A 57671-nucleotide genomic window follows, 5' to 3' on the forward strand; every position below is an offset into this window, starting at 1 on the left:
GTCGGCGAAACAATTACTGGATTTGAATCCACAGTATGATGCTGACCCGATGAAATTGAAGGTTGGTGACCAATTAGTAGTAAGTCACAAGACGGAGATTGAACAACAGACCGATTTAAAGTACGGGAAACCAAGTGTTGAAGTGAAGGAGTACAACAAGCCCTCAAACTCAATTTATGACTATTCGAGTTCTTACATCAAAGGCTCCACATTTAAGTCGGTGAATTCTGAAGATGTTGTTCACGATGATCTCACCATTGCTAACTTAAAAGAGGTTGAAGAACAGATAGAGTTCCAACTTGGCTTTGCGAGGGTTGAAGAGTCTCAGTCCCTTAGTGATTATTGGGAACAAGCGCTAAGTGGTGTCTCTTCGAAAACGAAATCTCTGATCCAAGAACATAACCAACATCTGAATGATCCCCTAATTCCTGGAGAAATGGTTATCTTCCTAACTAAGCAGCCGTCTTCAGAAGAGGACAAGGCCAAGCTAAAGTCATTAAAAGATAATTCAGTGCTAGCGAGTGAAGAATTGGGCAAGTTGAGCTCCGACCAAATCGAGTTGCATCAAGCTTACTTTGAAGTAATAGAAAATAAGCTAGTGGAGTATTGGAATACGGGTAAGCCGTCGGACTCATTCGCATACATGGGAGCTGTAGTTGGGACAGTAGCTCCAGCGATGCAGAAAAATCTGGAAAATGTATCTTCATCACTTAAAAAGATGGATCGTCTATACCTTGATCTCTTATCTAAAAAAATTGATAGAGCAAGTTTTGTTCGGCAGAGACAAGGTTTGAAGAAGATTCTCGATAAGCAATTGGATAAACTTACGCAACGGACACTGAAAATACCAGTAGACCAAGGCTTAAAGGCGAGTCTAGGGATAAATTCTACTAAGTCACTCATTCACAATGCCGATGAGATATTAAAGGAAGGTTCTGTTCCCGAGTTAGGGGGGCGGGTGGCAAATACTGCTAAGTGGGTTCGGTATGCTGAAAAGGCAGGAAAAATATCACTAGGATTTGGTGTAGCAAGTGCTCTGTATAACGTGTCGACAGAATGCAAGGATTTAAAAGGCTGTACCAAGCAAGTGACTGTTGAGTCTGGTGGTGTGATTGGTGGTTGGGCTGGTGGTATGGTTGGCGTTGCTATTGCAGGAACAGTAGTGGCAGCTTTAACCATCAGTTCTGCGCCAGTTATTATGGTTATCGTTGGTGCCTCAGCGCTTGGTGGAGGTATTGTCGGTGGTGGTGTAGGTAAAGATTTCGCTAAAAGAGCATATGATCTATCGCCGATGGAGGAACTTCTTGAAAAGTTTGAAAATAATGTTGACGAGCAAGCACAAGATAGGGTGAGTGAGTACATATTGAATTCAAGATTCAATAATTTTTCTGTAGAGCAGTCAATCAAAGGTCTTTGAACATGATAGATACGATAATTTCTAGCGCAGCAATGTTTTCACTTGTGTGGATGTTTGTCTATTTTTATCACTTGGCTGTATATGGTTTCGGCGACCGAAAGCACATAAACTTATTGGTAGATTGTTTAGCCAAAGAGCCTGAAAAATTTAAAGACAAATACAGTTTGTCCTTAGGTGGGATTGGTGCAGGGGGAGTATTCACTCTGTTTATTCTTAGTTATCCTTTTGTACGCCATCGCCGAAGAAATAGGGCAGTTTCCTTCGACTTGTTCATGTGGTTAAACTGGTTGTTTTTTATTGTCGCTATTCTCGTTTATACGTTTGGGTAGATGACGCCAGCATGGCTTCGTGATTATGTTTGATTTCGTGATGTTGAGGTCTTTGATAGGGCTACTGTTTTTTACATGGGCTCTAGTCTATTTTTATCACCTTGTCTATTCCTTAGGAGATAAAAAACATATCAATCAATTAGTAGACAACTTAGCGAAAGAGCCCGAAAGCTTTAAGAGTAAAAAATACATTGCTATGAATAGTATGGGGGCTGGTGGTTTATTCTCATACTTTTGCCTAGTTTACCCTTTTGTAAGACATCGAAGAAGAGAGAAAAAGTGTTCTTCTGACGTTTTTATGTTTTTAAACTGGTTGTTTTTTATGACCGTGCTTTACCTCTTTATTTTTGTATAAAGGATTAATATCGCAATCATTTTGGGTAGAGTTAAGTCGCTTTTTAACAGATAACATATACCTTTAAACCAGTGCATTGAGACAAAAAAGAATGGGGAGCGTGATTGCTCCCCATTGTCGTTTTTTATCGTTGCTGGTGGTATTACTTTTCTGTGATGGCTTCACAGCCTTCAGGGATGGTGATGCTCGCTGCTTCCTTACCTTTCTGCTGCGCCGCTTTCACATCCATTTTGTATTGAGTGCATTTGCCCACACTGACGTTGACTGCTCCCGAATCCGCGGATGGGCTGCCGCCCAGTGTTCCACCAGCAAAAGCAGAAGAGGTTGAGAAAACTAACGCTGCTGTGATGAGTAGAGTTGGCTTGTTCATAGTTGATCCTTACGAGTTGGTTGAGTGTGTTGTTTGGGAATTGGAAGTTAGAAGGTGTAGACAAAGATGCCCGCGCTGGAGGTGACTTCGATTTCTTTCACACTGTCTACGGTGCAGTTGTTGCTGTATCCGGTGTAGGTCTGGCCGAATTTCAATGAAACGTTTCTTGATAGCTCTGAGGTTGTGCCTGCGGGTAATCGGCAGTTGCCACGGTTAATCACTACATTGCTAATTACGGTGTTGTCAGTGATGGCTTGCAGGTCAAAGACCAGTGTTCCCCAGTGAGGGTTGGTGGATATCGACACTTCAATATCTGCCTTTGTTGCTTGAGTTTTGTCTTGGTCGCCGCAAGCGGTGAGTCCGATAAGCAATACGCTCATAGCGGCGTATCGGAGTAGGGTGTTGATTAATGTCATAACGGTGCAATCGCTGCCAGTAACCCAATCAATAGCACCACCAGAAACCCTAAAGTGGATAAGGCTCCAATGGCACCGAAGAACGGAGAAAGGGAGAACAACGTAATGAGGGCAGTGACAAGTTTGATGGTTTGTAGAAGAAGGGAAGTCATGAGTTATTGCGGGGTGACGGCTATCTCGTTGTAAGCGTCCATATCGACATAGGCAAGAAAGTTATTCTCCCATAGCCGATACAGCTCTTTGGCATCACGGCTACCCTGCATTGGTAGCCAGCCTCGATAGGCCACGAAGAACTGCCCAACCCGAAAATCAAAATCCAAGTTGCGCTCTAGCTCTGGGTAGTAGTTGCCCATATAAGCAAAGTCGGTGATGTACTCAATGCTCCATTCTCCTGTTGAGGTTTGGCAAATCGCCATTTCAACCGGATGAAAGCCGCCTTCATCCGCGCTGTAACTTTTATCACGAAAGTTAAATACCAGATAACGGCTTGTGGTCAGTGCTTCATTAACCAGCAAATGAGTGGTGAACTGTTCACTGAGCAGCTTATGCAGTTTCTTGGATATAGGTAGTGTGGATGCTGTAAAGGTTAATTTGGACACAGTGAGTCCTCCTTGTTTTAGGATTCAAATAAGAAAAGAGAGAGTGGATTTAGTTGAACGTACCGACCATTGTCAGTTGCACGTCATCAAAAACGTTTCTAGAAAGGTGACGAGCAAAGGCTTTCATCCAGACCGAGAGCAGCTCTTGTACCTCTGGATGGGATAAATCCGTGCTCCCCACATCGGGTTGATAGCACCAGCGATTAGCAAGGTGAAAGTACAACTCAGGTTCAACGGTTGTGCTGTTGTCATCGAGATAAGAGAAGCTGGCAAAAAACACCACCCGCCAAGGGCTAGAGGTTGACTCTCGCTTAAACTGTACCTCTATCGGGTGCAAACCTTGTCTATGTCGGTAGTAGCTCATTTGGCGGCAGTTCAGGACGAGTTTCTCGGCGTTCTCTGGGATAGTGTATCGATTAAGAAGTGCTTCCAGTGACGCATGTAACGCATCATCAATGCACAGCTCGCCATAATGTTGTTCAATCATAACCACCCCCTTTCAGCAAACGAGGTGCAGGTATCGCCTGTCACGATGTGGTCAAGAACGCGGACGTCCACCAGCGCGAGCGCATCTTTAAGTCTGTCGGTTATGCGTCTGTCCGCTTGAGACGGTGTTGAGTCACCGGATGGATGGTTATGCGCGAATATCACCGCTGCGGCATTCACTTCTAACACAGCTTTCACCACTTCACGTGGGTAGACGCTGGCCGCATCCACCGTTCCTTGAAACAGCTCTTTAAATTCAATCAGTCGGTTTTGGTTATCCAGTAGCAATAAGGCAAACACTTCACGCTCATAGCTGCCTAGCTTGCAGCGCACATACTCTTTGGTAGCATCAGGGTTGGTGAGGGCGTCACCACGCACGTAGCGTGTCGCCAGTATCTCTGCGGCATGCTCTAGGATTTCGTTTTCCTGATAGCGTTGCTGCTTTTGGCAATCGGAAGTTTTGGGATTCATTTCAGGCTCCTGTCGGAATCAATGGTAGGTATTCACATTGATGACATATGCCTGAATATTTTTGGATTTATGCTTTTTCCATAAGTTTCTGATGTGTAGTATTATTTCGGCTTTCTAGTGGTAATGTATGGTGATGGCTATTTAGATAGAAACAGGTAGAATGTTCGGCTTAAAATTTAGAGGTCGTGAGCATGTTACATAAAGCTATTGATTTATTTTCTGGTGCCGGAGGGTTTAGCTTAGCAGCGCATAATCTAGGACTGGAGATCGTAGCAGCTATTGAACTCGATAAAACGGCATCTCAAACATATCAATCCAATCTCGTTGAGAGGTTAGGTCAAAAAACGAGCATCTTAAACGAAGATATTCTATCAATCGATCCAGAAGAATTGAGAAAGTCTTTGGGTATCAATATTGGAGAGTTATCGATAATTCTTGGGGGGCCTCCATGCCAAGGATTTTCCAGTCATCGCATTAAAGATGCTGGTGTAGATGATCCGAGAAACAAACTTTTACTACGTTACTTTGACTTTGTAGCTGCGTTTTACCCAAAGGCTTTTTTAGTTGAGAATGTGGCAGGACTTTTTTGGGAGCGCCACAAAAGTTACCTAACTCGTTTTTTAGATTTAGCGAATGCGAACAATTATCGAATTGTATTTTGTAACACCCTTAATGCAAAGGATTACGGTGTTCCTCAGAATCGAAAGCGTGCTTTTATTCTTGGTATTCGAGATGACGTAAAGATAGATAAGCTTGTTTTTCCTCCGAAGAAAACACACTTTTCTCCTTCGTCTCAAGAAGTGGCTGGGGGGGCGAGTTCATGGACACCAGCATCTTCGGTATTTGAGCCAATAACATCCGATATTATTGAAAGATTCGTAACTGATCATTTCAGGCCGTATACAAAGCTCAGTGATGATGATGCTAGATACTATTTGAATCGTTTACCTTCAGGAGAAAAAGTAAGAAAAAACGATCCATGTAATATACATATGCAGCCTACACCCAAGATGGAAGAGCGTTTTAGAAGAACTAGGTTGAATGGTAGCAGGGTTGATGCTGGCGCAGAATTTGAGCTTAAGTGTCATTCCAATGGCTATGTAGGGCATAAAGATGTTTATGGTCGAATGTTTATTCATCAACCATCGAATACTATTACGACCGGTTGTAACAACCCGTCGAAAGGTAGGTTTGTACACCCATGGAAGAATCATGGCATAACACTTAGGCATGCTGCGAGGCTTCAGACCTTTCCCGATAGTTTTATTTTTAGTGGTAGTTCGACATATCAAGCGAAACAGATTGGTAATGCAGTGCCTCCGCTTCTTGGTGAAGTTCTCATTGCTGCGATTATGAATGGAATGGAATAATAAGAAGGTCTACAATGTAGACCTTCTTGCTTATCAATAAGATAAACTTTTAGTATGTAAAACATACAGCTTAATCCGCATCATCAGAGGTTGACATGGCATATGAATTAAAATTTGATCCTAAAACCATAGAACATTTAGGTGTAAAAATGTACTCGACCTTACCTCCTGCACTGGGAGAGATTATTTCCAATGCATATGATGCTGATGCAGATAAGGTTGAATTGAATTTTCATGAACAGAATCAGACCCCAAAATCAATAACGATCAAAGATGATGGGTATGGAATGAGTTCAGATGATATTCAAACTAAATTTTTAGTTATTGGTAGAAACCGTAGAAGTTCTGATGGGGATGTACCGACGCGTAAGCACAGACGACTACCAACTGGAAAGAAAGGGTTAGGCAAGTTAGCTTTATTTGGTTTAGCTAAAGTTATTACTGTAGACACTATTAAAGATGGGCTTCGCAATCGATTTGTTCTTGAATGGGATAATCTACTGTCTGCTGATGGGGTTTATAGCCCTAAGGTAGAGATATCCGACGAAAAAACGAGTAAAGAGAACGGAACTACAATAAAGCTATCGGAGTTGAAAAGAAAAACCCCTTTCGACTTAGAAGGTATCGCTGACAGCTTGTCAAAAATGTTTATCATAGACTCTTCATTTTCTATTGTTTTAAAGTCAACAAACGGTAAGGAATTGCTAGTTGACAATGATAGAAAATACAAACAGATAGAAGAGCAATTCTCTTGGGATGAAAATGATCTTATCCCTCAAGAGAGTATGTATAGGGATAAGATCCAGCTTCGATTAATAACCGCTAAAACACCCATTTCTCCTAGCTCAGGACTAAGAGGTATCACTCTGTTCTCTCGAGGAAAGTTGGTTAATGCACCTGAATATTTTGCATCAAGTACATCAAGCCATTTCTTTCAGTATTTAACAGGGTGGATTAAAGCTGACTTTATCGACCTGCTGGATGAAGATGTAATTTCCACTAACCGGCAAGCTATTAATTGGGATCATCCTGAAATGGAACAGTTAAGGGCGTTCTTATCCGACCTAATTGTGCAAGTAGGGCGTGAATGGCGAAAAAAAAGAGAAGTCAAAAAAAATGAGGATTTCACAGTAAGTACTGGTATTGACAAAGAGAAGTGGCTTTCTACGATGCCTAAGGATGTTAGGAGACCATTGCAGAAAATTGTCGACACTATGACCAAAGACGAAGAAGTTTCAGAAACGTATTTGCCAGTGATATCTGCTCTCTATGAGATTGTTCCAGAATACCCTGACTTACATTGGCGACATCTCCATGAAGAGATTCGGGAGAGAATTAAACCTTACTACTCTAATAATCAATTTGCAGAAGCAGCCGATCAGGGAACTAAAATTTACGCTCAGTTATTGCGAAAAATGAGTGGTGTGAATAAAGATGGAACTGATCTCGCTAGTGTGTTTAATGGTAAGCCACCCAAGATAAAAATTGCCGATATTAGTACTGATAGCGGATGGAATATCCAAGAAGGGCAAAGCCATATGACAAGAGGTGTAATGGCTGGCTTTAGAAATCCAATGAATCATGAGCCTTTCGACGTTTTAGTTCCCGGAACATTCTCTCAATTGGATTGTTTGAATATACTCAGTTTGATATCGTATTTAACAACAAGATTGGATCATGCCATTGATACTGAAGCAGAAAATAGTTAGTTGATGAATTCTCTATTTTGACTTGGCAGCGGTTAATCAATGATCAAAATTGTGTGAATTGTTTTGAATGTTAGAGGATGCTGATGAGCATCCTCTTCACGTTTTATCGTTCAAAGCTCTCGATGTAGTATTCTACTAGACCTGTAACCTTCTCTAGCGCTTCTTTACGCTCTTCCAAATAATCATATCGATCATAGATACCTTCAACACCTTTCAACTTGTGATTTAGACAGCGCTCCGCGATATGACTAGGAACTTTTACCGAAGCGAGTAGGCTACGGCAGGTGCGGCGTAGATCGTGAACCGCAAAGTGTTTGATATCGCCCATTTTATTTGGTGGTTGTACCTTACGACCGGGCTCACGACCAAATAGCTTTGAAATAGCTCTGTTCAGTGTGTCTTTGCCCATGTGAGGTACTTTGCTTTCCCTTCTGTTTGGGAAGACGTACTCCGAACGACAAGCTCGCATATGCAGTTCTTTAAACCACTCTATGCACAGCTCCGGAAGCGGAATCGTGAAACCTGTGCCAGATTTGCTTCGCTCCGCTGGCAGGTGCCATAAAGCATTATCAAGATCGAACTCTGCCCATCTTGCTTCTGTTAGCTCTGATTTGCGAACGCCAAGACAAAGAAGCAGAGCACAAGCTAGGTAATTGTCTCTATTGAAGCTATAAATGTTTTGGTTGAAGACGGAAAAAACATGTTTAATCTCTTCAAGCTCTAAGACCCGATCTCGGCTCTCTTCAATACCACCGGCATCATAGTTAGAAAATGCTAGTGCAGGGTTAGACTCAATAACACCAATTTTCATACCGTGTTTAAAAAGCTGCTTACAATACATGAGTGTGTCGTTAGCTGTGGTTGGACGGCCACTGTCAGCGACTATTTGGATGATATTACGGATATCTAAAGGTGTGACACGTTTCAACGTGTATTGACCAATTTGTGGAGAGATCTCTTTCTGATAGATACGCTTAGGTATATTGGGATGCTTGAGCCTTTTGGACAAATCCTTGTACCAGTCTTCGAAGAGATCATCGATTATTTGTATATCGGCTTGCTTACTCCGTTTTCTCTCTGCAATTGGGTTAATTCCTTCGCTTATTTGTTTTCGCAGCTCAGATGCTTTCAACCTTGCATCTGCAAGAGAAAGTTCATCGACTTTGCCAATAGTCACCTCCTTTCTTTTCTTAAAAAGGGTGTATCTTAGCATCCAGTATGGTCGACCTATTCTAGGAATCATTAGATAGAAACCATCACCATCGGCATGTCGACCCGTTTTTTGGTCCTTTACTATCGCCTTAACTTGGTTGACGGTGAGATTACCCATCTCTATCTCCTTGAATTTATAGCTCTAATCGAAGTTATTATTATACTCTCCACTCCAGAAGTGGGGAGTATGTTGTGATACTTATACTACGGTGGGGAGTAAATAGCAAAGTGCTACCCACAATACTCCCCGTTTTTTCGTGGCTGTTGATGAATTTCATGGATGTATATGGATGGTGAAAATAACAAAACCCTTATAAATAAGGGTTTTGTGGAAGTGTATGGAGTAGGAGGGAATCTATTCTATGTTTTGGATCTGCTCGCGCATCTGCTCGATAAGCACTTTAAGTTCTACGCCTGATGCGGTGATGTCAGTGCTGATAGATTTAGAGGCCAGTGTGTTCGACTCACGGTTAAACTCTTGCATCATAAAGTCTAAACGACGGCCACAAGCGCCGCCTTTTTTGAGGATATTAGTCGCTTCTTTGACGTGTGAATCGAGGCGGTCAAGTTCTTCTGCCACGTCAGATTTTTGCGCCAGTAAGATCAGCTCTTGCTCTACGCGTGATGAATCTAGCTCAATTTTTGCTTCTTCAAACTTAGAGAACAGACGCTCACGTTGCCATTCTAAAATTTCAGGCATGCGAGCGCGTACTTTGACCACTTCTTCTGTGATAGCATCTAAGCGCTGAACAATCAGGTCTTTCATGTTTTCGCCTTCGCGACCACGAGCCTCAATAAACTCGTCTACAGCCCGATCAAATCCAGCGAGTAGGTCTTTGTTTACCGCGTCCATATCTTGTTCAGATGTTTCCATCACACCTGGCCAGTTCATAATCTGGAAAGGGTTAAGGCGGCTCTCTTCACCGGTCATTTTCATCACTTGGTTAGCAGCGTCGATTACTTGCTTTGCCAAGCTTTCATTGATGCTCAGTTCGCCTTTTGCTGAAGGGTTTGCTTCAAAGCGTAAAGCACACTCTACTTTGCCGCGCGCCAAGCGCTTACGGAAGCGTTCACGCAGTACTGGTTCTAAGCCACGGAACTGTTCTGGCAGGCGGAAGTAGGTTTCCAAGTAGCGTTGGTTAACACTGCGGATTTCCCATACGGCTGTACCCCAATCGCCTTTCACTTCTTGGCGTGCGTAGGCTGTCATACTATAGATCATCGAATTTTCCTGTTTAATCATCTTTGAAAATAACGCGAGGCAATAGTAACACAGTTCTGAGCTTCGAGCTTCGAGCTATCTGGAATCTAAAGCAGCTTGTGCGGAAGTTAGATTCTGAATTGCGATTGTGCTTCCTTCAGGGTGACGCAAGTGAAAGTGGTGTTATCCTTCTCGCCACTCGCCACTCGGTATGCTATCATCCTGCCCCAACCTAAAACGTCTCCCCCTTCATATAAGGTAGATGCCCATGCGTCCAAACGATCGCAAGGCGGATCAAGTTCGCCCAATCAAAATTACTCGTAACTACACAGCTTATGCAGAAGGTTCTGTATTGGTTGAATTCGGCAATACAAAAGTACTTTGTAATGCGACCGTTGAAGAGAACGTTCCACGCTGGCTAAAAGGTCAGGGTAAAGGCTGGGTAACGGCTGAATACGGCATGTTGCCACGCTCAACGCACTCACGTATGCGTCGTGAAGCCACAAGTGGCAAGCAAGGTGGTCGTACGATGGAAATCCAACGTCTGATTGCACGTAGCTTGCGTGCCGTTGTTGATCTAGAGGCGATGGGTGAAATCATGGTAACGGTTGACTGTGACGTTATTCAGGCTGATGGCGGTACCCGTACTGCGTCTATCTCTGGTGCGAGCGTAGCGATGGCAGATGCATTCCAACACTTAGTTGAGAAGGGCAAGCTCAAAGCGAATCCAATGAAAGGCCACGTAGCAGCGGTTTCTGTTGGCATCTTAGGTGAGAATATCCTTTGTGACCTTGAGTACACCGAAGATTCAGCAGCAGACACAGATATGAATGTGGTTATGACCGAAGATGGTCGCATGATCGAAGTTCAAGGCACCGCAGAGGGCGAACCGTTCACCCATGCAGAGCTGATGAAATTGCTTGAGTCGGCAACCAAAGGTATTACCGAGATCGTAGCGGCGCAGAAGGCGGCGTTAGAAAATTGATTTAGATAGTCTGAGTTATCTTTTCTAGAGACTAGGAACTAGAAACTAATAAACGGAGAAAGTAATGAAAGCATACCAGCGTGAATTTATTGAGTTTGCATTAGAAAAGGAAGTACTGAAGTTTGGTGAGTTTACTCTGAAGTCCGGTCGTAAGAGCCCTTACTTTTTTAACGCTGGTCTTTTCAATACTGGTCGTGACTTAGCGCGTCTGGGTCGTTTCTACGCAGCAGCACTAGCAGATTCTGGCATTGAGTTCGATGTACTATTTGGCCCTGCGTATAAAGGTATCCCGATTGCGACAACGACAGCAGTCGCGCTAGCGGATCACCACGATCTAGATACGCCTTACTGCTTCAACCGTAAAGAAGCAAAAGATCACGGTGAAGGTGGCAACCTAGTCGGTAGTGCACTAGAAGGCCGTATCATGTTAGTTGACGATGTCATTACCGCTGGTACTGCAATTCGTGAGTCAATGGAAATCATTCAGGCAAATGGTGCAGACCTTGCGGGTGTTCTTGTGGCTATTGACCGTCAAGAAAAAGGTAAGGGTGAGCTTTCTGCGATTCAGGAAGTGGAGCGTGACTTTGGTTGTGCAATTATCTCTATCGTTAGCCTAACGGACTTAGTGACATTTCTAGAAGAGAAAGGTACCGATGCAGAGCACCTTGAAGCAGTGAAAGCGTACCGAGCTGAGTATGGGATTTAGAGACTGAGTCTCGAGAACGCTGCGCTCCGAGATCGGGCTACGCCCTGCGAGATTCTAGAACTGACTTCGTCCACCGAGAGGTTTGAGCTGGTAGAACGGTGAAAGAAACTTTAGTGCAAAGGTGTTGACAGGACTTGTTCCCTCGAAGAGATAATAATCCAGCTCTCGCCTCCATAGCGTAGCTAAACAAAAAGGGTTGACGTTTGTGCGTCAACCCTTAAATATTTTAACTCGCAACTCGCAACTCGCAACTCGCAACTCGCAACTCGCAACTCGCAACTCGCAACTCGCAACCGCCTTTACGAATTATCGTAAATACCCACACCATCTCGGCGTGTTTTCAGTAACGATAAGTTCCACATATATTGCTCAGGACGAGGGCGAACCAGATCTTCAATCGCTTGATTCATAGCGCGCGCATCCGTTTCTTCATCACCAGTCGGGAAGTTTTCGAGAGCGGGTAGGATATGGACTTCGTATTTACCTGTTTTATCGTTGTAAGCAGGCAGAATAGGAACGACTTTGGCTTTTGACAGGCGAGCCATTTTGCCAAATCCCTTAAGTGTCGCTTTTTCAGTACCAAAGAAGGGGACAAATACTGAGTTGGCAGGACCAAAATCTTCATCGGGTAGCCAGTAACCCAAATATCCATCCTTTATTGAACGAACAAATGGTTTAACCCCAGCTTCACGGGCAAAAATTCGACCACCATACTGCATGCGCTGTACCTGCATTAGCCAATCGCCAATTGGGTTACGCTGCGGCTTCATAATGGTGGTTACTTTGTAGCCTTTTGCAGCAAGCATCACCGCAGGGTAGTCAACAGCCCAGGCATGTGGTGCAAGGATAATGACATTCTCACCGGCGTCCAGCAGAGGTAGGATATTCTCTTCACCTATCATCACACCGCGGTCTTGGTTATGTTTGGTTGAACGAAGCAAAAACTCCGAGTAGCCCAATAGATACTGAGCGGCTTTTACAAAAGTCTCTTCAAGGATCGCTTGGCGCTCTTGCTCTGATTTCTCAGGGAAGCAGTATTCTAAATTTACTCTTGCACGACGAACCACTCGGCCATTTTTTCGTACAGCAAATACAGAGAGTTTACGTGCTAGGCTGTCTCGCCAGCGGTATGGCATAAAAGCAAACAGTGCGGCGAAGAAGATACCCAGCCAAGTCCCCCAATGTTTTGGGTGGAGAAAAGACCACTCAAAAGTCGGGTTATGTAGATGTTTATCAATGCTGTTTTTTTCGTTGGTGCTCATTCAGCGACGCCTTTATTATTTATAACGTGAGTTAGTCAGGGTATGATCGGGTAACGACTTAAATCGTTTGTGTAACCACATCCACTGTTCTGGTGCGCGCATAATAATCTCTTCAACAAATTTATTCATGTAGGCTGCGGCGGCAACTTCATTTTTTTTCGGGTAATCAGCCGAAATATCACGATCAGCGATGATCTCGTATTTACCGTCAGCATTGCGGAAACCTGAACCTGGCACGATGGCACATTTACTTGTGTAAGCAATAATGCTCGTTCCTGTGGTTGTGCACGCCTCTTCTACAGCAAAGAAAGGAACAAATACCGATTTGTTATGACCATAGTCTTGGTCTGGTAAATAGAACAATCGGTGCCCATCGCGCAGTACTCGAATCATCTGTTTGATATCACGACGGTATACCAATTGGTTACCATTGTGGCTGCGACCACGGTACTGAATAAATTCATAGGCTGGATTACTGTGTGGACGGTAAACCCCATAACCTTGTAGACCAAGTACACCAAAAGCGCGTGCGGTAATTTCAAGGTTGAGAGCATGAACACAACAAAGTAGAGCCCCCTTACCTTCTTTATCGAGTCGTTTTAGCTCTTCGATATCTTTAGCAACAAGAATGCGTTTAAAGCGCCACGTAGGCCAGAACCAAGTGATACCCGTTTCAATCAGCGCCATACCCGTGTTCTTAAAGTTCTCTGTTACCATGTTGTCGATCTCTGACTCTGATAGGTCAGGGAAAGAGAGTTCCAGATTACGTTTAGCGATATGAACACGTGACTTACCGACTCGCATGCCAAGTTGTCCAATACCACGTCCTATGCGAAATAGCACAGAATATGGGAGGATATTAACGATTAGGGCCAGTAATCCAAAGCCAAACCAAACCCCCCAGTATTTAGGGTGCATTAAGGCAATAGAAAACTTAGGTTTTTCGACGGTGGTTCTGTTACTCATAATTATTACTTTATTTGTGCGCTCAGTAGCGCCCAGTATTCCTCAAAATTAGCGGTTGGCTGATATTTAAAGTCACTGCGAACAAATCGGTTCAAGCTTCCCTCAACTTGTCCCAATAGCTGGGCCGCCAATACTTTTTCATCCACTGGAAAGGCTTTTCCTTCGCGCAGCATGCGCTCACGCAGAATTTGACGAAGTGAGGTTTCGATGCGTTCAAACAGCTGGTTGATTCGATCACGCAGGCGCTCATTTTCAAACATCAGAGCGTGGCCTGATAAAATTCGGCTCAGACCTGGGTTGCGCTCAGCAAAGGCCAAGATTAATTGTAATACTAGGCGAATTCGCGTCAGAGTGTCTTTCTCTTCATCGAGAATTCGGTTAATACGTGACATTAAAGACTCTTCGATAAACTCGATTAAGCCTTCAAACATTCGCGCTTTACTTGGAAAGTGACGATATAGCGCAGCTTCTGAAACGCCAACTTGTTTAGCGAGTTTTGCGGTTGTAATGCGTGAAGCACCTTCATTTGACTCCAGCATTTCGGCTAATGCTTGCAAAATTTCATCTCGGCGGTTGGTTTTTCGTGTTCCGGCCATGAAGCTTTCCTTATTTTGTTACCATTCTGAATAAAAAAGGGTTTGAATCTCTTTGTGCTCAAACCTGACAACCCCTTGTTCTGCGGTATTTCCATCTCTAGAGATGAATGCGCTTTAAGCGTCGAGTTTCTCCGCGATTGTCATCATTATTTGATGTGCTATCTGTTGTTTTGATGCAAGAGTAAGTGACTGCTTACCATCTTTCCAGTATACGGTGATTGCATTGTTGTTGCTATTAAAGCCTTGACCTTCAACTGAGACATCATTGGCACAAATGAGGTCTAAATTCTTTTTGACCAATTTCCCACGAGCATAGCTTTCAACATCTTGAGTCTCAGCAGCGAAGCCAACAGTAAAGGGTCTATTTTCAGTCAGAGCGGCAACGGAGGCGATGATGTCCGGGTTTTTGATCATACTAATGGTCATTTGATCGCTATCATCGGTTTTCTTTATTTTTTGCTCTGCGATGGTTGCTGGACGGTAATCGGCCACCGCTGCGCATCCGATGAATACGCTGTGATTAGGTGCATTTTCCATAACGGCGTCATACATGCTTTGCGCGCTATCGACGTCAATACGTTCAACACCTGCAGGGGTTGCCAGTGAAACAGGGCCAGCAATTAGGGTGACCTTTGCACCCAGCGCGTGTGCCGCTTGTGCGAGCGCAAAGCCCATTTTCCCTGAGCTGTGGTTTGAAATATATCGGACAGGGTCGATTGCTTCACGTGTTGGGCCTGCGGTGATAACCACTGATTGACCCTTTAATGGTTTTTCAGTGAAGAATTGCTCACAGAGTCCGACGAGTTGCATTGGTTCAAGCATGCGGCCAGGGCCGACATCTCCACAAGCTTGTTCACCCGCAGCAGGGCCCCAGATGTGCATGCCACGACGTTCTAGCGTTGCAATGTTCTCTTGAGTGGCGATATTTCGGTACATCTGTTGGTTCATTGCTGGTGAAACCGCGATCGGAGAGTCTGTCGCTAACACCAAAGTCGTTAATAGGTCGTTACCCATACCCGCACTCATGCGAGCAATTAAATCTGCGGTTGCTGGAGCCAGTAGAACTAAGTCTGCCCATTTAGCAAGCTCTATGTGACCCATTGACGCTTCAGCAGCTGGGTCTAACAGGCTATCTGATACCGGTCTGCCGGAGACTGCCTGCATAGTAAGTGGGGTAATAAACTCTTTGGCTGCATTTGTCATAACAACCTGAACTTGTGCACCACGTTCAATCAATCGACGTGTAAGTTCGGCACATTTATAAGCAGCAATGCCACCACTAATACCTAAAAGGATCTTTTTACCTGCGAGTGTTTGCATGATGATCTTCCTTAAAATTTCTGCCCGTAAGATAACACGGCTAACAATTGCGTGCCTAGAGTCGCTATCTGAGTTATTGAATTTGGAAGTGGAGCAAAACATCTCCTACTTAATTGACTAGGGTGTTGCTCAAGAATGTCTGAAGTGTCGCGGTTAGAGTATTTCATTTCGTGTTCAGAGTGCCTTTTGAGTGATACTAGCCTAGCTTGGTTGATAACTATGATGAGAACACAATGAAATCCATACCGAAATCGTCGATGCCACGTGAGAAGCTATTGTCACACGGACCACAAGCACTGACGGATGCTGAGTTATTAGCGATTTTTCTTCGAACGGGTACGCAAGGAATGAATGTGCTGGCTTTATCTGATCACTTGATCGGCGAGTTTGGTTCATTACGTCGGCTTTTTTCTGCGGAACTGAAGCAGTTTTGTCACTATAAAGGCTTAGGCGTTGCCAAATATGTTCAACTGCAAGCCGTGTTGGAAATGACTCAACGTTATTTGTCTGAGTCCTTGCAGCGAGGCGATGCTTTAACCAGTCCACAGCAGACGAAACTTTACTTATCTGGTCTACTAAGAGATAAGCAGAGAGAAGAATTCTACGTATTATTTTTAGACAATCAGCATCGAGTGATACATGGTGAGTCATTATTTCAAGGTACGATCGATAGCGCATCAGTTTATCCGAGAGAGGTGGTAAAACGCGCATTAGAACTTAATTCAGCGGCACTTATTCTCGCGCACAATCACCCATCAGGCATTGCAGAGCCTAGCCAAAGCGATAGAAGAATTACCTGCCGAATCAGTGATGCGCTGGCGCTGGTGGACATTCGAGTGCTTGACCATTTTGTTATCGGAGACGGTGAGATAGTGTCTTTCGCGGAACGAGGGTGGATATAATTTAGTTTCGAGTTTCGAGTTTCGAGTTTCGAGTTTCGAGTTTCAAGAGAGGCTAGTGGATCGATTAGAGAAGTAGATAAGACGATTTCGGGGTTGATTAGCAACAAATCTGCAACTGTTAAGTGGCTGAAATCTTTCTATGAACGAGCTTCCAGAACCTCGAAACGGCTATTTTCTGTGATTTTGTTTAAGTTTTGGTTGTGGGAACGTCGATTTCTGCTACAATCGCCCGACATTTTTTAGCACATAAATCAGCTCTGCCTAAAAAAGATCAGGAAAACCTGTAAAAAGGATCTGTTCGGGTCTTGAGCAATGCTACGCAAGTTAGTATAATGCGCGACCTTTGATAGCCTTGTATGGGTTTCCATAGCGGTATAAGACCTCAAACTTCTAACTTTAGAAACTGAGAGGTTCGGCCACCAAGGTTGATATCGAGCTGAAACGATTTTGGAGAAGACATTCATGTCACGAGTATGCCAAGTAACTGGTAAGCGTCCAGTAACGGGTAACAACCGTTCACACGCACGCAATGCTACTAAGCGTCGTTTTCTGCCGAACCTACAAACTCATCGTTTCTGGGTAGAGAGCGAAAAACGTTTTGTTAAACTACGTCTATCTGCTAAAGGTATGCGTATCATCGACAAGAAAGGCATCGATGCTGTTCTTGTTGATATCCGTGCAAACGGCGTAAACGTTTAAGAGGAAATAGACAATGGCAAAGAAAGGCGTACGTGAGAAAATCCGTCTAGTATCTTCTGCAGGTACTGGTCACTTCTACACGACTGATAAGAACAAACGTAACATGCCAGGCAAATTCGAGATCAAAAAATTTGATCCTGTAGTTCGCCAGCACGTTATGTACAAAGAAGCTAAAATCAAGTAATTGATTATTCTTTGAACTTCCTTCGGGAAGCGTGAATTAGAAACCCAATCATAGAAATATGGTTGGGTTTTTTATTGCTCTTTTTTCTGCTATTTTTTAACGAGTTAATAGCAGTGAAAAGACTGAATCATGCGAGTTTCCCCATCGCGCCGCAGGCGTTGGAACAACATCCTTATCTTGGGCATTATTGCGTTTATCGGCCTGCTGAATTTGCCGACATTGATCAAAACCTATTTGATTGATGATCCGGTGATGCAAAGCCAGCCCCCATATTTGTTCAATCCCAATGCTGAGTTGCAAGCATTACATTTCTCAAACTGGTCACTGGAAAAGAACCAAGGTCGTTGGCGCAGTACTATCCCTACGTCCATTGCTGAACAAGAACTTGCGCAGCGTTGGCAGAGTTTGGTGGGAACTGAAGTGACACAAGAGAACTTTGATAGTTTGAAGCCTCAGTTGACCTCCCCGAAATCCATTGAAGCTTGGTATTTGGATCAGGAAGAGCCGCAAAGGATCACGTATTATCAAACGCCTCAATTTTGGCTATTAAAAAACTGGCAGGATAAGTGGATCGCGATTTCAGTGCAAAGTGAGTATCTTGTTCCGAACGAGCTTTAATCACTTTGATTTGCTGTGTTCCCCGAGCAACAATCTAAAGAAACTCGAAACTCGAAACTCGAAACTCGAAACTCGAAACTCGAAACTCGAAACTCGAAACTCGAAACTCGAAACTAGGACCCATACATGCCTGAATTACCTGAAGTTGAAGTGAGCCGAATGGGGATATCCCCTCACTTAATCGGTGAGACGGTTGCCAAAATTACTTTTCGTACACCTAAGCTGCGTTGGGACATTCCAACAGAGCTTAAGCAAATGGAAGGGCAGGTGATTCGTAATATCTCTCGCCGAGCCAAATACTTACTAATTGAGACCGATATTGGTAGCGCGATAGTCCACCTAGGTATGTCGGGCTCTTTACGAGTTTTGGATGCAGAGATCGCTCCAGCAAAGCACGATCACGTTGATCTCAAACTGACTAACGGCAAGGTACTGCGTTACAACGATCCAAGGCGTTTTGGTGCCTGGCTATGGACCGAAGATGGGACTCATACTGCACTAGGTACTATGGGGCCAGAGCCACTTACTGATGATTTTAGCTGTGAATATATCGCTGAAAAAGCCAAAGGTAAGCGAGTCGCGGTGAAGCAATTTATTATGGATAACAAAGTGGTTGTCGGTGTGGGTAATATCTACGCCAATGAGTCTCTGTTTAGTTCACGAATCCACCCAACCCGACCTGCAGGAACGCTGACTAGCAAAGAGTGGGCTTTACTTGTCGACGAGATTAAACAGGTACTGGCTACCGCCATTAAGCAAGGCGGTACGACGCTGAAGGATTTTGCTCAAGCGGATGGTAAGCCCGGATATTTTGCTCAGGAGCTTCAGGTTTACGGTAAAGCTGGAGAGCCATGCCCAAGCTGTGGAGAACCACTTGAAGAGCTTAAAATCGGCCAACGCAATACGTTTTTTTGTGCCGAATGTCAGAAATAGAGGGAGAGCGAGACGCTAGAACGCTTCGCTCCGAGAGTGGACTGTGCGTGAGTCAAAAGTTGCTGGTAGTACTGATTCCTATCTGTATTTAAAAGAAAAGGGTTGGCACATAGTGACAACCCTTCACAATTTGCTCGCCACTCGCCACTCGCCACTCGCCACTCGCCACTCGCCACTCGCCACTCGCCACTCGCCACTCGCCACTCGCCACTCGCTTACACCTTCGCTTTTTCTTTCAACGCCTCTGCCACTACTTGCGGGACAAAATTGGTCACATCGCCACCGTGAATAGCAACTTCGCGCACTATGGTTGAAGAGATAAAGGCGTGCTCTTCAGCTGGCGTTAGGAACACACTCTCTAAACCAGGCATCAAACGGCGGTACATGTTGGTCAGGCCGAATTCGTATTCGAAGTCGACGGTAGTTCGAAGGCCGCGAATAAGCACATTGGCTTGTTCTTGTTTGGCAAAATCGACCATCAGTCCCGAAAAGCCCTTTGAGGTAACATTATCTAGATGCTTTGTGACCTCCTGAGTAAAATGGACTCGTTCATCTAAGGTAAACATGGTGTTTTTGCTTGGGCTGGCAGCGACTGCAATAATGACTTCGTCAAACATATCAGCAGCGCGCTCGATAAGATCTAAATGTCCATTAGTAATAGGATCAAAAGTGCCCGGATAAATTACTCGGGAAAGGCGTTTTTGGCTCACGGTTAAGATACTCAATTCATTCCATCTGCTTCAATCTTAACAAAAAGGCTCACAATTACCCACTGAAGCCGCTATCATTGGGACAAATTAGACAATTGGATGGGACGATGAAAAAGATACTGGTTGTGCGTAACGATAAAATTGGTGACTTCATGCTAGCTTGGCCAAGCTTTGCTATGTTGAAAGCCTCACTACCAGATTGTCACATCACAGCGCTAGTCCCTAACTACACGGTGGCATTGGCCGAGCTATGTCCTTGGATTGATAGCGTGTTGGTTGACCCAACAGAGAAAAGTGACAAAGCCAAACAAATCGAATTGATAAAGCAGATTCGTGCCGAGCAATTCGACGCCTCAATCAATCTATTCTCAACCACTTATAACGCTAAGTTAGTCTGGAAAGGTAAAATCCCTTACCGATTAGCTCCAGCGACTAAGCTGGCGCAGATTTTTTACAATAAACGCATCAAGCAGAAACGTTCGCAATCTGCTAAGCCTGAATTTGAATATAACCTCGACCTTATTCGTGCCTTCCTGACCGACAATAAAGTGAAAGTTGTTGAACCTTCTGCACCTTATCTTTCGTTTAGCGACCAACAGCTTGTTGAGCAAAAAGCGAAGCTGGCGCAGCAATTGAGTTTAAATAGCGATAAACCATGGATCTATGTTCATGCAGGAAGTGGCGGTAGTGCGAATAATTTATCACTACAACAATACACCCAGCTAGTATGTGGCTTAGAGGGCGATTTTGAGGTGGTGCTGACTGCTGGCCCAGGAGAAGAGCAAAAAGCGGCGGAGTTACAAAAACTGATGGCAGAGAATGGCCGAAGTGCGGTGCTTTACGATAACAATGATGGCTTAGTGGACTTCTCTTGCTCTATTGCCTGTGCAGATATGTTTATTGCTGGCTCCACTGGTCCACTGCATATTGCGGCTGCGATTGATGTGCCTACTGTTGGCTTCTTCCCAAGTAAACGTTCTGCAACGCCATTACGTTGGAAGCCAATCAACTCAGAAGGTAATCATATCGCCTTCTGCCCACCCAAAGCGGATGATAAAGCGAGTCAGGAAGATATGGCGCGTATTGATATTGCACAGGTTTTAGTAGAGCTGAAACCTTGGGTCAAGAAATTACTGAAATGATAAAGGGCTCTGATGAGCCCTTTTTGATGCGTTAACGGTGACTTATTTTTTGTAGTGAGGGTCGTTATCACGTGCCCATAAGTCTGCGTACTTAACAAAGGTAGAGTGCGCAGAAAGCACCGCGATAAGGAAGCCTTGTTTACCATCTAGAAAGCCGCGTTTGAGTAGGTACATCTTCAGGAAACAGCCCAGCGCATGAATAATCCCTTGTGATAGAGACGCCTTTTTGCCGCGGGCTTGGCGTTGATCTGCCCAAGCTTTGGCGTAGCCTGCCGATTTAACTAAGTAGTGATTTAGGTTCTGATAAGAGTAGTGAAGAATATCGCCATCTAACTCCGCCACCTGACAGCCTTGTGGGATAATCACAGATTCGTGTACTAGGTTGTCATTGTACTTAGTTAGTTTGTTTGGGTAGAGGCGTACGTGACGGTAATACCATCCAGAGTGCTTGAGGAAACGACCAAATACCCAAGTAAGTTCATTCAAGTTATAAACAGTGTTTTCCGGTGGGTTTTCCAGCATAGCGAGGATGTTCTCACGCAATGTATCATCAATACGCTCATCAGCATCGACCGCTAAAATCCAATCACTGGTGGCGTAGCTTTGTGCTAATTGCTTCTGTTTACCAAACCCAGGCCACTCGGCATTAACATAAAAATGCTCGGTATACTCACGGGCGATAGCTTCAGTACTATCTGTACTTCCTGAGTCGACGATGATGATCTCATCAACCCAGCGTAAACTCTCTAGGCAATCGCGCAGGCTGTCCTGCTCATTCTTAGTGATAATAACGGCGGCAATTGTCGCTCGGTTTTGACTGGCTTGATTCATAATAGTGACTCTTTTTCACAGACCAAGTCGAACATGGCGATGACTTGATCAGAAGTAATTCTGTTCATGGCTTGTTTGTCTTTCACTCGTGAGCGCCAACTCAGTTGCTCGGCAGATTGCCCCGTTTGTTCTTCGATCGCCTGTTGCCAAACACTGACCACATAGTCGAGGTATTGATAGGGACCAGTGCGCTGAGGGTTATGGTGAGCGTACAAACCAATCACAGGCGTGTTCATCGCATTCGCCATATGGGCAGGGCCAGTATCAGGGGCGATCACCAAATCGCATTTGTCTAGCAACGCTAGCATCTGCATCAGAGAGCTTTGTCCAACAAGGTTGGTCACATCACTTTGGCATAGCTCAACAACGTGTTCAGCCAAGTCTGTTTCAACTTTCGCCGGACTGCCGGCTAATATGACATTCCAGCCTTTAGCTTGTGCATGCTTAATGAGCTCGCTATAACCTTGTGCATGCCAGTTTTTATATGACTTGCTTGCTCCGGGTACTAGCACAAGGTTTCGTTTACTGGCATCTAAATGATTTTCTGCCCAGTTGGCATCTCGCTCTGTATAACTTAATCGCCATTTTGGCGTTATATCATCAATACCAATCTGCTCAGCAAACGCCATTAAACCATCGAGGACATGAGGCTTGTCTGGCGAAGGTACTTTGACATTAGTGAATAGGGTTTGGAAATCTTGGCTACGTTTAGCGTCAAAGCCGAGTTTGTATCTCGCTTTGATACCTAATGTGGCAATGCTTGCTCTAAAAGCGTATTGCATGTGCAGCAGCGCATCAAACTGACGGCCTTGGAGTTTTGACCAAAGCTGTTGGTATGCTCGCCAGCCTTGTTTCTTATCAAAAACAATCAGCTCAACCCCATCGATACTCTCAAGCAACTTTGCTTCTAGTGCTCCCGTTATCCAAGTTATTTTAGTATTTGGCCACTGTTTTTGAATGGCCTGAACTGCTGAGATGGTATTACACACATCACCAATCGCAGAGAGGCGCAATATACATAGAGATTGTGGAGCAGTATCAAATAAGGCCATGGTGTCGAGTAACTTATTGTTAGTGATATCGAATTATGCAGAGCTAACGAATAAATGTAAAATAGAACCGATTTCAGCCAATTTTAGGGCACGTTGCCAAGTACAATGAAGACTGCTACTCATAACAACCATACGTTTTGGTATGATGAACAACTGTTGAAAGAGCCAGTAGAAAAGGCTTTTGATGCCAACTACTGGCAGAAGGAAGGTAAGGTTATTGGTAGTGCGACTGGTCGAGGTACAACATGGTTTGTACAGACAGAGACCGTTGCTGCAGCGCTACGTCATTATCGTCGTGGTGGTCTGTTTGGCAAATTGGTCGCAGATAGCTACTGGTTTACTGGCTGGGAGAAGACGCGTAGTTTTCAGGAGTTTCAGCTTTTAAAGCAACTGAGAGAGTCGGGGGTTAATGTACCAAGACCGATAGCCGCATGTGCGATTCGCACCGGCCTGACCTACCGCGCCGATTTACTGAGTGAAAAAGTAGCTAATGCTCGTGATTTAGTGGCTATTTTGCAACAAGCCCCGCTCAGTGCAGAGATGTACCAAAAGATTGGTAAAGAAATCAGAAAAATGCATGACGCTCAAGTCAATCACACTGATCTCAACATTCATAATATTCTGGTGGATGACCAGCAGCAGGTTTGGATCATCGATTTCGATAAGTGTTACCAGCAATCCGGCGATGACTGGAAGCAAGGGAATTTGGAACGATTGAAGCGATCTTTTGTGAAAGAGGTGGGTAAGCGTAGTATCTCATGGCTGGAAAGTGACTGGCAGCCATTGCTTGCTGGCTACCAGTCAAAAGTTTAACCCTTGAGCTTCCTCAACAAGGTTCCCGTCCAGTTTTTGTAGCCTCGGTACAAACGTTTTTTATCACATGGCTTACCTGATTGATTATTTAGGTAGAGCCAGTCTTGCAAATCGTACTCCAGAGCTAGATTTCCACGTTTATAAAATCTTTCCGTAACATCTAGCCCTAATTTTTCTGGGGCATCAACGATGATGTTGTTAGCGATAAACTGTGGCCAGAAATCAGAACCTAAGCCTGCATCTTCACAGGTCAGATTATTGGTCTTAAGTTCCTTACCTATTAGCCTGGATAACCAGTTTAACGTTAAGAACTGCTCAGTAGTGGTGTAGCGTGCCTTATAACCAGGCGTGAGAGTAAAGCTCAGTTCGGGTATCCAGTTGTCAGACCAAATTGTGAGAAGATCCTCGGTCAGGCCGAAGTCAAACAGATCACTTTTGTGGAAATAGACCGCCCTGCCATGGTGGCTAGAGATAAAAAAGGTACTGCTGGTCAAGGTTCGCTGGTTAAAATAAGAGAACGACTCTCGCCGAGGTAAATTTGCGTACTGGCAGTACAAATCGACAAACTGTCGGCCAATAAGTTTGTTATCGGAACGCATTTTGACTGCGTATTTTGTCGTTACTGCTTTGAGTCCATAGTGGGAGCTAACCATTTGACGATTATTGTTTAGAGTCTGCGGTTGTCCATCGTGATAAATAGTATTGGAGCCTGGGTCATCGAGTTCAAGTACCTGATCATAGTCCAAGCCTTGATGCGGTTGGCCCTTCCACGTTGATAGAATGATGGTAGAAGCGGGAAAAAATTGTCGAATTGAACTCAGGCACTCATTGGTGATGCCTGTTAGTTGAGTTCGGTCATTACTCGCTTGAACCGGACCTTGAACAACAAAAGTGATATCGTTATCTGCGATCTGAATCATTTTGCTACCTGTTAAGAAAGTCCGTGTACTCTTGCGGAACGCCACAGAAGATCACTTCACTTCGTTCAATTAGATGGTAGTGAACCTCTAAGCCTTTTTCTATCAGTAGGTTATATAAAGGAGCAATGTACAGTTCTCCTTTTTCCCATTCTTGTTTAGGCTTAGCTACATAGGCTTGATAGGCATCTATGTAGGCTTGCTTGCGATTAAAATGATACAGACCTGTGCTACAAAGATCAGATATTGGGTTCTTCTCAGCAGTTTTGATTACTTTAGTTGAGCCTTCATTTTTTGGCAGTGCAAAAGACCAGTTGTCACCAGAGCCTCTAAATACTTCCAAATAGGCATCACCGACTTTACTGACATCAGGAAATTTAAAATTAGGCCTGAAAGTGTCAATGTTAAATACGGTAATCGCTCCCTGATAGTCGGGAAGTTGTTGCTCTAATAATTCTAAACCTAAGGCAACAGTTTCCGCCTGCCCCCTTGTTTCTTGGTTTAGAACAACAACGTAAAACTCTTTGATACCAAGCTGTTGTGCTCGCTGTTTAACAAAGGCTTCTGTTTCGTAGACATCTCTGACGATGAACAGAAATGGTAGTGAAGCAAAATAAGCCTGAAAGCTCTTAACAGAATGGTCAAATAAGGTTTCACCGTGAGCTTCAAGCATGTACTTAGGCTTTGTGTAGCCAGCTTTAAAAAAGCGCGAGCTCATGCCCGCCATTGGTATCACGATCATTGTTCTAGCCTCTGCAGAATTTGATGTAGTCTGAATGCATTGGCGAATAGGGCATCTTGTCGACGCTTATCATCCGCGTGAAGTGGTAGCATAGAGAGGAAAAGTTGGATCTGCATGGCGTATAAGTTTTGCGCTGTAATGCCAAACTCTTCTTCGACCATTTGTATAAAGGCTTGCTGTGTTTCTCTATGAGCACCGTTATCTTCAATACACAAAGTAATACTTTGGCCCTTAAGGGATACATCATAGTAGCCGGCAATGATCCAATCATATAGGCCTAAAATAGAGTGACTCAGCTTTGCAAGATCATAGCGAACATCACCATAGATCGTCAGACGTCCATCAGGCGTCATCCCTCTAGGGTCTATGGTTTTTACTTTGCCAGCTCGAAAGTCATATAGGATATTGCTGAAGCAAAAGTCGCCATGTAAAACGCCAAGTTGTGCTTGGGCGTCAGGTAGATGCTTCTCACTATTTGCAAGAATTTGCTTGAGAGTGACTTCTTGGTCTTGATAAATCCAAGTGCTGTCTAGGTCGATGTTTCGCGCTTGGCAGAATTCAGCTAATCGTTCAGGGGTTTTTCCGCCAAAGAGAATATCTAGCGTGTTGGCGTGAGTATCCGCTTCAACGGATTGCCTGCTGCAAGCGGATAGAAACTCAATACAGCCTGTTAGGATTTGCTGCCAAACTTGGGTTGGCAATTTTGAAAAAACGAATAACTCGTTCAAAGCGGTAAGATGCAGGTATTCAAGTTTGTATGAAACTTTGCCTTGCTCGTTACGGCTGCCTAAATACTGTGGGATGTAACCACGCAGTGGATATGGGAGCAGCTCGAACCAATTAGCCTCTGCGGCAATTTTTTCGTTTTTAATGCTCGCTTTTTCAATCCACTTTGGTGTTATAGTCAGCTCATTAAACGCTCGTTGAGTGGTATGCTCTGCTTTTGAGCGATAGTAAGTGTTTACATGGCCAAAATCCAGCCAACCATTTGAGTCAACAGGCGTGAGTCCTACCGATTGATGGTAACGGTTTAACCCCTCGATGAAGTTCCATTCGCTTTGGGTTATGCAACGAACTAACTCACGCGGTTGGCTAAACTTAAAGTAGCCATCGATAATGCGATTAGTTTCTGCGCTTAGTTGTTGTTCGGTATCTTTTAGCCAATGAGCCTTGTCATCAGTTAATACTGCCCAGTTATAACTGTCTTTCGCAGTCGAAATACTCGCGATATCATCACCGATAGGAAGCTGAGAGAAAAGGGTATCGCCATAGAGAATATGTAAAGGTGTGTTTAGCGAGTGACCACTGATATTAATCGCAGCGACTATGGAAGCACCCAAGCTGAGACCATCAGGTGTATTGATTAAAGTTACATTTTGTTGTTTTAACCATTGCTGATCGAGACTTGAAGCAGAAAAAGATTCTGGAACTGATAGGTATACATCAACTCCATCTGGTACCAGAGCAACTTGATGCTGAAACAATCGTCGATTACCTAGTGGCAAAAAGCTAGGTGGAATATGGCCAAACTCCGATTCCAGTTCTTGTCCAACATAGGCTCCGGACATAATTAGGAACATTGTTTTTCCTTTTCAAATAGCTGGTTAATTTGCTCAAATGAGAGTTCTGCAAACTCTGACGGACGTACTGCTCGGTCATCAATGTAGAAACCTTCATGGCCGCACCATGGTTTTCCTACAATGATTTCATCGTAAGGGATGTCATGTTTGTCCAGCCATTCTGTAATGATAGGTAGAGTATGGATATTGATTTTACCTATATTACCTTGATAGGTTCGCATATTACGCGCAGTGGCGATCACTATTTCAAACCCTTGTTCTTTATAGTTTTTTAGTTGCTCAATCACGTCTGTACGCGGTAGGACATTTTTATAGTCTGAAGTGTTGGCTTGCGTGAGTGTTCCGTCTAAGTCGACGATTAGCTTTTTCATGTAATTTAGTTCCTAGTCCAGATCTATTTGAGCGAGGGATTGATTGATGGCACCAGTATTTTTATTTACCACAGATAGCGCCTGTTGACCGCTTGCTTGTCGCTGCTGTTTGTCCGTTAGCCAGAACTTTAGCTGCGATACAATACTCTCAGCATTGTCAGTAATTTTACATGCACCCGAGGCAACAAGAGCGTGAGTGATATCAGTAAAATTGTAATAACTTGGTCCAGTCAGAGTCGGTATGCCAAGTGCAGCTGGCTCTAGTAAATTATGGCCACCGACTTTTTTTCCGATCAAGCTGCCACCCATAAAACAGACGTCACTGGCCTGCATTAAAGTGAGCATCTCTCCCATGGTATCGCCAAGGTAAACTTGAGTTTCTTGTTCGATGACATTACCACTACTTCTCGTTACTGTTAGAAAGCCTAGCTCTTGGGATAGCTTAGCGACATTGCTAAACCGCTCTGGGTGCCTGGGAACAATAATCAATAGACATTCTGGTAGATAGGAGAGAAGCTGCCTATGTACTGATAACAATTGCTTGTCTTCACCTTCATGAGTGCTAGCGGCAATCCAGACTGGGCGGTCTTTACCTAACTGTTCTCTCAATTGATTGCCCTGAGTGAGTACGGTATCTGTTATAGATATATCGAACTTTATCGAGCCCGTGACGACCAGCTTTTCCTTATCCACACCGAGATTGAAAAAACGCTCCGCATCATCATGGTATTGGCACAGAACTTTGGATAGCTGTTTGGCCATTGGGATGAATAAGGGGAGAACTTTTTTATAGCCACGATAGGATTTTTCAGACAGACGCGCATTGAGCAAGGTAATAGGTATTCCAGCTTTACCAACCACGTTAAGAGTGTTTGGCCACAACTCGGTTTCAACAATGATTAACTGTGATGGTTTGATGACTCGAATAAACTTGCTAATCGCAAATGAGAAATCTACGGGAGTATAGCGGTGTGTAACTAAGCCTCCTAGCCGCTCGGCTTGTTCGGCACCTGTTGACGTTGTAGTCGTGAGTACGATGTCTACCTCAGGGTGGCGAGACTTGAGCTGTTTAATCAATGGAGTAACAGCAATCGTTTCACCGACAGAAGCTGCGTGAATCCAAATCGGCTGTTGGCAATTAGGGATGGTGGGGGTAAAACCGAAGTGCTCTTTCCACCTTTTGCCCACACTCGGCTTGCCCTGCTTCTTTTTATAGAGACTGTATAAAAGAAGCGGGGCGACCAGTGTCAGTAGTAGAGAGTATAAGAATCGGGCTAGCACGTTTACTTTACAAGATCTTCTGGGTTTATATGTGTCCACTTACCGCGTGGCTTATCGATGTACTGAAAATGTTCATTGGTAAATGTGCCCTGGATACAAACGTACTTTCTATCTTCAGTATTAACTGGTTTTCCTTCCAGAGCTTGATTCAGAACGGTAGGACCCGTTGAATGGTAAATGCCCATTTCAGGTTTATAGTGGTTGATGTTATATACCACTTGGTCAATCGTCGCCTGTAAGTCCTCGTTATTAGGCGCTGATGCAATAAAGTAGTTAGTAATCTCAGTGTTGTTACTGACTTTGATATATAGCTCTTTATCATTCCCGAGTAGTTTGTCTAAAGACCAAACTAGAGTGGCGTCAATGTCCATATAAACACCACCTTGAGTATTTAAGACAACCAGACGCCAAAGGTCAGCTTGTGCTGCGCCATTGGTCAGACGAGAGTAGGCTGTATAAACTTCGGGAGAAGCATTCTCTTTTAGGAACTCTCCTCTCGCTTCCGTGCTTACGTAGCGATAGTCACAGTTGAGTGACATCAGGCGGTTAAAAAGGTAATTCAGATAAACTGGAAGACTCGCCTGATCGGTAAAGTTTGTTTGCCAGATGGTTCGAGGAATTGCTCTGTCGCCGCTTAACCTTACTTTGGCTGGCGCATAAGCTGGAATGGTAAAGCGAACTTTTGGTAGCGCCCAATGAAATGGATAGGAAAGCACCTTAAAAATATTTCCTGTAAGGCGAATTAATCGATTAGCGATTAATATCTTAAGTTGGCTCATTATTTTGATTTCCTACCTTTAGTTATTATTTGAATTTAGTGCGCAGCCAATCGATGCAACGATTTGATCGCTAGTTGGCTTACTGCCATTGGCATTCATTACTATCCAATGTTTTTCGTACAATGGTGTATAGCGGAATGGAACCGTAGCGTAGAAGATACCAACAGTGGGTGTATGCGTTGATATCGCGACATTGCGTATGCCGGTATCGGGTGCTACAACCAAAGTAGCTTTAGCGATAAACTCGACCAGTTCATCTAGCGGCAAGCAAGGTTGAATCTTAAGTTTTCCAGCGTCAGCAAGATCTTGTAAAAATTCACCTTTCTCAAAATCATTCTTTCCTTCAAGGAAAACATGCTTAACATCAGGTTGATGTTCAATCGCTTGCTCGATGACCTCACGCATTTCCTGTTTAGAAAGTATTTTTCTTAGCTGAGAAGCACCACTAAAGTAGACCACGTATGGTTCATAGGTATCTTTTAGTTCACGGTGATCGGGATAAGCGAAGTCGAGTGGGTAAGTTGGGTTGTGGCCAAGGATTTTTAGCATGTCGAGCATGCATTCAACTTCAGGCTGAAAGTCCGAACGAAACACAGCGAGGTTGTACAGCTTTCCGCACAAGAATGATGTGTACGGGAACCCTACTTTTAATTTTGCTTTAGTGAGTAGCGTCAGCCAATAAGAGCGGTTAGTACCGGCGACGTCAAAAACAATATCTTGCTCGTCAAGCTGATTGTAATCTTGATACTTCTCTTTTAACGATAGCCCCTTTGAATCTTCGCGACTTTTCATCACGATAGTTTTATCTGCTAATTCTGATGGGGTGCCGTAAAGGTAGTTGGAAACGGTAACCAGAGTGATTTCTGCGTTTGGGAAGAACTTTCTCGCTTCCACCAAGAAAGGACGCACAATAACTTGATCACCTAGTGCGGCGTGACGAATGACAGCAATTTTTTTTATGTTCTTGGGTTCGAACTCATCTTTAATATATTGACGAGCACTTTTTGCGGCATAAGCGCCTTTCTCAAACCAAAGGTGTTTCATTATTTTCTTTTCCAATAAATGTACTTAGAGCGTTGATAACTTTTTCTGGCATCAGCTTATTGAGACAGTCAAGGTGCCCATATGGACACTCTCGCTTAAAGCAGGGGCGACACTCAATATCTGTATGCACCATAGCAAGCTTGTCTGTCAGTGGAGGTGTATATTCTGGTGAACTAGAACCATAGATGGCAACAATATTGCAGCCGACTGCAGATGAAACATGCATTAAGCCGGAATCATTGGTTACAACTGTATGGCATGCAGCTAGCAAATCAACGGCTTCTATTAATGATGTTTGTCCGGCGAGATTATGAACGAACTGTTGGTCATCTTCATTTAACGCGGAACGAATCAGTTCACAGACGGGATGATCTTTTCCTGAGCCAAATAGCCAAATCTGATAACCACAGGAAATGGCATGTTTGGCTACTTGAGCGTAATAGTGATCTGGCCAGCGTTTCGCAGGACCAAACTCAGCACCTGGACATAAACCAATAACGGGTTTGTTTGACGTGAGTTGCAGTCTCGTTCTGGCTTTAATCTGATTTTCTGCATCAACCGTTAACTTAGGCGTTGGGCAGTTTTTTAATTCCACTTCGTCTCGCATGCTTGCTTTGTTTGCCGCTAAAGCAACATAGCGTTCAACCATGTATTGGAAGACACGTTTGTCTGGTCTTAAATCAGTCAGCAAGCCATAGCGGAATTCACCTTTCCAGCCGGTTCTGTTTGGAATGCCGGCAAACAGAGGGATCAATGCGGATTTTGCTGAATTGGGTAATACAAATGCGTGGGTGTAATGGTTTTTTTGCAGATCTTTGCCAATTTTTCTTCTCGCAAACAAGTCAAACTTACCGTGCCCAATCGGCATTTCGATTGCGCGAGAGACTTGTGGCATACGCTCAAGAATCGGTTTACACCAAGCAGGAGCCAGGACATCAATCTCGGCTTGTGGGTGCTGTTTTTTTAGCGATATATAGAGGCTTTGAGACATGACCATGTCTCCCACCCACGATGGGCCAATGATAAGAATTTTCATCTAACTGTTATCTGCATGTGAATCGACGTTGAGGATAGCATATTGTTGGTGTGATGATAACGTCACGGTTTTATCTACTTTTATCAATAATGCGTGTTCTTGTATGGAAAATAATTCAAACAGAAGCATGATTATGGTCTAATTAGCGTCCAGTTTACTGTAATCAGTTCGTGTAAGTGAGACATCAATCAATGAAAATCTGCGTCATCAGCTTGAAACGCTCTCCTGAAAGAAGAGAAAACATAAAAAAGCAGCTTGATGCCTTAGGGTTAGAGTTCGAATTTTTTGATGCAGTAGATGGTCGCGCTGAGCCTCCTCACCCACTGTTTGCTAAGTATGACTACTTCAAACGTCTGTGGCTAACTAATGGCCGTATGCCATCTAAGGGCGAAATGGGGTGTTATGCGAGTCATTACTTGATTTGGCAAAAGTGTGTATCGTCTGGTGAGTCAATCTTAGTGATTGAAGACGACTCATATGTAAAGCCAGTTATTGTTGATTTACTCCCATATATCGAAGACAAAGTGGAGCAATACGGCTTTCTTCGTTTAGAGCCGGAAACGACCAAATGTAATCTCTTTATGAAAGAAGAGTGCGATACGTATTCCATATCTTTTATGGATAACAATTTTGGTGGTACACGCTCTTATGCCATTTCTCCACAAGCCGCTCAGAAGTTGCTAAATGGATCCGAACGTTGGAGCATGCCAGTCGACAACTATATTGGTTCCCTCTATTTGCACGGGATGCCTTCATATCAAATGTACCCAACAATTATACCAACGCTGGAAGAGCATCCAGAAGAGTTTGGGACCACTATCCAGTTGGGTGAAGAGTCTAAACCACCTGTCTATAGAAAACTGACTAGAGAGATTTACTCTCTATTTAGAAAATATATGATGAAAAAAACAAACTCTAAATATAAATATCAATGAAATATATCGACCTAAAAATATGGGAGCGTTTTCTCTTATTGAGCCCAGTTATTTGGAGTTGGGCTATTGTATTTAACTTTCCTGAATCAAAACACGTTATTTCACGCCTTGTTGCGCTTGTTTGTATATACTGCGTCACAGTGTACCCTTCAGAAGTACGTTCAAAAATAAGGCATAAAGAGAGTGGTTTTTTCTTGCTGATCTTGGCTCTTATTGCTAGTTATTTTAGTTTCCTTCATTATTTTAGAGGTGGGCATTTTGATTTCGCTAGAGTTGTTTGGACGATATTTTTCTACTTCCTTTTGGTCCCATATCGATTTTTTGAACATAAAGTGCTTAGGGATATGATATTTGTAAGTTCCCTATTTTTTGGTGCGGTAGCATGTTATCAACTTATCATACTTAATGATATGAGAATCGGTGGGATCGTGAATTCTGGCCCATATGGTTTTGCCGCTGGTTTGTTATTAGTTCTGGTTCTAGTTGATTTATTCAATTGTAAGAAAGTAATAGTTAGAAATATAGCTTTTGACGTTATATCTTTCGTTATATTGGTACTATGTATTGCTTTATCTCAAACGAGAACATCATGGTTGGCAATGTTTGTTGTATTGTTTTTTGTTATGATTAGGTGCTTGAGAAATAAATCATTTAAAATGCAATTTGCTCTAATTGGTGTATTCTTGATTGGTAGCGTTACTTTAACTCATGTAGATATGTTTAAAAAAAGAATAAATGCTACTAAGTGGGAGTACTCTCAAATTGAGAAAGGTAACTTAAATACATCATTAGGTTCTAGATATGATATGTGGTTCAATGGTCTAGAGTTCATAAAAAGTAGCCCTATAATAGGCTTGAGTGACAAGGAAGAACAAAGTAAAATACAAAGTTCTTATCAAGTTGGCACTATGCAAGATAGAGCGCACAAGATACTTCATCATAATAAATCTAGCTATCATAATATATTTGTGCAAGCTGGAGTAAAAGGTGGCGTGATAGCAGTGGCTCTGATGTGTCTTTTACTCTTGACGCCATTCCTAATAAAGTGCGATTCACATTATAAAGTCTATAGTTACCCAATTGCTATATTTACTGTTATATCAACTCAGTTTGAGTCACACTTTACAATATACAACCAAGCGGCTTACTTTTATATCTTTCTAATTGGATGCCTGATTATGTCATCTCTGCGAGAAGGGAACGGTACTTAGTGCTACTTTCGTAACAACTGCTTTTGCCATTCATAGAAACGACCTATTGGCCCTTTATGCTTCCCAATTAAGAAACCTAGACTTCGTTTGGAAGACCAACTGTTGTTAAACCAGTGAGTCATATAAACTTTCTCGCTCGGAGTATACTCTAACTTACATTTGTCAGGGTCGTACTCAAAAAAAGCAGCTTTCTCATGTACTCTACAGGCTTCTCTATTTCGCCAATCTTCTTGAAAAAGGACGTATGTTTGAATTGATGGACCAATATAAAGCGGTGAGTTCCATATGTCTTTTTCGTAAAACTCTATCAAACGAGCCAAGATTTTTGAGTTAGGCTCACTGTAAATAACTGCGGTACCAGTTTGAGTGTCTGTCTCATACCCAACGGAAAAAAGAAGCCCCTCAAAAAGTTCAAATGGATCTTTAGTAATGGTAACGTCTGTATCTAAATATAGTCCGCCAGTGTGTTGCAGCACCTTCAGCCTGATATAGTCAGAAACAAATGCATAAAGTTTACGATCTAAGCATTCTCGAGCAAACCGGCACTCATTAATCCACTGTTTAACTAAGTGCGATTGATCTGTCCAAACGGTTACATCAAAACCTTGTTTAACCCAATCGGCAATGCAGACTTGAGCAAGAGTATTCATTTGACTACCAAGCCAAACAGTGTGGATTTTTTTAATGGTCATTAGAATTAGGCCTAATATGTGAGCTCATTTGCCCAGTTAATGTCTTCTTGTATCACTCTAGCTGGGTTACCAACCGCAACGACGTTATGGTTAATGCTCTTAGTTAAAGTAGAGTTAATACCCACGACAGAGTTATTGCCAATAGATGCACCTTTTAAGACAGTGACATTATCAGCAAGCCAGACGCTGTTTCCGATATGAATACTCTTTGCAGGGTTCATTCGCTGCCCCTGTTTCAGAATGTTATGCCCATCACTAGTCATTACTTTTACGTTGCGTGAAAACATACAGTTGTCACCAATCGTGAGTTGAGTTCCTCGCTCCCGACAAGAAATAAAGCAGTTTTCACCAATCACACAATCTTTGCCGATGACTAGCGTGCAATCATTGCCATCTAGCTCGATAGAGACGCCTTTCAAATTAGCACCATCTTTGAAAACTAACTTGTTGCCACTACCAGTCACATGGATGTCGCAGTAACGAATACGAGTCTTTTGGCCAACTTCTACCGTATTGCCTGATTTAATACGTATTTTATTGCGAAGACGCGCCAGTAGAGAGAAGTGTGCCATAAAAACCTTCTATTTGTTCTTTCTAAATACATAATTACCGGCAACTTTTCTCCACAAACCTAACACTGAGGTTTTAGGAAAAATCGCAATACGGCGGATTTGGTATAGGTCTTGGTGAAAAGCGAGAGGGCCGCTATTTGTCGCAACCGCGAAATCAAACTCGAGCTCTCTGGCAATTCTTTTTGAGTTTTCGTCTAGGTCGCCATACGGATAAGCAAATGAAGTTAGCGGTTTGCCGATGATGGACTCTAGCTCAAGCTTGTTCTGTTCCATTTCTTGCTTTTGTTCTTCATATGAAAGTTTGCTCAAGAATGGATGTGTAAGTGTATGCCCACCAATCTCAATATAGCCAGAGTCTGCCATGGCTTTAATTTGCTCACTATTCATTAGCTGGAAGGGCTTATCTGGGTTCTCGCTTGCCTCAACATCCCAGCGGTTATAAGTTTCGCCAGTAACGACATAGACAATTGCTTTGAAACCATACTTTTTCAAAAGAGGTAACATCAGTTCATAGTTGTCGACGAAACCATCATCCACCGTTAGCATAAAGTAACGCTTATTGGGATTGAGTCTTTCGATAGTCCCTTTATTTGCCAAACCTTCAAACGTAAGGCTCTCAAAGCCCAAACGTTTTAGCAGCTGAAGATGTTTTTCAAACAACTTAATATCGATGTATGGGCCGCGCGTTCCTTTTTTCGATTCGTTGTCGATAAAGCGGTGATACATCAAGATAGGCATCTCTTTCTGCAGTTTGCTGATCACCACATCTTGATAAATTGATTCAACTTGGGAGACGATATTTTCGAGGTCGTAGTTATCACGAATAGCTTGTGTGACTGCAGGATCACATGATGGCTGATTCAGACCTTTTTCTACTTCTTGGGCAATAGAGCTAAAATCGATATCGAGAATATTTGGGCCGATATCACCAAAGTTTGTCGCCATCGCGTGAGACAGATTATGCTCATCGACTATGCCAATTGAAATCGCCTCGCCAATCGCGAGTGTCGGACGGCCACAAAGTAAAGACTCCATAGCGACTCGGCCTGCGCCAATGACTAGGTCTGACTGATGTAGTACCTGTGCAACATCGTTGGTATAACCAGGGAACGAGGCTTTGTTGGCAAACTTTTCAAACCTAGCTTCCATGGCGGAGCCGGTTAAGACTCGCACATCATAGTTATCGAGATCGAGGCATTCATCTAGCAAGCGGTAACATAAATCACCTTTAGGGCCAGTCAAGCGACCAACAATGGTAATGATAGGTTTAGTGTTATTCGGGGGCTCAGTTGGCGAAAATGCCTGAGTCTCTATGCCATTTCGGCTTACTGTTAACTGAGTGGCAGGTACAGCCAGTTCTTCAATCAGTTGCTGCTCAATTGCTTCACACACTGGAAGCGCTTTATCACCCATGGCATGAAAGGCTTTACGTGAACGGTGCACCGGTTGGCGGCCATGCACTGTGGTAACCATAGGAGTGCCAGTGATTTTGCATGCAACATGGCAGCTCCAGCTGGATGCGCGCGAGTGAGCATGAACCAGTTGAATATTGTGTTTTTTGATGAGGTAGACAAGATAAGCGACATGCCAAAATCGGCGCGGGATACTGCGCTTATTGAAGCGAAGCTTAAAAAAATTACCTAAGAATGGTTTAGTCAGAGTATCCGATACATAGTGAACGGTATGACCGCGTTTGGTTAGCTGATTGCCTACAGTTGTCGCATACACTTCTGCTCCAGTTACTTCTAACTGGGACAGTGCCATTAAAATATTCATCAGTTAACCCACGAGACTCTTATAAACGCTGTATTCTAATCTGCAAACATCCAGAGTTCAAAGCACGAACTCTGGAGATTTGAAGTCGTGGAGTTACTTATTGATAATCGACATATACTCAGCAACACCTTCTGCAACAGTTTTAAACTGATGGTTGCAACCCGCTGTGCGCAGGTTTGTTAAGTCCGCTTGAGTATATTCTTGGTAGGCACCTTTCAAGTGCTCAGGGAATGGGATAGTTTCTACAGTACCTTGGCCGTGGTACTTGATTACCGCTTTAGCAACTTCTTCAAAAGATTCAGCGTTACCAGAACCAAGGTTGAATATTCCTGATACGCCATTTTGCATAAACCAAAGGTTAACGGCTGCAACATCGCCAACGTAAACAAAGTCTCGCTTGAAAGTCTCACTGCCAGCAAATAGCTTTGGATTCTCGCCAGCATTCATTTGGTTGTTTAAATGAAATGCTACTGAAGCCATAGAGCCTTTGTGCTGCTCGCGAGGACCATAGACGTTGAAGTAACGGAATCCGGTCACTTGAGATAGCTTTTCGCCATGTTCTTCGGCATCTTGCCAGATACGACGAACGTAGTTGTCAAACTGCTGCTTAGAGTAACCATAGACATTTAATGCGCCTTCGTACTGTTTCTCTTCGATGAAAGTATCTGTCTCACCGTAAGTTGCCGCAGAAGAAGCGTAGAGGAAAGGAATTTCACGCTCAAGGCAGTAATGAAGAAGCTCTTTTGAGTACTCATAGTTGTTGAGCATCATGTACTTGCCATCCCACTCAGTGGTCGCAGAGCATGCACCTTCATGAAAAATAGCTTCGATAGGACCAAAGTCATCACCTGCCATGATTTGCGTAAGGAAATCATCTCGATCCATGTAATCTGCGATATCAAGATCGACGAGGTTTTGAAACTTCTTACCGTTCTTTAGGTTATCGACAACTAAGATGTCATTAATGCCTTGCTCGTTAAGTGCTTTGATGATGTTGCTGCCAATCATGCCAGCGCCGCCAGTTACGATGATCATAGTGAACTACCTAAAATTTGCATATATCGGACTATTCTAACACCGAATACTACTCGTATGAAGATCGACGAAACGTTACATAGGGCAGAACTATGGTTTGCAAACTCTCAGCGTCGTAAAAGCTTAAATGCGGCTTATAGATTGAATAAAGTTGAATGAGGGACAGAAAAAATAATTATCCAATCTTAAAGTAAACACAGTAAGTTGCATCCAATCAAAACAAAACTCGATCCGATATGAGGAATCAAGTAAACTACTGGACAAATTTGGTTGTTAACTATAGTTAATAGTTCATCTCTGCTTGTTAAACAACAAGAGATCTTATCTTTAGAATGTATGGATGAAATTTGGTGTGAATATGAGGTGTAATAGCACTGTCTATGTGTGTCAATTATAAGGCTGTATTAAGTGGCAGATTTTAAACGCTATTTCTCGAGTACTTCTTGGTTGTTCCTCGAGAAAATATTGTCTATTTTTTCAAGCTTAATAGTGGGAGCATATGTCGCTAGAACTTTTGGGCCTCATGATTTTGGTAGTTATAGCTACTATGTTTTGATATATGGCATATTACTTCCTATATCCAAATTTGGAGTAGATAGCACATACTATATCGAATTGATGAAAGATAGAACGAAATTTAATGAATTATTTACTAACGCATTTTTTGCTAGATTAATCGTTTCAGTTGTAATTTTTCTACTATCTTTTGTCTATGTGATTATCTTTAGTAGAGATTATCATTTATTGATTGTTAGCGTATCTGTTGTTTTATCATTTACGACAATTGTAGATGTTACGCAACAAGTGAAGGTTAACTCAGATATAGTTGCGAAGTGTAGGATATTTCAATTAACTGTATCTTCATTAATTAAGTTATATATTGCGTTTTCTGGTCTTCATTACTATTACCTTGTCTATGTGCTGCTTTTTGACGCGGTTGTTATTCTGTCTTTGTATTATTTATTTATATTGCGAGGCAATGTTAATATTGGTGTTTTTGATTTTTCCTCGATTGGTAAGTTATATAGAGTTTCATTTTTCGTTTTTCTTTCCAGTATTTGTACTGTTTTATATGCGAGGATAGATTCACTTATGATATATAACCTTCTTGGAAATGAGCAGTTAGGTATATACTCGGTGGCGGTACGGTTAAGTGAGTCTTGGCTGTTTATTCCAATGATTCTTTCCTCATCTTTATTTCCTGCAGTGTATGAATATGTAAATAATAATGATGGATCCTATGAAGGAAAGCTAGAAGATTTGTATTCTATAATATCAATTTTAGGAGTGTCAGCTGTTTTAGGTGCATTTATATTCTCTGATTTTTTTGTTGGTATGCTATTCGGTGAGGGCTTTTCTGAAAGCTCTGATGTCCTAAAAATAAGAATAATTGAAACTATGATTGCTAGCGTTGGTATAGTGGCAAACAAATGGGTTATTTCTGAAGGTTTTCAAAAATCGAACTTTATATTTGTTCTCATAGGTCTATTGGTTAATGTTGTTCTTAATGCTCTATTTATACCAATTTTTGGTGTTAAAGGTGCAGCCTATGCGAGCGTAATAGCAATACTAATGACAGTTATTATTTCACCCTGCTTTGTGAAAGAGTTTAGGAAAGACGTAATGAGAAGAATAAGATCTATTTTAATCTTTCCTTTTATTTTTAGAAAATTGAGGCGTGTGTTTTGATTATATATTTAGGCAATGGTGGGTTGGGAAATCAATTGTATCAATTGAGGTTTCTAGACCACCTTAGACGAGAAGGAGAGATTATTTTTTCTACTTCCTTACTCGAAGCGGAAAGTCTATTAGAGTTTGAAAATCTGATTACAAGTAAAAATAAAATTATTAACAAGTTAGTTAATAGAGTAGGTAGAAGAATACTGATATTTCTGTCTAAGTTAAGAGTTATTAGCTCTACTAATGTTACTACTAGCAAATATCATTGTTTTACTCATGAAAATGGGATTTATGAAAACAAAAAAGGCTTATTACCTATCAATTACGTATATCCCTGCTATTGTCATCATAAAGGGATTTCGAACTTACCTGCTAGGGAGTTTTCTGTAAAACGACAACATCTGAGCGATGCAAATAATTATTGGGATTCATTTGATCTAAATGAAAAAACGGTTGTAGGTATTCATGTTAGAAGAAATGACTATTTAGAATATAGTGTGCTAGGAAAGAAAAATCCTAGCCTACCAATAGATTTTTTCAAAGATGAGGTTTTAAAAATAAGAGAAGCAGTTGATGACTTTACTCTACTTGTATTTACTGATGATCGTGAATATGTTTATAAGGAGTTAGAGACATTAGGTAGTATAATAGTCTCGGATAATAATATGTATGTCGATTTTGCATTAATGCTTAAATGCGATTACCTAATTATATCTCCAAGCACCTTCTCATATTGGGCTGCGGTTATGAACAAAAATGCTAAAGAAATCATCGCCCCTCGGTATTGGCTAGGTTGGAAAAGTGGTACCACTTATCCTAAAGGCTTAGACTATAAAAACTTTCGACTCGTGGATGTAACAATAGATGAATGTAACTAATATTATTAATAGTGTAGTGAACTATAAACGTAGCAAAAGGCTGCTTTCTATGGGAATTAAGGGGTATTTATCAGATATAGGGTGGTTGAAGAGTCTTGAACTAGGTGTCCCGGTGGATTCGAATGGAGAGCCTGTACCTTGGGTAACTTATCCTTTTATAGATTTTATTTCAGAACGATTGAAAGACACGCATCGTATTTTTGAGTTTGGCAGTGGTAACTCTACAAACTTTTATTCGGCAAGGGCGAGTTTTGTACACGCCGTAGAGCACGATGAGAAATGGGTGGAATACTTGAGAAGAAATAACTTTCTCAAGGGAAATGTAAGCTTACAACACGTATCTCTTGAAGATGGTTATAGTCGTTCATTTGAAAAGCGATCAGATACTGGAACATTTGATTTGATCATCGTCGATGGAAGAGAACGGGTTTCCTGTATAAAATCGGTTATTAGTTTAGTTAATGAATGTGCTGTTATAGTTTTGGATGACTCAGAGCGAGAAAGGTACAAAGATGCGATTGAAGCTCTAACCAAAGCTAACTATAAACAACTTGATTTTTATGGATTAGCTCCAAATGTAACCTATAAGAAATGTACTAGTGTTTTTTATAAGAAAAATAATTGTTTAAATATTTAGGGTTGGAACATGTTTAATAAAATTCTTAGAAAGTTAGGCTTAAAGTCTTTTAGCTCTAAAAGCTATTGGGAAGAACGATATCAAGCTGGAGGTAACTCTGGTAATGGTTCATATAACGAATTGGCGGATTTTAAAGCAAAAGTGATCAATGATTTTGTTGAAAAGCATAATATTAATACGGTGGTTGAATATGGGTGTGGGGATGGTAACCAGTTGCTACTCTCCAACTATAAAAACTACATAGGTTTCGATGTTAGTGCCAAAGCTGTAGAAATATGTCGAGAGAAGTTTTTGGGTGATTCAAGTAAAAAATTTTTATTAGTCGATGAGTATAGTGGCCAGAAAGCTGATCTAACATTGTCACTAGATGTAATATACCACCTTATAGAGGATGGCGTGTTTAATAATTACATGCAAAGATTATTCGACTCATCTAATAATTTCGTCATTATCTACTCATCCAATAAGGAAGAAAACCCTGAAGTAGGGCATGTAAAGCATCGGCTGTTTACGAAATGGGTAAGTGATAATGTCGGTTTTGAGCTTGTTGAAAAAATCGATAACATCCACCCATATGAATCTGGTGGCTCATTTGCTGACTTCTATATTTTTAAGAAGATGAAGTAACATGTCATTTAATATTCCAGTGTTATTGATTACATTCAATAAACTCGAGCAAACAAGGAAACTCATTGAGTCATTAAAGGTAATTCAACCAAAAAAAATATATGTCTCAAATGACGGCCCTAGATTTGGAGTTGATAGGGATGAAGTTGTATATGAAGTTAGAAGCCTCATTGAAAAAGAGATTAACTGGGATTGCGATGTAATAAAGATATATCATTCCCAAAATCTTGGCTGTGCCAAATGTGTACCGTACGCTATCAATTATCTATTTCAAAATGAAGAATTGGGAATAATATTGGAAGAAGACTGTATTCCCAGTCCAGATTTTTTTGAGTACCAAAAAGAAATGTTACTTCACTACAAAGACGATATGCGAGTTATGGCTATCTGTGGTTACAAGCCACTAAAGTGCATTGAAGGCCCAAGTAATAGCTACTATTTTTCTAGGTATGTGTCTTTTTGGGGATGGGGGACTTGGAAGAGAGCCTGGGCTAAGTTTGACTTTGAGATGGATGAACTAGATACATTGGTTAATAGCGGTCTGCTTCGTCGTAACTTTCCAACATACATTGAATATTCAGCAAATAAAATAGCTTTTACTCAAACTAAAGAAGGTAAGAACAGTTCCTGGGGATATCGTTGGGCGTATAGCATGATTATAAACCGAGGGGTGGCAATATATCCTTACTGTAATACAATTGTAAATATTGGATTTAGTATTGAAACTGCAACCCACACGACTAGTAAATTGGGCGTTGGATTATCTGATTCTTACCAAGATATGAATTTCCCACTTATACATCCAAATAACATTCTTATTAACAGAGTTGCTGAATTAATCTATGCGAAAAAAACATGGCGATCTAGGGTTATCAGGTTCAATACAATTCAACTATTAAAATCTGCTAAGATCTACGGGATTTTACGTTATATATGGAAATTAAAAAATTGAGGATATTATTTGTCGGCCCAGACCCAAGAGGTTTAGGAGGAGTTCAAACTTTTGGAAAAAATCTACATGAAATCTTTGACGGTAATGTAGACTTTGTTAGCGGTTGTTTTACAAAGCCTTTAATATCTTCTCAAGAGTATAATGTAATTTACCCGTTAAAATATAACCTAATTAACAGGTTATTTAGCAAGCTTTCATTGATAGTCTTAGGTCGCGATGTACTTTACAAGTATAGGTTGAATAAACTATTACGTTTAGAAGGCTATCAGGCAATTGTAGTTAATAGCCCTAAGTATATCAATATGTTTAAAGATTTCGAAGATATTATACTCATTCAACATCGTACTTATGATAGCATGTTTGAAAGTGAGCACTACTTTGACTCAAATATAGAATTGTTACGGAAAACCATATTAAGCGCAAAAAAAATTGTCTTACTTTCAAAGTATGATAAAACGCGTTTCTTGTCTATAGGGTTTAATGCAAATAGCCTTTATGTCATTAGACATTGCTCTAGAATACCAACATTACATAGTAATTCTAAAGATAACAATAAAAAATTAATAATGGCATGCCGAATTGAAAACTCTTCAAAGAGAATAGATTTAGCAATTAAAGCAATGGTTAAATTGAGTAATTATAGCTTAACTATAGTTGGGGATGGTCCAGATAAAGAATCGCTTGTAGAGTTAGTAAGCACGCTAGGGATAAAAAATGTCTTCTTTAAAGATAGAGTAACTGATATCACTTCTGCTTTGGATTCGGCTTCTGTCCATATAATGACTAGTGACTTTGAAGGCTATGGCATTTCAAATATTGAAGCTATGCGAAGAGGCCTTCCGTTAATAGTACGAAACACTTATGATGCAGCGCAGGATGTTGTTAGAGATAACGGAATCTTATTGAGTGAAACTTGGTGTGAAGATGAATTTGTTCAAGCTGTAAAGCAGATAGAGAATAACTATAGCTTTTATAGTAATAACTCATTAACAATGGGCAGGAGACATGATTTTGAAACAATTAAGCAGAAATGGATAGATCTAATTGGCTAGTTTACTATGAAAGTTGTTCATGTTGTTGCAGGAAACCTTACACAAGGTGCCGCCAAAGGCGCTTACTGGTTGCACCTCGCCCTAAGAGACAAAGGTTTGGAGTCTATTGTTATCACTGATAGTGTTATACGAGTTGATGATGATAGCGTTATTTACTTGTATAATAATCTTATTTCAAGGGTTTTCAAAAAAGTTAGTAGGTTAATCGAACGTTTGATATTCCCTCGAACTGATTTAACATTATTTAGCTCAGGTGTTTTTGGGTTGAAACTGTCTAACCTTCCAGAGATAAAGGAAGCTGACATTGTTCACCTGCACTGGATCAATAATAACTTTATTAATGTTAAGCATCTAGATCATTTGAATAAGACAGCTATATGGACATTTCGAGATATGTGGCCTTTTACCGGTGGCTGTCATTATTCAATCGGTTGCGAAAAGTTCATTCATGGATGTAATAATTGTCCTCATTCCAAAAATATTATAGAAGAGTCTCTTGTTCGACATGTAGTGAATTATAAGGTCAGATTATCTAGTTTTGATATTTTTCCAGTTGCCATCAGTAACTGGTTAAAAAATGAAGTTGAATCTAGCTATATATGGAAAAATAGCGAAATTTCGGTCATACCAAATGGTATTAATTTCGACTCATTTCATTTAGTGGAAAAGCTTGAAGCTAGAAAGTTATTAGATATAAAAACACATAAAAAAATAATTTTATTCGGGGCTATAAATCTACAGGACAAGTATAAAGGTATTGATAAACTATTTGATAGTTTGTCTAAGATAAAAAATAAAAACGATTATTTGTTATGCTCTTTTGGTTCAGGATCAAACAAGATAGATACTTTGGGATTCGAATATATCAATTTTGGTTATGTTGATGATAACTCAAAGCTATCTACTATTTATGCATCAGCTGATGTTTTCGTTGCTCCAAGTATTAAAGAAGCATTTGGTAAAACAGTTGTTGAATCACTTTACTGTAAAACACCTGTAGTGGTCTTTGGTGATACAGGGCCTAGTGAGATAGTTGAAGATAGAAAGTGTGGTTATATTGCTAAGCCCTACTGTTCTATTGACTTGATGGAAGGTATCCTTTGGGTTACTGAGTCTGTTAGACTAGACGATCTTTCGGAGTCTGCTCACGAACGTGCATTAGTTTACTCAACGAGTTCTTCTGCAGATATGTACATTTCTTTATATCAGTCACTGTTAAGACGAAGTGAAGTTACGGGTATAAAATAGATAAAGGTCTCTCAATAGTTATCATGGCGAATAAGAATAAAGTAGAAGTTTTAATTGCAACAATCGATGATAGAATATTCGCTATATTGAATAAAATAAAAACTATCCGAGATGTTAATTTTCTTATTGTGCATCAATGTTTTGACGATACTATTACACTTTCAGCCTCTGAATCGATTAGTGGTTATAAAAATATTCGCTATTTTCAACAGCGAAAATATGGCGTTGCGGCTAGCAGAAACTTAGCCCTTGATAAGGCTATTGGAGACATACTTCTCTTTTGCGATGATGATATAACATTTGAGTCGGGCTTTTTATCCACTATAGAGGCCGCCTATAATACTTATCCCAATGCATCAGCAATAACCTTTTCAGTAAGAGAATTAGGTAAAAAGAGTTTAACTAAAGCTTTCAAAAAGTATCATTTTATTCATAATAAGTTATCTATTCTTAAAGTTGGTACAATAGAGATAACTGTTAAGAGAAAGGATTTATTAGCCGATTATCATAGATTTCCAGAAAACTTGGGAGCAGGAACGCAGTACCCTGTTTGTGATGAGCCAGTGTTTCTTTCTAGGTTAATGAATTCTAATCTGGAGGTTCACTATTTTCCTACGTGCTTATTGAGTCATTCTCTTGAATCGAGTGGTGCTGAAATTGATACAATGGGAAAGCTGATGTCGAGAATGATTGCGTTCAGATATATTTTTGGTCCGTTGCTTGGTCGGTTTTTATTTGTTGTTTTCTGCGTGAAAAACTTTTCAAAAATACAGAATTTTAGGTGGGTTTATGATTCGTTCAGAATCTAGGAACGGTTTAGTCTCAGGACTTGTCTTTTTTTCCTTTGTTATTTATGTTTTTTTTCCAAATGCTATTTTTGGTTTTAAATATAATACAGTTTTTCTGTTGCTTTCTGTTTTTTTTACTTTTATGTATGCTTGCTCTAACAAGTTTTTTATATTTGATAGAGCATGCAAATTATCTATTTTTTGTTTTTTTGTTTTTCTGCTTTTTGTTAAGAGTGCCTATTTTTTTAACTTGGAGGGCGGCAGATTCTCTGATTTTGTACGGTTTATATTCTACTGTTGTTGTTTCTTTCTTGGTATTTACTTTAGCGATGAACATTCAAAATATCATTCTGTCGTTAGATACATGCTATTGACTCAGGTTCTAGTGGTAATAACTCAAATTATCTCTCCAGATTTTTCTGCTCTCTTATACGATGCTACTAAGGTTGGATATATTGGTGATACCCATAGTCAGTTTCGACACACTGGTACATTGTACAACCCTAATACATTGGGTGTATTCTTTGCTTTTGTTATGTCGATATTGATTACCAAGAGAAATAGATGGTTATCGTATTTTACCCTTTTGTCTTTAGTTTTTTTATCGGGATCTAGAACTGGTTTTATAATGGCGCTCGCTGTTTCGGTTGTTTACGAGTTAATGGTTGATTTTTCTAAGAAAAAATTGGTTGGATTGGTGGTTTTGAGCTTGGTTGTTACTATGATATTTGGTGTTTTTTTATATTATAACGCTGATAGATTTTATTACTTTGCACAGATAGCACTGGTTGTTCATGATTTATTTTCCGGAGAAGGTTTCTCTGCTTTTTATCAAGTTACATCTTTGATGAAACGGTTTGATAATTGGTTGGGCTTGTTCCATGATTTTGTAGATGGTGGAGTTTGGGTTTACTTTTTTGGTGTTCCTGATCTTCACTCTAACAGGTTTGTCGATAACTCTTACCTTTATATTTTATTTAAATATGGTTTGGTTTTTGGAGGGGCGATTGTCTATATGATTTTTAAGGTGATTGCTAATTCTTTAGTCAAGCTGAGAGGAAGGGATACCATATTTGGAGCAGTGATGTTCTATCTTTTCGCTTTTCTTTCTGGTTTGTTTTCCGACGTCTTAGTTAGTTATTATTTCTGGATTATGATTCTGTCATACACATTATTCGCACAAAACATGTCAAGAGTTACCCATGCCAAAGATTAGTATCATAGTCGTAACATATAACGCAGAAAATGTGATCGAGTCGACTTTGAGATCCCTAGAGCCTTACAAAAATAGCGTTGATGTAGAACTGTTTTTTAAAGATGGTAACTCTTCTGATCGTACAGTCAGTATTATTAAAGATGTAATGGCTGCGCGAAATGTCGTTATACATATAGATGATGATATAAATGTATATGATGGAATGAATCAAGCTGTAGAACGTGTTCGAGGTGAGTTTATCATATTCATCAATGCAGGAGATGAACTAATTAAACTAGATCTAGATGGTTTAGTGGACTCTTCTACTTGCTTTTACTGGGATGAGGCTCGTGATTCGATAAAGCGAGATCGCGCTACTGTAGCTTTTCTAACCCGAAATACTCCTTGTCACCAGTCTGTTATTTATAAAAAGGACGAATTCTTAAAGTTTGACGTCATGTATGGTTTGGCCGCAGACTTTGAACAGATAGTGAGAATAGTGAAGCTTAGGAATGAAGGTCTTTCTCTAAACTCTTCCATCGTGAAGTACGCAAATCCAGGTTTGTCATCAGAATTCTTCGAACCATCGCTTATTCAGCTTTTCAGCCAATTGACGCATCGCTATAAGACTATCTCCAATAACTTTGGTATGATCGAGAGAGCGATGTGTATCATTTTTTCCATTACTACAGTTTTACGAAAATTAATGAAGGATATTCTTAAATGAACGATAGAAAAGTAGCTCTGATTACTGGTGTTACTGGTCAAGATGGCTCTTACTTGGCTGAATTCTTGTTGGAAAAAGGTTATGAAGTTCACGGTATCAAACGTAGAGCATCTTCTTTCAATACCGAAAGGATCGATCACATCTACCAAGATAGACATGAAAATGAACCAAGTTTCTTCTTGCATTATGGCGACCTTACGGACACGTCTAATTTGACTAGAATTCTTAAAGAAGTTCAGCCTGATGAAGTCTATAATCTTGGGGCTCAATCTCATGTCGCAGTTTCGTTCGAAAGTCCAGAATATACAGCAGACGTCGATGCTATCGGTACGCTACGCTTATTAGAAGCGATCAGATTCTTAGGCTTAGAAAAGAAAACTAAGTTTTATCAAGCTTCTACATCTGAATTGTACGGCGAAGTACAGGAAATTCCTCAAAGAGAGACTACACCTTTTCACCCTCGCTCGCCTTATGCTGTGGCCAAAATGTACGCGTATTGGATCACTGTCAATTATCGTGAGTCTTACGGGATGTATGCGTGTAACGGTATTTTATTTAACCATGAATCTCCACGTAGAGGGGAGACGTTCGTTACCCGAAAAATTACTCGTGGTTTGGCAAATATCTCCCAAGGTCTTGAGAGTTGTTTGTATCTAGGGAATATGGACGCATTGAGAGATTGGGGACACGCAAAAGACTATGTACGAATGCAATGGATGATGCTGCAGCAAGATAAGGCAGAGGATTTTGTCATTGCCACAGGGAAGCAAATTTCTGTTCGAGAATTTGTAAAACTTTCTGCAAAAGAGCTTGGGATCGAGCTTGAATTCACTGGGAACGGCGTTGAAGAAATTGCGACTGTTATAGCAATCGAGGGAGAAGATGCTAGCGCACTGAGTGTAGGTGATATCATTGTAAGAGTCGATCCTCGTTATTTCAGACCAGCAGAAGTAGAAACGTTACTTGGAGATCCTACAAAAGCCAAGGAGAAGCTAGGTTGGGAGCCGGAGATTACAGTAGAAGAGATGTGTTCAGAAATGGTTCGTTGGGATCTAGCTAAAGCAAAGCAACATTCTCTTTTAAAAAGCCATGGCTATGACGTAAGTGTTTCGCTTGAGCAATAAAATAAGCTTTTTGTATAAGTAGTTTTAAGAAGTAATAAAGGAATCAAAATGAAACGAGTTTACGTTGCCGGGCATAAAGGTATGGTCGGTTCGGCTATTGTGAGGAAGCTTTCACTGGATCCTAGTATCGAAGTTTTTACCCGCACTCGTGACGAACTCAATTTATTAGACCAGAAATCAGTTCAAAGATTTTTTGAAGAAAATAGTCTTGACCAGGTGTATCTAGCTGCTGCAAAAGTAGGTGGAATTGTTGCTAACAATAGTTATCCCGCCGAGTTTATTTACCAAAACTTAACTATTCAAAATAACGTTATTCATTCTGCGCACGAATCAGGAATACAAGATTTGTTATTTTTAGGCTCTTCTTGTATTTATCCCAAGCTTGCGAAACAACCAATGGAAGAGTCGGCTTTGCTTACTGGCACATTGGAGCAAACCAACGAGCCTTATGCTATTGCAAAAATAGCGGGTATCAAGATGTGTGAGTCATACAATCGACAGTACGGTCGAAATTATCGCTCAGTGATGCCAACGAACTTATATGGACCTAATGATAATTTTCATCCTGAAAACTCGCACGTAATTCCTGCGTTAATTCGACGATTCCACGAAGCCAAATTAGCTAACGAAGAAACGGTAACTGCATGGGGATCAGGAAAGCCAATGAGGGAGTTCTTGCACGTAGATGATATGGCAGAGGCTTGTGTCCATGTGATGAACCTTTCCGAAAGTCTATACAGAGAAAACACTACACAAATGCTAAGTCATATCAATGTGGGAACAGGTGTTGATTGTACTATTCGAGAATTGGTTGAAGCAGTGGCCAAGGTTGTGGGTTTTACAGGAAAAATTATATTTGATACTTCCAAGCCCGATGGTACACCACGAAAACTAATGGATGTATCACGTCTTAAGTCGCTTGGTTGGCAGAGCACAATTTCACTTGAAGATGGTTTGGCTACTACATATGATTGGTTTTTGGCTCATCAACTTGACTTCAGAAAATAAGCAATGCATCTAAGTAAAGCCACTTTTTCAACCGTTATTGAGTCAACGCCCCTAGTTTCAATTGATCTAATTACTGTTAATGAGTTAGGTCAAATATTACTTGGAAAGCGGCTGAACAAGCCAGCCCAAAACTATTGGTTTGTTCCCGGAGGACGTGTTCATAAAGGCGAAACGCTCGAATCTGCATTTGAACGTTTGACTATGACTGAATTAGGTAAACAATATTCTTTGAACCATACCCAAATTCAGGGAGCATATACTCATCTGTACGACGACCATGTTTATGGCGATGATTTTGGCACACACTACGTTGCATTAGCTTACCGCTTAGTTGTAACTCAAACCGATTTGTCCTTACCACTGCAAGAGCAGCATGGTTCTTATCATTGGTTTGAGGAAACTGATCTTTTGAAATCGCCAGATGTGCATTTTTATACTAAATGCTACTTCCAACGCTAATTCGTTTTATAACTAATCATTTTACAGGATTTATATGATTTATCCTATTGTTATGGCAGGTGGAACAGGTAGTCGATTGTGGCCTCTGTCACGAGAACTCTACCCTAAACAGTTTCTAAATCTATCTGGTGAGTCGTCCATGCTGCAAAGGACATTTGAACGGCTGTCAGGCTTTGAACACCAATCGCCAATAGTGGTTTGTAATGAAGAGCATCGTTTTATTGCAGCAGAGCAAATTCGTATTGGTGGTTTTTCTCATTCAGGGATTATTCTAGAGCCAGTTGGGCGTAATACTGCACCTGCGATTGCTCTTGCAGCACTTCAAGCTTTAAAAAACGAGGATGAGAGTGATCCTGTTCTACTTGTCCTCGCTGCTGATCATCTCATAGAAAATACTTTAGAGTTCAATCGTTCAGTTGCTAACGCATATCCATATGCAAAAGAAGGGCAACTGGTAACGTTTGGTATTGTTCCGACAGAACCAGAAACTGGTTATGGGTATATCAAATGTGGTGAGAGACTCTCAACGGGGGGAACTGGTTACGTTGTCGACAAGTTTGTAGAAAAGCCCAACCTTACAGATGCTGAGTCTTACCTAGCTTCCGGTGACTACTATTGGAATAGTGGCATGTTTATGTTTAAGGCATCTAAGTATTTATCGGAGCTAAAAAAATATAGGCCGGAGATTTTAGATGCTTGTGAGAAAGCGCTGTCAGATGCTCAATGGGATATGGAGTTTATTCGTGTTGACAAAGCGAGTTTTGAAGCTTGCCCAGATGACTCTATTGATTATGCAGTGATGGAAAAAACTAAGAACGCAGCTTTAGTGCCAATGAATGCTGGTTGGAGTGACGTTGGTTCTTGGTCTGCTTTATGGGAGGTTGAGAAAAAAGACAGTTCAAATAATGTTACTAAAGGTGATGTTATTGCCGTCAACTCTAAAGGAAATTATCTGCACTCCGAAAATAAGCTTATTGCGACTGTTGGCGTAAATAATCTAGTTGTTATTGAAACAAAAGATGCGGTGCTTGTTGCCGATAAAGATCAGGTACAAAATGTCAAATCTGTTGTTAATCAACTGAAGCAACAAGGAAGGACAGAGTATAAACTGCACCGCGAAGTATATAGACCGTGGGGGAAGTACGATTCGATTGATTTTGGACATAGAGATCAGGTTAAGCGAATCACTGTAAAGCCTGGTGAAAAGCTTTCTATACAGATGCACCATCATCGCTCGGAGCACTGGATTGTTGTGTCAGGTACAGCAAAAGTAACCAATGGTGAACAGACTATTTTAGTAACTGAGGATCAATCTACATATATCCCCCTAGGCACTGTTCACGCTCTGGAAAACCCCGGAAAGATTCCTCTGGAAATGATCGAAGTTCAAACTGGTAGCTATTTAGGGGAAGATGATATTGTACGTTTTGAAGACCGCTATGGTCGAATAGAAGATAAATGAGAATAGACCATGGAAAATCTATCGTGTTTTAAGGCCTATGATATTCGTGGGCAATTGGGCAATGAACTCAATCCACATATTGCTTATCGCATAGGTAGAGCCTTTGGTTTGTATCTATCCCCTAAAGGTGATGGCACTAAGACGGTGGTTGTTGGTGGTGATATTCGGTTAACATCAGAAGAGCTTAAATTAGCGGTAGCTGATGGCTTAATGGATTCAGGGGTGAATGTTGTCGATATTGGTATGACAGGTACAGAGGAAATCTACTTTGCAACTTCTTACTTAGGAGCAGATGGTGGTATTGAAATCACCGCTAGCCATAACCCAATTGACTACAATGGAATGAAGTTAGTCCGAGAGGAGTCCAAACCTATTAGTGGGGATACCGGACTTAAAGAAATTCAAACCTTTGCTGAACGTAACGAATTTACGGAACCTTCTATTCGAGGTCGACTCACACGAATCTCAAATTTGGCTGAATATGTTAATCATTTGATGACATATATTAAACCTGAAACAATTCGTCCTATGAAACTGGTTGTAAACTCCGGGAACGGCGCCGCAGGACATGTCATCGATGAGATTGAATCTAGGTTCAACACATTAGGTGTACCAGTTGAGTTTGTGAAAATACATCACGAAGCGGATGGAAGTTTTCCCAATGGAATACCTAACCCTCTTCTTCATGAGAATAGAGCTATTACATCTCAAGCAGTAGTTCAATGTGAAGCTGATATGGGTATTGCCTGGGATGGAGACTTTGATAGATGCTTTTTGTTTGATGAAAGTGGTGAATTTGTTGAGGGCTACTACATTGTAGGGTTATTAGCAGAAGCATTCTTAACTAAGAACCCCGAATCTAGAATAATTCATGATCCTCGCCTTTACTGGAGTACTCTCGAGACAGTGCACCAATATGATGGTACTCCTGTACTATCTAAAACCGGACATGCGTTTATTAAAGAAAGAATGAGAGCTGAAGACGCTATCTATGGTGGAGAAATGAGTGCTCATCACTACTTTAGGGAATTTTTCTATTGTGATAGTGGCATGATTCCATGGATGTTAATTATAGAATTACTGTCTAACTTAAACTGTAATTTGTCAGATCTCATCAGTGAACGGAAACGAAATTACCCCACGTTAGGTGAGTTGAACCGAAAGGTTGAAGACCCTGATAAAGTGATTAATGTGGTGTATCAAGTTTTTAAAGCTGATGCAATAAAAATAGATACAGTTGATGGCTTATCAATGGAGTTCGATAATTGGCGGTTTAATTTGAGAAAATCCAATACAGAATCCTTGTTACGGCTTAATTTGGAGTCAAGAGGTAATATAGAACTGATGAAAGCAATGACAGAGCAAATTCTAGGTTATATGGTTTAAGTATGTCTGAGCTCGTATCTGTTATTACTCCTTGTTTCAGGGCAGGAGAGTCTTTACTAGAAACTATTATAAGTGTTCAGTCCCAATCATATTCTAATTATGAACACATATTGATTGATGATGGTACACCTGGAGGCTTTCCTGATGAAATCAGAGCAATGGCATCTTCCGATCCAAGAATAAAGCTTATAGAACGTAAGTGGAATGCCGGTCCTGCAGTTTCAAGAAATCGAGGCATTAGTGAAGCTAAGGGGCGATTTATAGCTTTCTTAGATGCAGATGATTTGTGGCATCCTTTAAAATTAGAAAAGCAAATTGAATTCATGTTAGAGCGGGGGATTGCTTTGTCATACACTTCATATGAAGTAATTAGTACAGCAGGTAAGGTGTTAGGAACTAGAGTTCCTCCAGAGGAAGTAAGCTATTTTGATATTCTGAAGTCTAACAGAATTGGGTGTTTGACTGCGATATACGACACAGAATTGGTTGGGACGGTGTACATGCCTAATATCCTTAAAAGGCAGGATATGGGACTGTGGCTTTCTATTCTGAAAAAGTCAAAAGTTGCTCAAGGAATTATAGATATGCCATTGGCTAGATATCGAGTTGGAAAAAACTCTTTGTCAGCCAAAAAGGCCTCTGTTTTAAAGTATCAATGGAGAATATACCGAGAAGTGGAGAGGTTGCCATTTCTAAGCTCAGTGAAATACTTTGCTCATTATGCGTACAGAGGTGTAACAAGGAAGATTTAGGTTAGCTTAAGGCTATATCTTGTAAAAAATAATACTTTTCTACTATCTAGTCTGACAGTTGTTAAATTAATCAATCAATTGTCAGATCTCGTTTTATTGAACTTTGGTTTTATTGTGCAAATTATTTGGCACCAAATCCAGTCATCATTGTCTTGATTGTTTTGAGGACAATGTTCATATCCAACCAGAACGATAAATGTTTTATATAGTATAGGTCGTGAGCCAACTTTTCTCTTGTTGAGTCTGTGTCATCTGTATAACCTTGAACGGTTTGGGCCCACCCAGTAATTCCCGGTTTTACCATGTGTCTATAGCCATAAAATGGGATTTCTTTTTCAAATTGTTTAACAAAGCTCTCTTGCTCTGGTCGGGGGCCAATTAAAGCCATTTCACCTTTAAGTACGTTGAAAAACTGAGGAAGTTCATCCACGCGAATTTTTCTAATAACTTTACCAACTCTTGTGACTCGAGCTTGTTCCTGCGTTGCGAACTTGTCTGTGCATTTATCCGTTTTAACCGTCATACTACGGAATTTATAAATCTTAAAGGGTTTGCCTGCTTGGCCAACACGCTCCTGAACAAATAATACAGGCCCTCTGCTTTCTAGACGTATTAGCATAGCAGTGATCGCCATTAACGGTATAGACAAAGGTAAAGTTAATAATATTAAAGCTGATTCCCAGACTCTTTTTAAACTATGATATATAGGGTTTGGTAACAATGTACCAATTGCATTCTCAGATAAGTGAGAGGTTGTCACTCGACCTTCTACCATCTCTCTGATACTCTCAGAGTGAAATACAGGAATGTTATGTACACTGCAATCAGCAATAAACTTTTCTTGTTCTGGTGTCAGTTGACCATGTAAATCTACAACCAAACCTTGAGATACTAAATTTAAATCTAAAGATTCCAATAGGGTTATATCGAGTTTAGCGTGCTTTGAGTGTAAACTGTCTATATTAAAATTATTGATTGCCTTGAATTTAAGTTTATAACGCTCCCCTCTGAATGCAGTGGAAAAATACATCCAGAAACCGTTAAAGCAAAAGCCGTAGAGTAAAATCTCTCTGGAGTAATCTATTCTAAATAGCAGTATAACTGTCATTACAATACTGTATACTGAAGCAAGCACTGGTAAGATATAAAACTTTCGATCAACTAGTAAATAATTGGTAATTTTGGGAATTGTAATCGATGTAGTAATGTAAGCACAGGAAACTAGCCACATGCTATTGATAACAGTAATAGGCAGGTTATCTCGAAAACCTGTTATTACATGGATGAATAACAATGTGCCAAGTACACCAATACTATGACAGATAAATGAGTTTTGTAGAAAGTTTCTCAAGTTGTTACCTTTCACATCTAATTGGATAATTACGGTGCTTAGTTATGGAGCCGATTGCTATTACGCCACTGGGATTCCACTAGTTTATAAATCTCATCTTCGAAGATTTTACTTGGCTTCCATCCAAGTTTTCTGATTTTTTTAGTGCAGACTGCATATCGAAAGTCGTGCCCTTCACGATCTTTTGTATAAGTAATCAAGTTTTCATGAGAGTACCCCGAATTATCTAATGAATCGATAGTATTACAGATCAACTTAATGACTTCGATATTAGTTTTTTCGCAATTTCCACCTATACAATATGTTTCACCAACAATGCCGTCTTTTAATACTTGATGTAATGCAAGGACATGATCCGTAACATGTAACCAATCACGCACCTGTAGTCCTGAGCCATAAATAGAAATGGTCTCCTTCTTTACAAGCCTTTGTATAGTTTTCGGTATTAGTTTTTCTAAGTGCTGATAGGGGCCGTAATTGTTTGTACAGTTTGTGATCAGAAATGGGAAGTTATATGTGCGTCCCCAAGCTCTTACCAGATGATCAGCAGATGCTTTTGTTGCGGAATATGGACTACTAGGGTCATACATAGAATTTTCATTAAACTTACTTTTTTTGGATTTTAAGTCGCCAAAGACTTCATCAGTGGAAACGTGAAGAAAACGAAACTCATTCTGAACTGTTTTAGTCATAGTCCACCAATATGCTAGGCATGCTTGGAGCAATGTATATGTTCCAATGACATTGGTTCGGATAAACTCTTGTGGATAATAGATGGAGGTATCTACATGAGTCTCGGCAGCGAGGCTTATAACCCACATAGGCTGATATTTGCTTAAGACCTTTTCGAGAAGATCTTGATCGCAGATATCACCATGTATAAATTTATAGCGTTTATGTGAAGAATAATCCGCAAGTGCTTGTGAATCCACAGCATAGGACAGTTTATCTAAGTTGACGACAAAGTGGTCTGTCGCATCGATTAAATACCTGATGGTAGCTGAGCCAATAAACCCACTACCTCCTGTCACTAGGATACATTTAGTTTTGCCACATGTTTTCATTTGAAAAATCACGTTAAAGTAGTCAGTCACAAAATCTGCTTCAACACCCGATCTGCTTTCACTCGGGTAATCTTACGCATTAGTTTTTGCACTGCGTCTGGGTAGTCTTCAAACTTTTCCAGTTGTCTATAAGTACAGATTAACTGAGTATGCTGAAGGATGTTCTCCACCTCTTTCTCAAACTGAGGTGTTAAGTGGTGATAGTTATCCTGAATGAATATTGCATTCTCTAAGTCCAGTTTCCAAGCTCTTGGATTGAGGTTGTTACCGGTAATTAGCATGTAGCGTTTATCTACCCAAATACCTTTAAGGTGGAAGCTATTCTCATCGTGTTTCCATAGGTGGATAGATAATTTGCGGCTAGCAATATTTGCTTCGTTTGCTTTGGCAAACTGGCGTAGGTTGCGTTCATAAAGGTAAGGCAAACCACCAATGGTTTTAAACTCTTCTTCTGGTGAGATGTAAAAGTCGTTAGCCGTTTTATCACCGACAACAATTGTCACCTTCACACCGCGTCTCAGGGCCTTTCTTACTTCTTTCGCAACACTACGAGGGAAGTTGAAATAAGGCGTACAGATAAATATCTCATCTTTTGCTTGAGCAAGCAGCTGGTTAATACCCTGATTGAGCTTATTGCGTTTTTTGCCTACGCCAACAATCGGCGTCACCGCAACTTGATCTTGGGAAACTGGTTGAGAGTCAAACTGATAAGACGATTTTGCAAGTGCTGCGCGAAGCTGGCGAATCTGAGTTTTTATCTCTTTAGTCTCAGGCTTGCTCGGGCAAGCAAGGTCGTTAACAGCAGGGTGTGCAACGATTTCATGTTGGACAAAGTTCACCATACTATCTGCCAGAGCTTTATTCTCTAGAACATGGTAACGATCAAAACGATAGCGATCTTTATAGTTTAGGTAAATATTGTTTAAGCTGGCGCCGCTGTAGATAACCGTATCATCGATGATAAAGCCTTTTAGATGCAGCACGCCAAAGACTTCTCGGCCTCTAACTGGAATGCCATAAACGGGAATTTTGTATTGGTGTTTTTCAGCAAAGCTTTTGTACATCGCTGCATTGGTTTCACCAGGTTCTGCACCGATTAGACCACGTTGCGCTCGATGCCAGTCAACGCATACGCTGATATCTAAACCAGGGTTGCGCTGCTTAGCTTGATAAAGCTCTGATAGTATTTCTCTTCCCGCTTCATCATCCTCTAAGTAAAGAGCAACAAGGCAAATTCGTTTACTTGCCTGACGAATCGCTTCAATCAAGCGAGTTCGAAAATCTTTGGCAGAATACAAGGTTTCAAACCGTGCTGGATCTTGCGCCAAAGTAGGAAGTTGTTCGAATAAATTCCTATTAGTCATCATGTTGGATGTATTGCCTTTACTAAAAGTGGACAGGGATAGTAGCAAACAAAGCTGAAAGTTTCGAGTATCAAGCTAAAAGAGCGGCGAGTTTCGAGTTGCTAGTCTAGAGCTTGGTGACTCTAGGTTTGTACCTCTAAAGCCCAGCTTTGTCACACAATGTAATACCATTTTCATTTTTTCGTATAAGAAAAGACTATAACAATAAATAAATACTCTATTCGTCGATATTCGTCATGAAACATGAACAGTTAACTGTATGGCAAAGAAGCTTTTCTTTAAGCTGTTTAGT

62 protein-coding genes (2 of these 62 cut by a window edge) are annotated in these 57671 nt (G+C 41.2%); 31 read left to right on the forward strand and 31 right to left on the reverse strand.

The features are described from left to right. Window positions 1-1417: the 3' portion of a LysM peptidoglycan-binding domain-containing protein gene (locus tag QTN95_RS05785; protein WP_331416692.1), read on the forward strand. 1196 nt of this gene lie to the left of the window's left edge; 1417 of the gene's 2613 nt are visible here — the last part of the coding sequence; its start codon lies off the left edge, out of view; it ends in the stop codon at window positions 1415-1417. A gap of 826 nt (window positions 1418-2243) precedes the next feature. On the opposite strand, the gene QTN95_RS05795 is transcribed toward QTN95_RS05785, so the two are convergent. Genes QTN95_RS05795 through radC (QTN95_RS05820) form a run of 6 tightly spaced genes read right to left on the reverse strand, consistent with a single transcriptional unit; the run spans window position 2244 to window position 4443 of the window. Beyond that, a complete protein-coding gene (locus QTN95_RS05795) occupies window positions 2244-2471 on the reverse strand; it encodes a hypothetical protein (protein WP_331416693.1) in 228 nt (75 codons plus the stop codon). Between the two features lie 47 nt (window positions 2472-2518). Then, window positions 2519-2887 (reverse strand): hypothetical protein, encoded by a 369-nt coding sequence (locus tag QTN95_RS05800; protein WP_331416694.1) that lies wholly within the window; start codon window positions 2885-2887, stop codon window positions 2519-2521. Beyond that, window positions 2884-3039: a hypothetical protein gene (locus tag QTN95_RS05805; protein ID WP_331416695.1), complete on the reverse strand. Its 156-nt coding sequence runs from the start codon at window positions 3037-3039 to the stop codon at window positions 2884-2886. Before QTN95_RS05805 ends, QTN95_RS05800 begins: the two co-directional genes overlap by 4 nt. A 3-nt stretch (window positions 3040-3042) precedes the next feature. Continuing rightward, the gene (locus tag QTN95_RS05810) at window positions 3043-3486 is read right to left on the reverse strand and encodes a DUF2787 domain-containing protein (RefSeq protein WP_331416696.1); all 444 of its coding nucleotides are present in this window, start codon (window positions 3484-3486) and stop codon (window positions 3043-3045) included. A 49-nt stretch (window positions 3487-3535) separates the two neighbouring features. Continuing rightward, on the reverse strand, window positions 3536-3973 hold the full coding sequence (locus QTN95_RS05815) for a DUF2787 domain-containing protein (protein ID WP_331416697.1): 438 nt from the start codon (window positions 3971-3973) through the stop codon (window positions 3536-3538). Next, entirely contained in the window at window positions 3970-4443 is a 474-nt protein-coding gene (gene radC, locus QTN95_RS05820; protein WP_331416698.1) for a RadC family protein, read from the reverse strand. Before radC (QTN95_RS05820) ends, QTN95_RS05815 begins: the two co-directional genes overlap by 4 nt. 191 nt (window positions 4444-4634) lie before the next feature. Between radC (QTN95_RS05820) and QTN95_RS05825 the strand changes: the two genes are divergently transcribed. Both QTN95_RS05825 and QTN95_RS05830 read left to right on the forward strand, forming a co-directional pair. Then, a complete protein-coding gene (locus tag QTN95_RS05825; RefSeq protein ID WP_005496805.1) occupies window positions 4635-5813 on the forward strand; it encodes a DNA cytosine methyltransferase in 1179 nt (392 codons plus the stop codon). A gap of 95 nt (window positions 5814-5908) precedes the next feature. Next, entirely contained in the window at window positions 5909-7522 is a 1614-nt protein-coding gene (locus tag QTN95_RS05830) for a TIGR02391 family protein (RefSeq protein WP_222743135.1), read from the forward strand. A 103-nt stretch (window positions 7523-7625) separates the two neighbouring features. On the opposite strand, the gene QTN95_RS05835 is transcribed toward QTN95_RS05830, so the two are convergent. Together QTN95_RS05835 and QTN95_RS05840 are read right to left on the reverse strand one after the other, a co-directional pair. Continuing rightward, a complete protein-coding gene (locus QTN95_RS05835; RefSeq protein ID WP_331416699.1) occupies window positions 7626-8852 on the reverse strand; it encodes a tyrosine-type recombinase/integrase in 1227 nt (408 codons plus the stop codon). 237 nt (window positions 8853-9089) lie between these two features. After that, entirely contained in the window at window positions 9090-9956 is an 867-nt protein-coding gene (locus QTN95_RS05840; RefSeq protein WP_331416700.1) for a YicC/YloC family endoribonuclease, read from the reverse strand. Window positions 9957-10203: 247 nt separating this feature from the next. Between QTN95_RS05840 and rph the strand changes: the two genes are divergently transcribed. Further along, entirely contained in the window at window positions 10204-10920 is a 717-nt protein-coding gene (rph, locus tag QTN95_RS05845; RefSeq protein ID WP_331416701.1) for a ribonuclease PH, read from the forward strand. Window positions 10921-10984: 64 nt separating this feature from the next. Then, entirely contained in the window at window positions 10985-11626 is a 642-nt protein-coding gene (gene pyrE, locus QTN95_RS05850; RefSeq protein ID WP_138972939.1) for an orotate phosphoribosyltransferase, read from the forward strand. A 299-nt stretch (window positions 11627-11925) separates the two neighbouring features. On the opposite strand, the gene lpxM is transcribed toward pyrE, so the two are convergent. The 4 genes from lpxM to coaBC all read right to left on the reverse strand — a co-directional run bounded on the left by lpxM (window position 11926) and on the right by coaBC (window position 15770). Then, window positions 11926-12888 carry a lauroyl-Kdo(2)-lipid IV(A) myristoyltransferase gene (lpxM, locus tag QTN95_RS05855; protein WP_331416702.1) on the reverse strand — a complete coding sequence of 321 codons (963 nt, stop codon included), beginning with the start codon at window positions 12886-12888 and terminating at the stop codon, window positions 11926-11928. 15 nt (window positions 12889-12903) lie between these two features. Further along, complete coding sequence (locus tag QTN95_RS05860; protein ID WP_331416703.1) at window positions 12904-13854, reverse strand: Kdo(2)-lipid IV(A) acyltransferase; 951 nt, start codon at window positions 13852-13854, stop codon at window positions 12904-12906. 5 nt (window positions 13855-13859) lie between these two features. Next, window positions 13860-14450, reverse strand: coding sequence for a nucleoid occlusion factor SlmA (gene slmA / locus QTN95_RS05865; RefSeq protein WP_138972942.1), 591 nt, complete (start codon window positions 14448-14450; stop codon window positions 13860-13862). A 114-nt stretch (window positions 14451-14564) separates the two neighbouring features. Next, on the reverse strand, window positions 14565-15770 hold the full coding sequence (coaBC, locus tag QTN95_RS05870) for a bifunctional phosphopantothenoylcysteine decarboxylase/phosphopantothenate--cysteine ligase CoaBC (protein WP_331416704.1): 1206 nt from the start codon (window positions 15768-15770) through the stop codon (window positions 14565-14567). A gap of 233 nt (window positions 15771-16003) precedes the next feature. On the opposite strand from coaBC, the gene radC (QTN95_RS05875) reads away from it, so the two are divergent. The 5 genes from radC (QTN95_RS05875) (at window position 16004) to mutM (ending at window position 19106) form a co-directional block, all read left to right on the forward strand. Next, window positions 16004-16672: a RadC family protein gene (radC, locus tag QTN95_RS05875; RefSeq protein ID WP_138972944.1), complete on the forward strand. Its 669-nt coding sequence runs from the start codon at window positions 16004-16006 to the stop codon at window positions 16670-16672. A gap of 462 nt (window positions 16673-17134) precedes the next feature. Then, window positions 17135-17371, forward strand: coding sequence for a 50S ribosomal protein L28 (gene rpmB, locus QTN95_RS05880; RefSeq protein ID WP_004743834.1), 237 nt, complete (start codon window positions 17135-17137; stop codon window positions 17369-17371). 13 nt (window positions 17372-17384) lie between these two features. Continuing rightward, complete coding sequence (gene rpmG / locus QTN95_RS05885) at window positions 17385-17555, forward strand: 50S ribosomal protein L33 (RefSeq protein WP_004410866.1); 171 nt, start codon at window positions 17385-17387, stop codon at window positions 17553-17555. A 129-nt stretch (window positions 17556-17684) separates the two neighbouring features. Further along, entirely contained in the window at window positions 17685-18173 is a 489-nt protein-coding gene (locus tag QTN95_RS05890) for a hypothetical protein (RefSeq protein WP_331416705.1), read from the forward strand. Window positions 18174-18299: 126 nt separating this feature from the next. Next, window positions 18300-19106: a bifunctional DNA-formamidopyrimidine glycosylase/DNA-(apurinic or apyrimidinic site) lyase gene (mutM, locus tag QTN95_RS05895; protein WP_138972946.1), complete on the forward strand. Its 807-nt coding sequence runs from the start codon at window positions 18300-18302 to the stop codon at window positions 19104-19106. A gap of 88 nt (window positions 19107-19194) precedes the next feature. Here mutM and QTN95_RS05900 read toward each other — a convergent pair whose 3' ends face one another. After that, the gene (locus QTN95_RS05900) at window positions 19195-19317 is read right to left on the reverse strand and encodes a hypothetical protein (RefSeq protein WP_331416706.1); all 123 of its coding nucleotides are present in this window, start codon (window positions 19315-19317) and stop codon (window positions 19195-19197) included. 4 nt (window positions 19318-19321) lie between these two features. After that, the gene (coaD, locus tag QTN95_RS05905; RefSeq protein ID WP_331416752.1) at window positions 19322-19816 is read right to left on the reverse strand and encodes a pantetheine-phosphate adenylyltransferase; all 495 of its coding nucleotides are present in this window, start codon (window positions 19814-19816) and stop codon (window positions 19322-19324) included. A 107-nt stretch (window positions 19817-19923) separates the two neighbouring features. Between coaD and QTN95_RS05910 the strand changes: the two genes are divergently transcribed. Continuing rightward, window positions 19924-20958: a glycosyltransferase family 9 protein gene (locus QTN95_RS05910; protein WP_331416707.1), complete on the forward strand. Its 1035-nt coding sequence runs from the start codon at window positions 19924-19926 to the stop codon at window positions 20956-20958. A gap of 42 nt (window positions 20959-21000) precedes the next feature. On the opposite strand, the gene QTN95_RS05915 is transcribed toward QTN95_RS05910, so the two are convergent. Both QTN95_RS05915 and QTN95_RS05920 read right to left on the reverse strand, forming a co-directional pair. Continuing rightward, on the reverse strand, window positions 21001-21789 hold the full coding sequence (locus QTN95_RS05915) for a glycosyltransferase family 2 protein (RefSeq protein ID WP_331416708.1): 789 nt from the start codon (window positions 21787-21789) through the stop codon (window positions 21001-21003). Beyond that, complete coding sequence (locus QTN95_RS05920; RefSeq protein WP_331416709.1) at window positions 21786-22841, reverse strand: glycosyltransferase family 9 protein; 1056 nt, start codon at window positions 22839-22841, stop codon at window positions 21786-21788. Before QTN95_RS05920 ends, QTN95_RS05915 begins: the two co-directional genes overlap by 4 nt. A gap of 105 nt (window positions 22842-22946) precedes the next feature. On the opposite strand from QTN95_RS05920, the gene QTN95_RS05925 reads away from it, so the two are divergent. After that, on the forward strand, window positions 22947-23654 hold the full coding sequence (locus tag QTN95_RS05925; RefSeq protein WP_331416710.1) for a 3-deoxy-D-manno-octulosonic acid kinase: 708 nt from the start codon (window positions 22947-22949) through the stop codon (window positions 23652-23654). On the opposite strand, the gene QTN95_RS05930 is transcribed toward QTN95_RS05925, so the two are convergent. From QTN95_RS05930 to waaF, 8 genes are read right to left on the reverse strand one after another with little or no spacing between them, the layout of a single operon-like run. After that, the gene (locus QTN95_RS05930) at window positions 23651-24574 is read right to left on the reverse strand and encodes a WavE lipopolysaccharide synthesis family protein (RefSeq protein ID WP_331416711.1); all 924 of its coding nucleotides are present in this window, start codon (window positions 24572-24574) and stop codon (window positions 23651-23653) included. The two genes, QTN95_RS05925 and QTN95_RS05930, sit on opposite strands and share 4 nt — an antisense overlap. Before the next feature lie 4 nt (window positions 24575-24578). Then, the gene (locus QTN95_RS05935; RefSeq protein ID WP_331416712.1) at window positions 24579-25313 is read right to left on the reverse strand and encodes a glycosyltransferase family 2 protein; all 735 of its coding nucleotides are present in this window, start codon (window positions 25311-25313) and stop codon (window positions 24579-24581) included. After that, window positions 25310-26893, reverse strand: a complete 1584-nt coding sequence (locus QTN95_RS05940) for a phosphotransferase (RefSeq protein ID WP_331416713.1) — start codon at window positions 26891-26893, stop codon at window positions 25310-25312. Before QTN95_RS05940 ends, QTN95_RS05935 begins: the two co-directional genes overlap by 4 nt. Next, complete coding sequence (locus QTN95_RS05945) at window positions 26884-27264, reverse strand: HAD-IIIC family phosphatase (RefSeq protein WP_331416714.1); 381 nt, start codon at window positions 27262-27264, stop codon at window positions 26884-26886. Before QTN95_RS05945 ends, QTN95_RS05940 begins: the two co-directional genes overlap by 10 nt. A 12-nt stretch (window positions 27265-27276) precedes the next feature. Beyond that, the gene (waaA, locus tag QTN95_RS05950; RefSeq protein WP_331416715.1) at window positions 27277-28545 is read right to left on the reverse strand and encodes a lipid IV(A) 3-deoxy-D-manno-octulosonic acid transferase; all 1269 of its coding nucleotides are present in this window, start codon (window positions 28543-28545) and stop codon (window positions 27277-27279) included. A 2-nt stretch (window positions 28546-28547) separates the two neighbouring features. Next, window positions 28548-29324, reverse strand: coding sequence for a glycosyltransferase family 32 protein (locus QTN95_RS05955; RefSeq protein ID WP_331416716.1), 777 nt, complete (start codon window positions 29322-29324; stop codon window positions 28548-28550). 18 nt (window positions 29325-29342) lie between these two features. Next, window positions 29343-30368 (reverse strand): glycosyltransferase family 9 protein, encoded by a 1026-nt coding sequence (locus QTN95_RS05960; protein ID WP_331416717.1) that lies wholly within the window; start codon window positions 30366-30368, stop codon window positions 29343-29345. Continuing rightward, window positions 30349-31404 carry a lipopolysaccharide heptosyltransferase II gene (gene waaF / locus QTN95_RS05965; protein ID WP_331416718.1) on the reverse strand — a complete coding sequence of 352 codons (1056 nt, stop codon included), beginning with the start codon at window positions 31402-31404 and terminating at the stop codon, window positions 30349-30351. Before waaF ends, QTN95_RS05960 begins: the two co-directional genes overlap by 20 nt. 191 nt (window positions 31405-31595) lie before the next feature. Between waaF and QTN95_RS05970 the strand changes: the two genes are divergently transcribed. Next, window positions 31596-32339: a glycosyltransferase family 25 protein gene (locus QTN95_RS05970; protein WP_331416719.1), complete on the forward strand. Its 744-nt coding sequence runs from the start codon at window positions 31596-31598 to the stop codon at window positions 32337-32339. Beyond that, complete coding sequence (locus QTN95_RS05975) at window positions 32336-33550, forward strand: O-antigen ligase family protein (RefSeq protein ID WP_331416720.1); 1215 nt, start codon at window positions 32336-32338, stop codon at window positions 33548-33550. The genes QTN95_RS05970 and QTN95_RS05975 overlap by 4 nt, the downstream gene beginning before the upstream one ends. A gap of 2 nt (window positions 33551-33552) precedes the next feature. Here the strand turns inward: QTN95_RS05975 and QTN95_RS05980 are convergent, their stop codons facing one another. From QTN95_RS05980 to rfaD, 4 genes are all read right to left on the reverse strand, one after another. Continuing rightward, complete coding sequence (locus tag QTN95_RS05980; protein WP_331416721.1) at window positions 33553-34242, reverse strand: glycosyltransferase family 32 protein; 690 nt, start codon at window positions 34240-34242, stop codon at window positions 33553-33555. Window positions 34243-34253: 11 nt separating this feature from the next. Further along, window positions 34254-34814, reverse strand: coding sequence for an acyltransferase (locus tag QTN95_RS05985; protein ID WP_331416722.1), 561 nt, complete (start codon window positions 34812-34814; stop codon window positions 34254-34256). A gap of 9 nt (window positions 34815-34823) precedes the next feature. Further along, a complete protein-coding gene (locus tag QTN95_RS05990; protein ID WP_331416723.1) occupies window positions 34824-36590 on the reverse strand; it encodes a polysaccharide deacetylase family protein in 1767 nt (588 codons plus the stop codon). Between the two features lie 93 nt (window positions 36591-36683). After that, complete coding sequence (rfaD, locus tag QTN95_RS05995; RefSeq protein WP_331416724.1) at window positions 36684-37625, reverse strand: ADP-glyceromanno-heptose 6-epimerase; 942 nt, start codon at window positions 37623-37625, stop codon at window positions 36684-36686. Window positions 37626-38033: 408 nt separating this feature from the next. Here rfaD and QTN95_RS06000 point away from each other — a divergent pair, with 408 nt between their 5' ends. The 16 genes from QTN95_RS06000 to QTN95_RS06075 are packed head-to-tail and all read left to right on the forward strand — an operon-like array spanning window position 38034 to window position 53600. Next, on the forward strand, window positions 38034-39314 hold the full coding sequence (locus QTN95_RS06000; protein ID WP_331416725.1) for a flippase: 1281 nt from the start codon (window positions 38034-38036) through the stop codon (window positions 39312-39314). Continuing rightward, entirely contained in the window at window positions 39311-40183 is an 873-nt protein-coding gene (locus tag QTN95_RS06005; RefSeq protein WP_331416726.1) for an alpha-1,2-fucosyltransferase, read from the forward strand. Before QTN95_RS06000 ends, QTN95_RS06005 begins: the two co-directional genes overlap by 4 nt. Continuing rightward, a complete protein-coding gene (locus QTN95_RS06010) occupies window positions 40170-40820 on the forward strand; it encodes a hypothetical protein (RefSeq protein WP_331416727.1) in 651 nt (216 codons plus the stop codon). Before QTN95_RS06005 ends, QTN95_RS06010 begins: the two co-directional genes overlap by 14 nt. A 9-nt stretch (window positions 40821-40829) precedes the next feature. Continuing rightward, entirely contained in the window at window positions 40830-41447 is a 618-nt protein-coding gene (locus tag QTN95_RS06015; RefSeq protein ID WP_331416728.1) for a class I SAM-dependent methyltransferase, read from the forward strand. Window position 41448: 1 nt separating this feature from the next. Further along, window positions 41449-42399, forward strand: a complete 951-nt coding sequence (locus QTN95_RS06020) for a hypothetical protein (RefSeq protein ID WP_331416729.1) — start codon at window positions 41449-41451, stop codon at window positions 42397-42399. After that, window positions 42381-43451: a glycosyltransferase gene (locus tag QTN95_RS06025; RefSeq protein WP_331416730.1), complete on the forward strand. Its 1071-nt coding sequence runs from the start codon at window positions 42381-42383 to the stop codon at window positions 43449-43451. The genes QTN95_RS06020 and QTN95_RS06025 overlap by 19 nt, the downstream gene beginning before the upstream one ends. Window positions 43452-43457: 6 nt before the next feature. Beyond that, complete coding sequence (locus tag QTN95_RS06030; protein ID WP_331416731.1) at window positions 43458-44699, forward strand: glycosyltransferase; 1242 nt, start codon at window positions 43458-43460, stop codon at window positions 44697-44699. Between the two features lie 23 nt (window positions 44700-44722). Beyond that, window positions 44723-45508, forward strand: a complete 786-nt coding sequence (locus tag QTN95_RS06035) for a glycosyltransferase family A protein (protein WP_331416732.1) — start codon at window positions 44723-44725, stop codon at window positions 45506-45508. After that, window positions 45489-46703, forward strand: coding sequence for a hypothetical protein (locus QTN95_RS06040; RefSeq protein WP_331416733.1), 1215 nt, complete (start codon window positions 45489-45491; stop codon window positions 46701-46703). The genes QTN95_RS06035 and QTN95_RS06040 overlap by 20 nt, the downstream gene beginning before the upstream one ends. Then, window positions 46690-47409, forward strand: a complete 720-nt coding sequence (locus QTN95_RS06045) for a glycosyltransferase (protein WP_331416734.1) — start codon at window positions 46690-46692, stop codon at window positions 47407-47409. Before QTN95_RS06040 ends, QTN95_RS06045 begins: the two co-directional genes overlap by 14 nt. Further along, window positions 47406-48533, forward strand: a complete 1128-nt coding sequence (gmd, locus tag QTN95_RS06050) for a GDP-mannose 4,6-dehydratase (protein WP_331416735.1) — start codon at window positions 47406-47408, stop codon at window positions 48531-48533. The genes QTN95_RS06045 and gmd overlap by 4 nt, the downstream gene beginning before the upstream one ends. A 48-nt stretch (window positions 48534-48581) precedes the next feature. Then, window positions 48582-49541: a GDP-L-fucose synthase gene (gene fcl / locus QTN95_RS06055; protein ID WP_331416736.1), complete on the forward strand. Its 960-nt coding sequence runs from the start codon at window positions 48582-48584 to the stop codon at window positions 49539-49541. 3 nt (window positions 49542-49544) lie between these two features. Beyond that, complete coding sequence (locus QTN95_RS06060) at window positions 49545-50000, forward strand: GDP-mannose mannosyl hydrolase (RefSeq protein WP_100753548.1); 456 nt, start codon at window positions 49545-49547, stop codon at window positions 49998-50000. A gap of 34 nt (window positions 50001-50034) precedes the next feature. Then, window positions 50035-51462 carry a mannose-1-phosphate guanylyltransferase/mannose-6-phosphate isomerase gene (locus tag QTN95_RS06065; protein ID WP_331416737.1) on the forward strand — a complete coding sequence of 476 codons (1428 nt, stop codon included), beginning with the start codon at window positions 50035-50037 and terminating at the stop codon, window positions 51460-51462. Between the two features lie 9 nt (window positions 51463-51471). Further along, window positions 51472-52848 (forward strand): phosphomannomutase CpsG, encoded by a 1377-nt coding sequence (locus tag QTN95_RS06070; RefSeq protein WP_331416738.1) that lies wholly within the window; start codon window positions 51472-51474, stop codon window positions 52846-52848. A 2-nt stretch (window positions 52849-52850) separates the two neighbouring features. Beyond that, on the forward strand, window positions 52851-53600 hold the full coding sequence (locus tag QTN95_RS06075; RefSeq protein WP_331416739.1) for a glycosyltransferase family 2 protein: 750 nt from the start codon (window positions 52851-52853) through the stop codon (window positions 53598-53600). A gap of 121 nt (window positions 53601-53721) precedes the next feature. Here the strand turns inward: QTN95_RS06075 and QTN95_RS06080 are convergent, their stop codons facing one another. From QTN95_RS06080 to pssA, 3 genes are read right to left on the reverse strand one after another with little or no spacing between them, the layout of a single operon-like run. Further along, a complete protein-coding gene (locus QTN95_RS06080; protein WP_331416740.1) occupies window positions 53722-54951 on the reverse strand; it encodes an exopolysaccharide biosynthesis polyprenyl glycosylphosphotransferase in 1230 nt (409 codons plus the stop codon). Between the two features lie 38 nt (window positions 54952-54989). Continuing rightward, window positions 54990-56045: a dTDP-glucose 4,6-dehydratase gene (gene rfbB / locus QTN95_RS06085; RefSeq protein WP_331416741.1), complete on the reverse strand. Its 1056-nt coding sequence runs from the start codon at window positions 56043-56045 to the stop codon at window positions 54990-54992. After that, the gene (pssA, locus tag QTN95_RS06090) at window positions 56042-57382 is read right to left on the reverse strand and encodes a CDP-diacylglycerol--serine O-phosphatidyltransferase (protein WP_331416742.1); all 1341 of its coding nucleotides are present in this window, start codon (window positions 57380-57382) and stop codon (window positions 56042-56044) included. The genes rfbB and pssA overlap by 4 nt, the downstream gene beginning before the upstream one ends. Window positions 57383-57615: 233 nt before the next feature. Here pssA and QTN95_RS06095 point away from each other — a divergent pair, with 233 nt between their 5' ends. Beyond that, window positions 57616-57671, forward strand: partial view of a four helix bundle protein gene (locus QTN95_RS06095; RefSeq protein WP_331416743.1) — the start only. 289 nt of this gene lie beyond the right edge of the window; the window shows 56 of its 345 coding nt (coding positions 1-56); the start codon lies at window positions 57616-57618; its stop codon lies beyond the right edge, outside the window.

Origin of the sequence: Vibrio sp. M260112 (assembly GCF_036533775.1) — a bacterium.
Classification (GTDB): Bacteria; Pseudomonadota; Gammaproteobacteria; order Enterobacterales; family Vibrionaceae; genus Vibrio.

Coding starts and splice junctions, on each gene's coding strand:
- QTN95_RS05840 (WP_331416700.1), bottom strand. CDS start 9,956: ATGATCTATAGTATGACAGCCTACGCACGCCAAGAAGTGAAAGGCGAT.
- coaBC (WP_331416704.1), bottom strand. CDS start 15,770: ATGCAAACACTCGCAGGTAAAAAGATCCTTTTAGGTATTAGTGGTGGC.
- rpmB (WP_004743834.1), top strand. CDS start 17,135: ATGTCACGAGTATGCCAAGTAACTGGTAAGCGTCCAGTAACGGGTAAC.
- QTN95_RS05935 (WP_331416712.1), bottom strand. CDS start 25,313: ATGATCGTGATACCAATGGCGGGCATGAGCTCGCGCTTTTTTAAAGCT.
- QTN95_RS05815 (WP_331416697.1), bottom strand. CDS start 3,973: ATGATTGAACAACATTATGGCGAGCTGTGCATTGATGATGCGTTACAT.
- QTN95_RS05955 (WP_331416716.1), bottom strand. CDS start 29,324: ATGAGCCAACTTAAGATATTAATCGCTAATCGATTAATTCGCCTTACA.
- QTN95_RS06015 (WP_331416728.1), top strand. CDS start 40,830: ATGTTTAATAAAATTCTTAGAAAGTTAGGCTTAAAGTCTTTTAGCTCT.
- QTN95_RS05920 (WP_331416709.1), bottom strand. CDS start 22,841: ATGGCCTTATTTGATACTGCTCCACAATCTCTATGTATATTGCGCCTC.
- lpxM (WP_331416702.1), bottom strand. CDS start 12,888: ATGAGCACCAACGAAAAAAACAGCATTGATAAACATCTACATAACCCG.
- QTN95_RS05795 (WP_331416693.1), bottom strand. CDS start 2,471: ATGAACAAGCCAACTCTACTCATCACAGCAGCGTTAGTTTTCTCAACC.
- QTN95_RS06040 (WP_331416733.1), top strand. CDS start 45,489: ATGATTCGTTCAGAATCTAGGAACGGTTTAGTCTCAGGACTTGTCTTT.
- QTN95_RS06065 (WP_331416737.1), top strand. CDS start 50,035: ATGATTTATCCTATTGTTATGGCAGGTGGAACAGGTAGTCGATTGTGG.
- mutM (WP_138972946.1), top strand. CDS start 18,300: ATGCCTGAATTACCTGAAGTTGAAGTGAGCCGAATGGGGATATCCCCT.
- QTN95_RS05835 (WP_331416699.1), bottom strand. CDS start 8,852: ATGGGTAATCTCACCGTCAACCAAGTTAAGGCGATAGTAAAGGACCAA.
- QTN95_RS05980 (WP_331416721.1), bottom strand. CDS start 34,242: ATGACCATTAAAAAAATCCACACTGTTTGGCTTGGTAGTCAAATGAAT.
- fcl (WP_331416736.1), top strand. CDS start 48,582: ATGAAACGAGTTTACGTTGCCGGGCATAAAGGTATGGTCGGTTCGGCT.
- QTN95_RS06075 (WP_331416739.1), top strand. CDS start 52,851: ATGTCTGAGCTCGTATCTGTTATTACTCCTTGTTTCAGGGCAGGAGAG.
- QTN95_RS06045 (WP_331416734.1), top strand. CDS start 46,690: ATGCCAAAGATTAGTATCATAGTCGTAACATATAACGCAGAAAATGTG.
- QTN95_RS05975 (WP_331416720.1), top strand. CDS start 32,336: ATGAAATATATCGACCTAAAAATATGGGAGCGTTTTCTCTTATTGAGC.
- QTN95_RS05945 (WP_331416714.1), bottom strand. CDS start 27,264: ATGAAAAAGCTAATCGTCGACTTAGACGGAACACTCACGCAAGCCAAC.
- QTN95_RS05830 (WP_222743135.1), top strand. CDS start 5,909: ATGGCATATGAATTAAAATTTGATCCTAAAACCATAGAACATTTAGGT.
- QTN95_RS05960 (WP_331416717.1), bottom strand. CDS start 30,368: ATGAAACACCTTTGGTTTGAGAAAGGCGCTTATGCCGCAAAAAGTGCT.
- radC (WP_331416698.1), bottom strand. CDS start 4,443: ATGAATCCCAAAACTTCCGATTGCCAAAAGCAGCAACGCTATCAGGAA.
- QTN95_RS05990 (WP_331416723.1), bottom strand. CDS start 36,590: ATGAATATTTTAATGGCACTGTCCCAGTTAGAAGTAACTGGAGCAGAA.
- waaF (WP_331416718.1), bottom strand. CDS start 31,404: ATGAAAATTCTTATCATTGGCCCATCGTGGGTGGGAGACATGGTCATG.
- QTN95_RS05860 (WP_331416703.1), bottom strand. CDS start 13,854: ATGAGTAACAGAACCACCGTCGAAAAACCTAAGTTTTCTATTGCCTTA.
- QTN95_RS06025 (WP_331416730.1), top strand. CDS start 42,381: ATGGAAATTAAAAAATTGAGGATATTATTTGTCGGCCCAGACCCAAGA.
- QTN95_RS05985 (WP_331416722.1), bottom strand. CDS start 34,814: ATGGCACACTTCTCTCTACTGGCGCGTCTTCGCAATAAAATACGTATT.
- pssA (WP_331416742.1), bottom strand. CDS start 57,382: ATGATGACTAATAGGAATTTATTCGAACAACTTCCTACTTTGGCGCAA.
- QTN95_RS05930 (WP_331416711.1), bottom strand. CDS start 24,574: ATGATTCAGATCGCAGATAACGATATCACTTTTGTTGTTCAAGGTCCG.
- gmd (WP_331416735.1), top strand. CDS start 47,406: ATGAACGATAGAAAAGTAGCTCTGATTACTGGTGTTACTGGTCAAGAT.
- QTN95_RS06030 (WP_331416731.1), top strand. CDS start 43,458: ATGAAAGTTGTTCATGTTGTTGCAGGAAACCTTACACAAGGTGCCGCC.
- QTN95_RS05925 (WP_331416710.1), top strand. CDS start 22,947: ATGAAGACTGCTACTCATAACAACCATACGTTTTGGTATGATGAACAA.
- rfaD (WP_331416724.1), bottom strand. CDS start 37,625: ATGATCATCGTAACTGGCGGCGCTGGCATGATTGGCAGCAACATCATC.
- radC (WP_138972944.1), top strand. CDS start 16,004: ATGAAATCCATACCGAAATCGTCGATGCCACGTGAGAAGCTATTGTCA.
- QTN95_RS06020 (WP_331416729.1), top strand. CDS start 41,449: ATGTCATTTAATATTCCAGTGTTATTGATTACATTCAATAAACTCGAG.
- QTN95_RS05910 (WP_331416707.1), top strand. CDS start 19,924: ATGAAAAAGATACTGGTTGTGCGTAACGATAAAATTGGTGACTTCATG.
- pyrE (WP_138972939.1), top strand. CDS start 10,985: ATGAAAGCATACCAGCGTGAATTTATTGAGTTTGCATTAGAAAAGGAA.
- QTN95_RS06060 (WP_100753548.1), top strand. CDS start 49,545: ATGCATCTAAGTAAAGCCACTTTTTCAACCGTTATTGAGTCAACGCCC.
- QTN95_RS05800 (WP_331416694.1), bottom strand. CDS start 2,887: ATGACATTAATCAACACCCTACTCCGATACGCCGCTATGAGCGTATTG.
- QTN95_RS06070 (WP_331416738.1), top strand. CDS start 51,472: ATGGAAAATCTATCGTGTTTTAAGGCCTATGATATTCGTGGGCAATTG.
- QTN95_RS05970 (WP_331416719.1), top strand. CDS start 31,596: ATGAAAATCTGCGTCATCAGCTTGAAACGCTCTCCTGAAAGAAGAGAA.
- QTN95_RS05825 (WP_005496805.1), top strand. CDS start 4,635: ATGTTACATAAAGCTATTGATTTATTTTCTGGTGCCGGAGGGTTTAGC.
- QTN95_RS05940 (WP_331416713.1), bottom strand. CDS start 26,893: ATGTTCCTAATTATGTCCGGAGCCTATGTTGGACAAGAACTGGAATCG.
- QTN95_RS05805 (WP_331416695.1), bottom strand. CDS start 3,039: ATGACTTCCCTTCTTCTACAAACCATCAAACTTGTCACTGCCCTCATT.
- QTN95_RS06035 (WP_331416732.1), top strand. CDS start 44,723: ATGGCGAATAAGAATAAAGTAGAAGTTTTAATTGCAACAATCGATGAT.
- QTN95_RS05915 (WP_331416708.1), bottom strand. CDS start 21,789: ATGAATCAAGCCAGTCAAAACCGAGCGACAATTGCCGCCGTTATTATC.
- rpmG (WP_004410866.1), top strand. CDS start 17,385: ATGGCAAAGAAAGGCGTACGTGAGAAAATCCGTCTAGTATCTTCTGCA.
- slmA (WP_138972942.1), bottom strand. CDS start 14,450: ATGGCCGGAACACGAAAAACCAACCGCCGAGATGAAATTTTGCAAGCA.
- QTN95_RS06010 (WP_331416727.1), top strand. CDS start 40,170: ATGAATGTAACTAATATTATTAATAGTGTAGTGAACTATAAACGTAGC.
- QTN95_RS05890 (WP_331416705.1), top strand. CDS start 17,685: ATGCGAGTTTCCCCATCGCGCCGCAGGCGTTGGAACAACATCCTTATC.
- rph (WP_331416701.1), top strand. CDS start 10,204: ATGCGTCCAAACGATCGCAAGGCGGATCAAGTTCGCCCAATCAAAATT.